The organism is Kitasatospora cinereorecta (genome assembly GCF_024172095.1).
GTDB lineage: Bacteria > Actinomycetota > Actinomycetes > Streptomycetales > Streptomycetaceae > Kitasatospora > Kitasatospora cinereorecta.
On record NZ_JAMZDX010000003.1, the window covers coordinates 279086 to 336756 of the forward strand.

At 74.3% G+C, this 57671-nt stretch carries 45 protein-coding genes (1 of these 45 cut by a window edge); 31 read left to right on the forward strand and 14 right to left on the reverse strand.

Annotation, left to right across the window (positions count from 1 at the left end):
• Window positions 1-63 precede the first annotated feature (63 nt).
• The 12 genes from FHR36_RS14945 (at window position 64) to FHR36_RS15000 (ending at window position 18493) form a co-directional block, all read left to right on the forward strand.
• Entirely contained in the window at window positions 64-675 is a 612-nt protein-coding gene (locus FHR36_RS14945; RefSeq protein ID WP_014136228.1) for a response regulator transcription factor, read from the forward strand.
• A gap of 195 nt (window positions 676-870) precedes the next feature.
• Window positions 871-1566: an RNA polymerase sigma factor ShbA gene (gene shbA / locus FHR36_RS14950; protein WP_301330247.1), complete on the forward strand. Its 696-nt coding sequence runs from the start codon at window positions 871-873 to the stop codon at window positions 1564-1566.
• A gap of 307 nt (window positions 1567-1873) precedes the next feature.
• Window positions 1874-3379: an IMP dehydrogenase gene (guaB, locus tag FHR36_RS14955; protein ID WP_253797340.1), complete on the forward strand. Its 1506-nt coding sequence runs from the start codon at window positions 1874-1876 to the stop codon at window positions 3377-3379.
• A gap of 222 nt (window positions 3380-3601) precedes the next feature.
• Window positions 3602-4729, forward strand: coding sequence for a GuaB3 family IMP dehydrogenase-related protein (locus tag FHR36_RS14960; protein ID WP_253797353.1), 1128 nt, complete (start codon window positions 3602-3604; stop codon window positions 4727-4729).
• Between the two features lie 145 nt (window positions 4730-4874).
• The gene (locus FHR36_RS14965; protein ID WP_253797360.1) at window positions 4875-6830 is read left to right on the forward strand and encodes a serine/threonine-protein kinase; all 1956 of its coding nucleotides are present in this window, start codon (window positions 4875-4877) and stop codon (window positions 6828-6830) included.
• Window positions 6831-6881: 51 nt separating this feature from the next.
• The gene (locus FHR36_RS14970; RefSeq protein WP_253797362.1) at window positions 6882-7979 is read left to right on the forward strand and encodes a protein kinase family protein; all 1098 of its coding nucleotides are present in this window, start codon (window positions 6882-6884) and stop codon (window positions 7977-7979) included.
• Between the two features lie 155 nt (window positions 7980-8134).
• Complete coding sequence (locus FHR36_RS14975) at window positions 8135-9775, forward strand: serine/threonine-protein kinase (RefSeq protein ID WP_253797427.1); 1641 nt, start codon at window positions 8135-8137, stop codon at window positions 9773-9775.
• A 78-nt stretch (window positions 9776-9853) separates the two neighbouring features.
• Window positions 9854-11485, forward strand: coding sequence for a succinic semialdehyde dehydrogenase (locus tag FHR36_RS14980; RefSeq protein WP_253797429.1), 1632 nt, complete (start codon window positions 9854-9856; stop codon window positions 11483-11485).
• Between the two features lie 51 nt (window positions 11486-11536).
• Entirely contained in the window at window positions 11537-13330 is a 1794-nt protein-coding gene (locus FHR36_RS14985) for a GMC oxidoreductase (RefSeq protein ID WP_253797431.1), read from the forward strand.
• A gap of 132 nt (window positions 13331-13462) precedes the next feature.
• The gene (locus FHR36_RS14990; RefSeq protein ID WP_253797433.1) at window positions 13463-14953 is read left to right on the forward strand and encodes a hypothetical protein; all 1491 of its coding nucleotides are present in this window, start codon (window positions 13463-13465) and stop codon (window positions 14951-14953) included.
• Between the two features lie 821 nt (window positions 14954-15774).
• Window positions 15775-17334, forward strand: a complete 1560-nt coding sequence (gene guaA, locus FHR36_RS14995) for a glutamine-hydrolyzing GMP synthase (protein ID WP_380230582.1) — start codon at window positions 15775-15777, stop codon at window positions 17332-17334.
• A gap of 220 nt (window positions 17335-17554) precedes the next feature.
• The gene (locus FHR36_RS15000; RefSeq protein WP_253797437.1) at window positions 17555-18493 is read left to right on the forward strand and encodes a Rieske 2Fe-2S domain-containing protein; all 939 of its coding nucleotides are present in this window, start codon (window positions 17555-17557) and stop codon (window positions 18491-18493) included.
• Window positions 18494-18571: 78 nt separating this feature from the next.
• Here the strand turns inward: FHR36_RS15000 and FHR36_RS15005 are convergent, their stop codons facing one another.
• Both FHR36_RS15005 and FHR36_RS15010 read right to left on the reverse strand, forming a co-directional pair.
• Window positions 18572-18784 (reverse strand): hypothetical protein, encoded by a 213-nt coding sequence (locus tag FHR36_RS15005; RefSeq protein ID WP_253797444.1) that lies wholly within the window; start codon window positions 18782-18784, stop codon window positions 18572-18574.
• The gene (locus FHR36_RS15010) at window positions 18781-20310 is read right to left on the reverse strand and encodes a PspC domain-containing protein (protein ID WP_253797446.1); all 1530 of its coding nucleotides are present in this window, start codon (window positions 20308-20310) and stop codon (window positions 18781-18783) included. The genes FHR36_RS15005 and FHR36_RS15010 overlap by 4 nt, the downstream gene beginning before the upstream one ends.
• Window positions 20311-20445: 135 nt before the next feature.
• Between FHR36_RS15010 and FHR36_RS15015 the strand changes: the two genes are divergently transcribed.
• The 3 genes from FHR36_RS15015 (at window position 20446) to FHR36_RS15025 (ending at window position 23873) form a co-directional block, all read left to right on the forward strand.
• Complete coding sequence (locus FHR36_RS15015) at window positions 20446-21900, forward strand: PspC domain-containing protein (protein WP_253797448.1); 1455 nt, start codon at window positions 20446-20448, stop codon at window positions 21898-21900.
• Window positions 21893-22621: a LuxR C-terminal-related transcriptional regulator gene (locus tag FHR36_RS15020; protein WP_301330248.1), complete on the forward strand. Its 729-nt coding sequence runs from the start codon at window positions 21893-21895 to the stop codon at window positions 22619-22621. Before FHR36_RS15015 ends, FHR36_RS15020 begins: the two co-directional genes overlap by 8 nt.
• Window positions 22622-22700: 79 nt before the next feature.
• On the forward strand, window positions 22701-23873 hold the full coding sequence (locus FHR36_RS15025; RefSeq protein WP_253797455.1) for a glycosyltransferase family 39 protein: 1173 nt from the start codon (window positions 22701-22703) through the stop codon (window positions 23871-23873).
• Between the two features lie 209 nt (window positions 23874-24082).
• On the opposite strand, the gene FHR36_RS39330 is transcribed toward FHR36_RS15025, so the two are convergent.
• Complete coding sequence (locus FHR36_RS39330) at window positions 24083-25108, reverse strand: C40 family peptidase (protein ID WP_301330249.1); 1026 nt, start codon at window positions 25106-25108, stop codon at window positions 24083-24085.
• A gap of 293 nt (window positions 25109-25401) precedes the next feature.
• On the opposite strand from FHR36_RS39330, the gene pcrA reads away from it, so the two are divergent.
• Complete coding sequence (gene pcrA, locus FHR36_RS15035) at window positions 25402-28137, forward strand: DNA helicase PcrA (RefSeq protein WP_253797457.1); 2736 nt, start codon at window positions 25402-25404, stop codon at window positions 28135-28137.
• Between the two features lie 45 nt (window positions 28138-28182).
• Here the strand turns inward: pcrA and FHR36_RS15040 are convergent, their stop codons facing one another.
• Together FHR36_RS15040 and FHR36_RS15045 are read right to left on the reverse strand one after the other, a co-directional pair.
• A complete protein-coding gene (locus FHR36_RS15040; RefSeq protein ID WP_253797459.1) occupies window positions 28183-28992 on the reverse strand; it encodes a M23 family metallopeptidase in 810 nt (269 codons plus the stop codon).
• Window positions 28993-29081: 89 nt separating this feature from the next.
• Window positions 29082-29957, reverse strand: coding sequence for an esterase/lipase family protein (locus FHR36_RS15045; protein WP_253797461.1), 876 nt, complete (start codon window positions 29955-29957; stop codon window positions 29082-29084).
• A 211-nt stretch (window positions 29958-30168) separates the two neighbouring features.
• On the opposite strand from FHR36_RS15045, the gene FHR36_RS15050 reads away from it, so the two are divergent.
• Window positions 30169-30576 (forward strand): coenzyme B12-dependent isobutyryl CoA mutase small subunit, encoded by a 408-nt coding sequence (locus tag FHR36_RS15050; protein WP_253797463.1) that lies wholly within the window; start codon window positions 30169-30171, stop codon window positions 30574-30576.
• Window positions 30577-30683: 107 nt separating this feature from the next.
• Here FHR36_RS15050 and FHR36_RS15055 read toward each other — a convergent pair whose 3' ends face one another.
• The 3 genes from FHR36_RS15055 to FHR36_RS15065 are packed head-to-tail and all read right to left on the reverse strand — an operon-like array spanning window position 30684 to window position 33900.
• Window positions 30684-32363, reverse strand: a complete 1680-nt coding sequence (locus FHR36_RS15055) for a DUF5691 domain-containing protein (protein ID WP_253797465.1) — start codon at window positions 32361-32363, stop codon at window positions 30684-30686.
• A complete protein-coding gene (locus FHR36_RS15060) occupies window positions 32360-32587 on the reverse strand; it encodes a hypothetical protein (protein ID WP_253797467.1) in 228 nt (75 codons plus the stop codon). The genes FHR36_RS15055 and FHR36_RS15060 overlap by 4 nt, the downstream gene beginning before the upstream one ends.
• Window positions 32584-33900 (reverse strand): SWIM zinc finger family protein, encoded by a 1317-nt coding sequence (locus FHR36_RS15065; RefSeq protein WP_253797470.1) that lies wholly within the window; start codon window positions 33898-33900, stop codon window positions 32584-32586. The genes FHR36_RS15060 and FHR36_RS15065 overlap by 4 nt, the downstream gene beginning before the upstream one ends.
• Before the next feature lie 273 nt (window positions 33901-34173).
• Between FHR36_RS15065 and FHR36_RS15070 the strand changes: the two genes are divergently transcribed.
• The 5 genes from FHR36_RS15070 (at window position 34174) to sucD (ending at window position 41785) form a co-directional block, all read left to right on the forward strand.
• Window positions 34174-35340: an ATP-binding protein gene (locus FHR36_RS15070; RefSeq protein ID WP_407660840.1), complete on the forward strand. Its 1167-nt coding sequence runs from the start codon at window positions 34174-34176 to the stop codon at window positions 35338-35340.
• On the forward strand, window positions 35337-37955 hold the full coding sequence (locus tag FHR36_RS15075; protein WP_253797475.1) for a DUF5682 family protein: 2619 nt from the start codon (window positions 35337-35339) through the stop codon (window positions 37953-37955). Before FHR36_RS15070 ends, FHR36_RS15075 begins: the two co-directional genes overlap by 4 nt.
• Window positions 37956-38057: 102 nt before the next feature.
• On the forward strand, window positions 38058-39254 hold the full coding sequence (locus FHR36_RS15080; RefSeq protein ID WP_253797478.1) for a VWA domain-containing protein: 1197 nt from the start codon (window positions 38058-38060) through the stop codon (window positions 39252-39254).
• A gap of 447 nt (window positions 39255-39701) precedes the next feature.
• Complete coding sequence (gene sucC / locus FHR36_RS15085; protein WP_253797494.1) at window positions 39702-40877, forward strand: ADP-forming succinate--CoA ligase subunit beta; 1176 nt, start codon at window positions 39702-39704, stop codon at window positions 40875-40877.
• A gap of 17 nt (window positions 40878-40894) precedes the next feature.
• Window positions 40895-41785 (forward strand): succinate--CoA ligase subunit alpha, encoded by an 891-nt coding sequence (gene sucD, locus FHR36_RS15090; protein WP_253797502.1) that lies wholly within the window; start codon window positions 40895-40897, stop codon window positions 41783-41785.
• A gap of 85 nt (window positions 41786-41870) precedes the next feature.
• Here the strand turns inward: sucD and FHR36_RS15095 are convergent, their stop codons facing one another.
• Window positions 41871-43544 (reverse strand): LuxR C-terminal-related transcriptional regulator, encoded by a 1674-nt coding sequence (locus tag FHR36_RS15095; RefSeq protein WP_253797504.1) that lies wholly within the window; start codon window positions 43542-43544, stop codon window positions 41871-41873.
• Between the two features lie 123 nt (window positions 43545-43667).
• On the opposite strand from FHR36_RS15095, the gene FHR36_RS15100 reads away from it, so the two are divergent.
• Window positions 43668-45221 (forward strand): cell division protein PerM, encoded by a 1554-nt coding sequence (locus FHR36_RS15100; protein WP_253797506.1) that lies wholly within the window; start codon window positions 43668-43670, stop codon window positions 45219-45221.
• A gap of 60 nt (window positions 45222-45281) precedes the next feature.
• Here the strand turns inward: FHR36_RS15100 and FHR36_RS15105 are convergent, their stop codons facing one another.
• Window positions 45282-45977 carry a hypothetical protein gene (locus tag FHR36_RS15105; RefSeq protein WP_253797508.1) on the reverse strand — a complete coding sequence of 232 codons (696 nt, stop codon included), beginning with the start codon at window positions 45975-45977 and terminating at the stop codon, window positions 45282-45284.
• A 423-nt stretch (window positions 45978-46400) separates the two neighbouring features.
• On the opposite strand from FHR36_RS15105, the gene purN reads away from it, so the two are divergent.
• Complete coding sequence (purN, locus tag FHR36_RS15110; protein ID WP_253797510.1) at window positions 46401-47060, forward strand: phosphoribosylglycinamide formyltransferase; 660 nt, start codon at window positions 46401-46403, stop codon at window positions 47058-47060.
• Window positions 47057-48640: a bifunctional phosphoribosylaminoimidazolecarboxamide formyltransferase/IMP cyclohydrolase gene (gene purH / locus FHR36_RS15115; RefSeq protein WP_253797512.1), complete on the forward strand. Its 1584-nt coding sequence runs from the start codon at window positions 47057-47059 to the stop codon at window positions 48638-48640. The genes purN and purH overlap by 4 nt, the downstream gene beginning before the upstream one ends.
• Window positions 48641-48722: 82 nt before the next feature.
• Here purH and FHR36_RS15120 read toward each other — a convergent pair whose 3' ends face one another.
• From FHR36_RS15120 to FHR36_RS15130, 3 genes are all read right to left on the reverse strand, one after another.
• The gene (locus tag FHR36_RS15120; protein ID WP_253797515.1) at window positions 48723-49421 is read right to left on the reverse strand and encodes an RDD family protein; all 699 of its coding nucleotides are present in this window, start codon (window positions 49419-49421) and stop codon (window positions 48723-48725) included.
• A 143-nt stretch (window positions 49422-49564) separates the two neighbouring features.
• A complete protein-coding gene (locus FHR36_RS15125; RefSeq protein ID WP_253797517.1) occupies window positions 49565-49996 on the reverse strand; it encodes a DUF2752 domain-containing protein in 432 nt (143 codons plus the stop codon).
• Window positions 49993-50475 carry a hypothetical protein gene (locus FHR36_RS15130; protein WP_253797524.1) on the reverse strand — a complete coding sequence of 161 codons (483 nt, stop codon included), beginning with the start codon at window positions 50473-50475 and terminating at the stop codon, window positions 49993-49995. Before FHR36_RS15130 ends, FHR36_RS15125 begins: the two co-directional genes overlap by 4 nt.
• Window positions 50476-50696: 221 nt before the next feature.
• Between FHR36_RS15130 and FHR36_RS15135 the strand changes: the two genes are divergently transcribed.
• The 3 genes from FHR36_RS15135 to FHR36_RS15145 all read left to right on the forward strand — a co-directional run bounded on the left by FHR36_RS15135 (window position 50697) and on the right by FHR36_RS15145 (window position 53096).
• Window positions 50697-51551: a bifunctional methylenetetrahydrofolate dehydrogenase/methenyltetrahydrofolate cyclohydrolase gene (locus FHR36_RS15135; RefSeq protein WP_253797526.1), complete on the forward strand. Its 855-nt coding sequence runs from the start codon at window positions 50697-50699 to the stop codon at window positions 51549-51551.
• 5 nt (window positions 51552-51556) lie between these two features.
• Window positions 51557-51955: a DUF3017 domain-containing protein gene (locus FHR36_RS15140; protein ID WP_253797528.1), complete on the forward strand. Its 399-nt coding sequence runs from the start codon at window positions 51557-51559 to the stop codon at window positions 51953-51955.
• A 148-nt stretch (window positions 51956-52103) separates the two neighbouring features.
• Window positions 52104-53096, forward strand: a complete 993-nt coding sequence (locus FHR36_RS15145) for a malate dehydrogenase (protein ID WP_253797530.1) — start codon at window positions 52104-52106, stop codon at window positions 53094-53096.
• 82 nt (window positions 53097-53178) lie between these two features.
• Here FHR36_RS15145 and FHR36_RS15150 read toward each other — a convergent pair whose 3' ends face one another.
• Window positions 53179-54741: a glycosyltransferase family 39 protein gene (locus tag FHR36_RS15150; RefSeq protein ID WP_253797531.1), complete on the reverse strand. Its 1563-nt coding sequence runs from the start codon at window positions 54739-54741 to the stop codon at window positions 53179-53181.
• Between the two features lie 104 nt (window positions 54742-54845).
• On the opposite strand from FHR36_RS15150, the gene FHR36_RS15155 reads away from it, so the two are divergent.
• The 3 genes in view from FHR36_RS15155 to FHR36_RS15165 are tightly spaced (at most 30 nt apart) and all read left to right on the forward strand, a layout consistent with a single transcriptional unit that may run on beyond the window.
• Window positions 54846-56159 carry a hemolysin family protein gene (locus FHR36_RS15155; RefSeq protein ID WP_253797533.1) on the forward strand — a complete coding sequence of 438 codons (1314 nt, stop codon included), beginning with the start codon at window positions 54846-54848 and terminating at the stop codon, window positions 56157-56159.
• 30 nt (window positions 56160-56189) lie between these two features.
• Window positions 56190-57227 (forward strand): tryptophan--tRNA ligase, encoded by a 1038-nt coding sequence (trpS, locus tag FHR36_RS15160; protein WP_253797535.1) that lies wholly within the window; start codon window positions 56190-56192, stop codon window positions 57225-57227.
• Window positions 57227-57671: the 5' portion of a 2'-5' RNA ligase family protein gene (locus tag FHR36_RS15165; RefSeq protein WP_253797537.1), read on the forward strand. 110 nt of this gene lie beyond the right edge of the window; 445 of the gene's 555 nt are visible here — the first part of the coding sequence; it begins with the start codon at window positions 57227-57229; its stop codon lies off the right edge, out of view. Before trpS ends, FHR36_RS15165 begins: the two co-directional genes overlap by 1 nt.

Consider the following 57671-nt stretch of genomic DNA (forward strand, 5'->3'; position numbering starts at 1 on the left):
GTCGGAGAGGTTCGTACCAGCCAGGAGGCTCAACGTGACGCGGATCAGCTGCGGAGGACGGTCATGACATCCGTACTCGTCTGCGACGATTCCCCGCTCGCCCGGGAGGCGCTTCGCCGAGCGGTCGCGACCGTGCCCGGCGTCGACCGGGTGACCACTGCGACGAACGGTGAGGAGGTCCTCCGCCGCTGGGTGGCCGACCGCTCCGATCTCGTTCTGATGGATGTCCGGATGCCCGGCCTCGGCGGGGTGGAGACTGTGCGCCGGCTGCTGTCGGCCGACCCCGGTGCCCGGATCATCATGCTCACCGTCGCCGAGGACCTGGACGGCGTCGCCCTCGCGGTGGCCGCCGGTGCCCGCGGTTACCTGCACAAGGACGCCTCGCGCGCCGAACTGCGGGCCACCGTGACCCAGGCGCTCGCCGACCCGACCTGGCGGCTCGCACCGCGCCGGCTGCGCAGCCCCGACATGGGTGCGGCGCCGACGTTGACGGCGCGTGAGATCCAGGTGCTGGAGGGCATGAGCCACGGCCGGAGCAACGCGGAGATCGGCCGCGAGCTGTTCCTGTCCGAGGACACCGTCAAGACCCACGCCCGGCGCCTGTTCAAGAAGCTCGGCGCCTCGGACCGCGCGCACGCCGTGGCGCTCGGTTTCCGCTGGGGCCTGGTCCGCTGAGCGAACGCCGAACGAACCGGGCCCGCCCGGACGTGTGACGTTGCGGTCCCGAGGCTGCACCATGGAGAAGTGGAGCACCTCGGGGACCGGCGGACAGGCATGGGAGGCGGCACAGTGCACTCGGCGCATAACGTTCCGATGCACAAGTCCGGACGCGGTGCCGCGTTTTCCGCGTCGACCAGGCACCATGGACCGATGCGTGACGACGAGGCCGCCGCCACGGGCGCGGCCGAGCCCGAGACGGCGCAGCCCGACCCCGGCGGTCCGGCTGCCGATCCGTCGTACACGCCGGGTGGACGGCCGCCGGTGCTCGGCGCCGCCACCTCGTCCGAGGTGGCCGACCTGGTCGCCGCCGCGGTCCGCGGCGACGGGCCCGCGATCGAGGCCCTGCTCGGATACGTGCTTCCGCTCGCCCTGCGCTACTGCCGCGGCCGGCTGGTCCGGCTGCCCGGCGGGGCGCGGCACCACGTGGACGACGTGGCCCAGGAGGTGTGCGTCGCGGTGCTCTGCGCACTGCCGCGCTACCGGGACACCGGCCGCCCCTTCGAGGCCTTCGTGTACGGGATCGCCGCGCACAAGATCGCCGATCTGCAGCGGGCCGCGATGCGCGGCCCCGGCTCGACCGTGATCCCCCCGGACGATCTGCCGGAGACCCCGGACGACTCGCTCGGCCCGGAGGAGCGGGCACTGCTGAGCAGTGACGCGGCCTGGATCAAGGAACTGCTGTCCAACCTGCCGGCCCGCCAGCGCGAGCTGGTGCTGCTGCGGGTGGCGGACGGGCTGTCGGCGGAGGAGACCGGCGAGGTGCTCGGGATGTCGCCGGGCGCCGTCCGGGTCGCCCAGCACCGCGCGCTCAGCCGGCTCCGCGCGCTGGCGGAGGAGTCCTCCTAAGTCGGGACAGGTCCGGCGGAAGAGTCCCCGTGGGGTTCGCGTTGTCAAGAGGGCGCGAGGAGATACCTCAGGACACCAGTACCATGGGGTATCGGCGCCTGGTCGGGTTGCCAAAGTTTCGTGGGTGTGCGCGGGGTTCCGTTGGAGGTTCCTCCAAGCGCCGAGCGTCTTGGCGGCCGAGTGCCACGCCGGTGCGCGCGGGTGGGACGCCGCGACCGCGGAGGTCCGCCCTGCTGAGTCAGACGCGCTCGGAAACCCCTCACCGGGCGCGACAGAGATCGACGGCCCGCCACGGAAGGTCCCTTAGATGTCTTACAACGCCGCAGGCGTACCCGAGAAGTTCGCGATGCTCGGGCTCACGTACGACGACGTCCTGCTGCTGCCCGGGGCCTCCGAGGTGTTGCCGAACCAGGTCGACACCTCCTCGCGGGTCTCCCGCAATGTGCGGGTCAACATCCCGCTGCTGTCCGCCGCGATGGACAAGGTCACCGAGTCCCGGATGGCCATCGCGATGGCCCGCCAGGGCGGCGTGGGTGTGCTGCACCGCAACCTGTCGATCGAGGACCAGGTCAACCAGGTCGACCTGGTCAAGCGCTCCGAGTCCGGCATGGTGACCGACCCGATCACCGTCGGCCCGGAGGCCACCCTGGCCGAGGCCGACGCGCTCTGCGCCCGCTTCCGGATCTCCGGCGTGCCGGTGGCGAATCCGGACGGCAAGCTGCTGGGCATCGTGACCAACCGCGACATGGCCTTCGAGAGCGACCGCAGCCGCAAGGTCGCCGAGATCATGACGCCGATGCCGCTGATCACCGGCAAGGTGGGCATCTCCGGCCCGGACGCGATGGCGCTGCTGCGCCGCCACAAGATCGAGAAGCTGCCGCTGGTCGACGACGACGGCCGGATCAAGGGCCTGATCACGGTCAAGGACTTCGTCAAGGCCGAGCAGTACCCGAACGCGGCCAAGGACGCCGAGGGCCGTCTGCTGGTCGGCGCCGCCGTGGGCGCCTCCGCCGAGTCCTTCGACCGCGCCCAGGCGCTGGTCGGCGCGGGCGTCGACTTCCTGGTCGTCGACACCTCGCACGGCCACAACAGCAACGCGCTGAGCTGGATGTCGAAGATCAAGTCGGCGGTCGGCGTCGACGTCATCGGCGGCAACGTCGCCACCCGCGACGGCGCGCAGGCGATGATCGACGCCGGTGTCGACGGCGTCAAGGTCGGTGTCGGCCCGGGCTCCATCTGCACCACCCGCGTCGTCGCCGGCATCGGCGTCCCGCAGGTCACCGCGATCTACGAGGCCGCGCTGGCCTGCCGGGAGGCCGGCGTCCCGGTCATCGGCGACGGTGGCCTGCAGTACTCCGGCGACATCGGCAAGGCGCTGGCCGCCGGCGCCGACACCGTGATGCTGGGCTCGCTGCTGGCCGGCTGCGAGGAGTCGCCCGGCGAGCTGCTGTTCATCAACGGCAAGCAGTTCAAGTCCTACCGCGGCATGGGCTCGCTCGGCGCGATGCAGTCACGCGGCCAGGCGAAGTCCTTCTCCAAGGACCGCTACTTCCAGGGCGAGGTGACCTCCGACGAGAAGCTGATCGCCGAGGGCATCGAGGGCCAGGTCCCCTTCCGCGGTCCGCTGTCCGCGGTGCTGTTCCAGCTGGTCGGCGGTCTGCGCCAGACCATGGGCTACGTGGGCGCCGCGACCATCGCCGAGATGGAGAGCAAGGGCCGCTTCGTCCGGATCACCTCCGCCGGTCTGAAGGAGAGCCACCCGCACGACATCCAGATGACCGTCGAGGCTCCGAACTACAACAGCCGGGGCTGACCGCAGTCGGGCCGGGGCCCGTCGTCCGCGTTTCGCGGCGGCGGGCCTTCGCCGTTCGCGCGGCCGGTCCCGGCCCGGGGTGATCCCGTGGACGGGCCGGTCCGGTGGGGGGTGCCGTCCGGCCCTCGGCCGGTCGCGGCAGGGGACGTGCGGGTGCGGGATACTGGGGGCGGCCGGGGTGACCCGGCCGGGAGATGCACAGCAGCAGCAGAAGGGCTCGAAGTGACTGAGATCGAGATCGGGCGAGGCAAGCGCGGCCGCCGGGCTTACGCCTTCGACGACATCGCCGTCGTCCCCAGCCGCCGTACCCGGGACCCGAAGGAGGTCTCGATCGCCTGGCAGATCGACGCCTACCGCTTCGAGCTGCCCTTCCTGGCGGCGCCGATGGACAGCGTCGTCTCGCCCGACCAGGCGATCACCATCGGTCGGCTCGGCGGCCTCGGCGTGCTGAACCTCGAGGGCCTGTGGACCCGGTACGAGGACCCGCAGCCGCTGCTGGACGAGATCGCGGCGATGACCGACGAGGTGGCCGCCACCCGCCGGCTGCAGGAGATCTACGCCGAGCCGATCAAGGCCGAGCTGATCAAGGAGCGGATCAAGCAGGTCCGCGAGTCCGGTGTGGTCACCGCCGCCGCGCTCTCGCCGCAGCGCACCGCCGAGTTCTCCAAGGCCGTGGTCGACGCCGGCGTGGACGTCTTCGTCATCCGCGGCACCACGGTCTCCGCCGAGCACGTCTCCGGTGCCGCCGAGCCGCTCAACCTCAAGCAGTTCATCTACGAGCTCGACGTCCCGGTGATCGTCGGCGGCTGCGCCACCTACACCGCCGCGCTGCACCTGATGCGGACCGGCGCGGCCGGCGTGCTGGTCGGCTTCGGCGGCGGCGCCGCCCACACCACCCGGGGCGTCCTGGGCATCCAGGTGCCGATGGCCACCGCGGTGGCCGACGTGGCCGCGGCCCGCCGCGACTACATGGACGAGTCCGGCGGCCGCTACGTGCACGTGATCGCCGACGGCGGCGTGGGCTTCAGCGGCGACATCCCCAAGGCGGTGGCCTGCGGCGCCGACGCGGTGATGATCGGTGCCGCGCTGGCCCGGGCCACCGACGCGCCCGGCCGCGGCCACCACTGGGGCATGGAGGCGGTCCACGAGGAGCTGCCGCGCGGCAAGCGCGTGCACCTGGGCACCGTGGGCACCACCGAGGAGATCCTGACCGGTCCGTCGCACACCCCGGACGGCACCATGAACCTCTTCGGCGCGCTCCGCCGGGCGATGGCGACCACCGGCTACACCGAGCTCAAGGAGTTCCAGCGGGTCGAGGTCACCGTCAACCCCGCGCTCAACCACCGCTGACGGCAAGTCAGTTCACCGAAGGGCCCCTGTCGTTGACAGGGGCCCTTCGGCGTCCGGCGGAAAACCGAGGGCCGGTTGGCGCCGGGCCGCCGTGACAGGGGATGATGGAGTCTTGGGCCGGCAACACATGGGGGAGAGCGCACCGATGACGCAGCCGCAGGAGTCCATCGGCCGTCTGCTGGCGGGGCGTTACCGGCTGAACGACGTGCTCGGCCGGGGCGGCATGGGCACCGTCTGGCGGGCCGAGGACGAGATGCTCGGCCGGATCGTGGCGGTCAAGGAACTACGCATGACCGGCGCGGTGGACGAGGACGAGAAGCACCGTCTGATCGTCCGTACGCTCCGCGAGGCCAAGGCGACCGCCCGGATCCGGCACACCGCCGCCGTCACCGTCTTCGACGTGGTCGAGGAGGACGAGCGGCCGTGGATCGTGATGGAGCTGGTCGAGTCCCGCTCGCTGGCCGAGGTGATCAAGGAGGACGGCACCCTCACCCCGGTGCGGGCCGCCGAGATCGCGCTCGACCTGCTCGGCGTGCTCGGCGCCGCGCACAGCCACGGCATCCTGCACCGTGACGTGAAGCCGTCCAATGTGCTGATCGGCGAGGACGGCCGGGTGGTGCTCACCGACTTCGGCATCGCCAGCGTCGAGGGCGACACCTCGATCACCTCCACCGGCATGCTGGTCGGCGCGCCCTCGTACATCTCGCCCGAGCGGGCCCGCGGGCAGAAGCCCGGCCCGCCGGCCGACATGTGGTCGCTCGGCGGCACCCTGTACGCGATGGTCGAGGGCAACCCGCCCTACGACCGCGGCTCGGCGCTGGCCACGCTCACCGCGGTGATGACCGAGGACCTCGCCCCGCCGCTGAACGCCGGCCCGCTGCGGCCGGTGATCGAGGGCCTGCTGATCAAGGACCCGGCCGAGCGGCTGGACGCGGCCGCCACCCGGGCGATGCTCAAGCGGATCGTCGCCGACGGCGCGGCCCGCGCCGAGGCCACCACCCAGCAGGCCGTCCCGACCCCGGCCTCGGCCCCGGTCGCGGCTGCGAAGCCGGAGACGAAGGCCGCGACGGCTGCCGGGAAGTCCGCGGTCGCAGCGGCGGCAGCGGGCGCGCCCTCCGTCAAGGAGCCGGCCGAGGCGGCGCAGGCCGCTGCGGAGAAGCCGCGGCGCGCCGGGGTGGGCACGGTGCGGGTCGGCAGCCGTTCGGCCGCGCCGTCGGCGCCCATGCCTACGCCCGCGGCCGCCGCCGTCCCGGCCCCGCGGACTCCGGAGGCGTCGGCCCCGGCCGAGCCGCAGACCTCGATGATGCCGGCGACCGGCACCGCCGACCGGCGGCGGCGCACCGCCGTCCTGGCCGGCGGCGCGGTGGTGCTGGTCCTGGTGCTGGTCGCCGCCCTGATCGCGCTGCTCCACCACGACAAGAAGACCGGCTCCTCCTCCGCGGACCAGGCCCCGGCCTCCACCGCGCCCGACGCCACGGGTGCCCCGGCCGCCTCCGGCGCGCCCGCGGGCTCGCCCGCTCCGGGCGGGACCGCGGCCTCGCCGGCGCCCGGCACGGGTACCGGTACTGGTACCGGCACCGGTACGGGCGCGAGCCCGGCGGCGTCCGCCGGGCAGACCCCGGCCGCCTCCGGTGCCCCGGCCGGTCAGCCGCCCGCCGGGTTCACCCTCTGGAAGGACCCGTCCGGCTTCTCCCTGGCGATACCCGACTGGCTCACGGACAAGGGCGTGGACTACGACTCCACCAGCCGCAAGTTCGAGGGCCGCGGGATGAAGTTGATGATCGACTGGCGCCAGCCGGCCGGTGACAACGCGCTGAAGGACTGGCAGGAGATGGACCAGAGCGGGCCGTCGACCTTCTCCAACTACAAGCGCATCCGCGTCGAGGGCATGACCTTCCGCAGCTGGACCAACGCCGCCGACTGGGAGTGGACCTACACCCGGTCCGGCAGCACCGCGCACGCGCTCAACCGCGGCTTCGTCACCGGCGGCGGCAAGTACGGGTACGCGATCTTCTGGACCATCCCCGAGTCGGACTGGAGCGGCCCGGTCGCCTCGCAGGCCCGCCAGGTCTCCTTCGACACCTTCCAGCCCGCACCGTAGTTCGGGCACCTTGCGCCGTACTCTGGCCCGAGGGCGGCAGGGAGGGACGGGATGAGAACGGCACCGGGCCAGGTGGTCGGAGGGTGGTACCGGGTGACGGACCATCCGGCGGGCGAGGACGTGCCCGCGCAGGACCTGCGGTCCGGGGCGCGGGTGCGGATACGCCCGCTGGAGCTTCCCGAACTGCTCACCCCCGGCGGGCCGGAGGGACCCGAGTACCCCCGGTACGGCCCGCGGCTGGCCGAACGGGTGGCCGCGGTCGCCGCCGCCGCACCCGACCATGCCCGGCTGCTGCGCGGCCTGGAGGCGGTGCCCGAGGACGAGCTGCTGTGGGTCGTCGAGGAGCGGACCGCCGGCGAGCCGCTGTCCCGGCTGGCCGGCAACGGGCCGGTCTCCGCGTACCGGGTGGCGGAGATCGCCGCCGACCTGGCCACCGCCCTGCGGGCCCTGCACCGGGCGGGGCTGACGCACGGCAACCTGACCGCCGACACGGTGCTGGTCTGCGAGGACGGCGCCGCCCTGCTCGGCGGGCTGCTCGGCGGCGCGGCCGAGGAGGAGCTCTGCGCGGCGGTCGGCGGGCCGGTGCCGCGCCGGGTGTACGAGACCCGGGCGCTGCTGGTCGGGCCGCGCGCCGAGCGCTGGCCGATCGACGCCGGCGCGCCGGGCGACTGCTGGGCGCTGGGGGTGCTGCTGTACCGGCTGCTGACCGGGTACGGGCCGTACCCGGAGGACGACCTGCCGACGCTGCTGGCGGCGGTCCGGGACGGGCGGGCGCGGTCGGCGGAGGGCTGCGGGGTGCTGCGTCCGCTGGTGGAGCGGCTGTTGCAGCCGGATCCGGGGCTGCGGCCGGACGCGGCGGCGATCCAGGGAGAGCTGCGCGCGGTGCTGGCCGGGGCGCCGGAGCCGTACGGGTCGGGGACCGTCCCGGTGCCGCTGCTGCCGGTGGTGCGGCCGCCGGCCGGGCCGCTGGTCCCCACCGGGCGCAGGCGCGTCCGGCGGACTGCCCGTCAGCACACGGAGCATCAGTCCGCGCTGCCCGCCCGGCGTGCGCCGGTGGTACCGCCGGCGCTGCTCGGTCCGCTGCTGGTGGGCGGGGTGGTGCTGGCGCTGGTGGCCGCGTTGGCCGCGGTGGTGCTGGTCGCGGGCTGAACCGGGGCGGTCACGCTGCGGTGCGGAGGCAGGGGCGAGATTCCGGGAGTGCCACCTGCGGCCTAATCTGAGCGTGAAAGAAGACACGCGGTGACTGCGGTGCACCGGGACCCCCGCCGGAACGGCGGTGGGGCAGTGAGGGGGAGCGGTCGCCCATGGGCGTGCATGACCAGTCGACGGGCCGGGTACTCGCGGGCCGGTACGCGCTCGGGGAGCGCCTGGGCAGGGGTGGCATGGGCACCGTCTGGCGGGCCCGCGACGAGATGCTCGACCGCGAGGTCGCGGTCAAGGAGCTGACCGTCAGCCACCTGTCCGAGGAGGACCTGGAGATCCTGCAGTCCCGGATGAAGCGCGAGGCCCGGGCCGCCGCCCGGATCAAGCACCCGGGCGTCATCACCATCCACGACGTGCTGGAGCAGGACGGCCGGCCGTGGATCGTCATGGAGCTGGTGGACGGCCGTTCGCTGTCCGCGGTGGTCTCCGAGGACGGCGCGCTGACCCCGCGCGAGGCGGCCGAGGTGGGCGTGCAGGTGCTCGCCGCGCTCCACCGCGGCCACCAGCTCGGCGTGCTGCACCGGGACGTCAAGCCGGCCAACGTGCTGCTGGAGCACGGCACCGGGCGTGCGGTGCTGCTGGACTTCGGCATCGCCAAGTTCGAGGGCGCGGGCATCGAGCTGACCCGCCCCGGCGACCTGGTGGGCTCGCCCGACTACCTGGCGCCCGAGCGGGCCCAGGGGCAGCGCCCCGGCCCGGCCTCCGACCTGTGGGCGCTCGGGGCGACCCTGTACACGGCGGTGGAGGGCGAGTCCCCGTTCCGCCGGGACACCCCGCTGACCACGCTGGCCGCGGTGGTCGACGAGCCGCTGCCGCCGCCGCGCCGGGCCGGCGCACTGGCCCCGGTGCTGGCCGCGCTGATGGTCAAGGACCCGGAGCAGCGGCCGACCGCCGACCAGGCGATCCGGATGCTGCGCGAGGTGGCGGCCGGGGCGACGCTGGGCATCCGGGTGCCGGACCAGGAGGCGCCCCGGGAGACCACGCAGTCCGTACCGGTGGCGGACCGCACCGAGCGGGCCGCCGCGGAGCTCGACGCCGTCGGCGAGGCCCCGTCCGAGCGACCGACCGAGGCCGGAGGGTCGGCGGAGGCCGCTTCGACCGTGGCGGAGGGCGCGGTCCCGGCGCGCCGCCGCCGGCGCCGCCGCTGGCCGCTGGTGACGGTGGCCGTCCTGGTGGCCGCGCTGGTGGCCGGCGGAGTCGGCTACCGGATGCTGCACCTGCACAGCGGCGGCCCGGTCTCCCCGAGCGGGCCGAGCCCCGCCCCGACCGAGCCGATCGCCAGCGACGCCCCCGCGCCGGCCGGCTACGCCTGGCGGGACGACCCGGAGGGCTTCCGCTTCCTGGCGCCCACCGACACGCCCTGGACGCGGACCGACGAGGGCGGCGGCCAGATCGTCTACAGCCCGGACGCCAAGATCCACTACCTGCAGTTCGCCAAGACGGTCGGCCAGCCGCTCAGCCCCCGGGCGCACTTCCTGCAGATGGAGACCGCGGTCAGCAAGAACCTCAAGGACTACCAGCTGACGGACATGTCCGACGTCCGGATCAAGGACCAGGAGGGCGCGGTCTGGGAGTTCAGCTACACCGCCAGGGACGGCAGCCGCCGGCACGCCAAGGAGGCGGAGTTCCGCAGCTCCAACGGCACCTCGTACGCGGTCTACATCTCCGGACCGGACAAGGACTGGACCGCCAGCCAGCGCCGGTTCACCGTGGTGCTGAACGGCTTCACGCCGACCGGCTGACCGGGAAGCGCCGGACACCGGCCGGTTCCTGTTACCGGTGGGTACACAACGGCCCGCCGAACGCCTATGGTGTCGGCCATGACGGACATCACGGCAGACGGACAGGCCCGGACCGCAGCGGCCGGGAGCAACCCCGCAGCCCCGGGCGGCGGCCGTACGGTCGCCTCGGCGGTCACCCCCGCCGTGATCGCCCGGCTCGCCCGCGGCGTCACCGCCGACGGCGAGGGCGGCACCGCCGACACCATCGCCCCGCTCACCGGCGAGACGCTGGCCACCCTGCCGCTCTCCACCCCGGCCGACGTGGAGCGGGCCTTCCAGGTCGCCCGCCGGGCCCAGCCCGCCTGGGCCGCGCTGCCGGTCCGCCGCCGGGCCGCCGTCCTGCTGCGCTTCCACGACCTGCTGCTGCGGCGGCAGGACGAGGTGCTCGACCTGATCCAGGCGGAGACCGGCAAGGCCCGGCTGCACGCCTTCGAGGAGGTCATGGCGGTCGCCTCGGCCGCCCGCCACTACGGCCACCGGGCCGCCTCCTACCTGCGCGACCGCCGCCGCGGCGGCGCGATCCCCGGCCTGACCAGCGCGGTGGAGGCCCGCCGTCCCAAGGGCGTGATCGGCCAGATCTCGCCGTGGAACTACCCCTTCGAGCTGTCGGTCGGCGACGCGCTGCCCGCCTTCGTGGCCGGCAACGCGGTGGTCAACAAGCCCGACACCCAGACCGCGCTGACCGCGCTGTGGGCCCGCGAGCTGTTCATCGAGGCCGGCCTGCCCGCCGAGGTGTGGCAGATCGTCCTCGGCGACGGCCCGGTGGTCGGCCCCGCCGTGGTCGACCGGGCCGACTACGTGGCCTTCACCGGCTCCACCCGCACCGGCCGCGAGGTCGCCCAGAAGGCCGCCGCCCGGCTGGTCGGCGCCTCCCTGGAGCTCGGCGGCAAGAACGCCATGCTGGTGCTGGCCGACGCCGACCTGGACCGGGCCGCCGAGGGCGCTGTCCGGGCCTGCTTCTCCTCCGCCGGACAGCTGTGCATCTCCATCGAGCGGCTCTTCGTGCACCGCTCGGTCGCCGAGGACTTCCTCGCCCGGTTCGCCGAGCGGACCGCGGCGCTGCGCCTCGGCGGCGGCCTCGCGTACGGCGCCGACATGGGCTCGCTGGTCTCCCCGCGGCAGCTGGAGACCGTCGGCCGGCACGTGGACGAGGCCGTCAAGGCCGGCGCCACCGTGGTCACCGGCGGCCGGGCCCGCCCCGACCTCGGCCCGCTCTTCTACGAGCCGACCATCCTCGACGGGGTCACCCCCGAGATGGCCGTCTGCGCCGAGGAGACCTTCGGCCCGGTGGTCTCGATCTACCGCTTCGACACCGACGACGAGGCCGTCGCGGCGGCCAACGCCACCCCGTACGGGCTCAACTCCAGCGTCTGGACCCGTAACCTGCGCCGCGGCCGGGCGGTCGCGGCCCGGCTGCACACCGGCACGGTCAACGTCAACGAGGCGTACGCCGCCGCCTACGGCTCGGTCGCCTCGCCGATGGGCGGCATGGGCGACTCCGGGCTCGGCCGGCGCCACGGCGCGGAGGGCATCCTGCGCTACACCGAGGCGCAGACCGTCGCGGTGCAGCGGCTGCTGCCGATCGGACCGTCGATGGGGATGGACGACGAGAAGTTCGCCCGGCTGTTCACGACCGGGCTCAAGGCGATGAAGGCGTTCCGGCTCAAGTGACCGGCCCCCGCAACCGGTGCCCCCGGGCTGCCCGAACGAGGAGAACTTGGCATGGCTGAAGGTGCGTTCGACTACGACGTGGTCGTGGTCGGCTCGGGGTTCGGCGGCTCGGTGTCCGCGCTGCGGCTCACCGAGAAGGGCTACAAGGTGGCCGTCCTGGAGGCGGGCCGGCGGTACGGCCGCGACGGGCTGCCGAAGAACTCCTGGGACACCAGGAACTACCTGTGGGCCCCGGCCCTCGGCCTCTACGGCATCCAGCGCATCCACCTGCTGCGCAACGTGCTGATCCTGGCCGGCGCGGGCGTCGGCGGCGGCTCGCTGAACTACGCCAACACCCTGTACGTACCGCCGAAGCCGTTCTTCGAGGACCGGCAGTGGGCGCACATCACCGACTGGCAGGAGGAGCTGGCGCCCTTCTACGACCAGGCGCAGCGGATGCTCGGGGTGCGGCTCAACCCGACCACCACCCCCTCGGACGTCCACCTCAAGGCGGCCGCCGAGAAGATGGGCTGCGGCGACACCTTCCACATGGCCCCGGTCGGCGTCTTCTTCGGCGACGGGCAGGACTCCGACGGCGCGGCGAAGACCACGCCGGGCACCGAGGTCGCCGACCCGTACTTCGGCGGCGAGGGCCCGAGCCGCAAGGCCTGCGTGGAGTGCGGCGAGTGCATGACCGGCTGCCGGCACGGCGCCAAGAACATGCTCACCGAGAACTACCTGTATCTCGCCGAGAAGAACGGCGCCGAGATCCACCCGATGACCACCGTGGAGCGGCTGCGGCCGCTCGGCGGTCCCGGCGGCGAGGGCGGCTTCGCGGTGGACGTGCGCCGCACCGACTCCCGCTCCAAGGACCCGCGCAAGGCCGGCGCCCGGACCATCACCGCGGCCCGGGTGGTGGTCGCGGCCGGCACCTACGGCACCCAGACCCTGCTGCACCGGATGCGCGACGGCGGCCACCTGCCCGCCGTCTCCGGCCGGCTCGGCGAGCTGACCCGCACCAACTCCGAGGCGCTGGTCGGCGCGCAGACCACCGACCGGCGCTACGGCGAGAAGGTGGACTTCACCAAGGGCGTGGCGATCACCTCCTCGATCCACCCGGACGCCAACACCCACATCGAGCCGGTCCGCTACGGCAAGGGCTCCAACGCGATGGGCGCGCTGAGCGTCCAGCAGGTCCCCGGCGGCGGGCGCGGCCCGCGCTGGCTGCGCTACCTGGCCACGGTCGGCCGCCACCCGTGGCTGTTCGTCCAGTCGATGAACCAGCACCGCTGGTCCGAGAAGATCATCATCGGCCTGGTGATGCAGTCGCTGGACAACTCCCTCACCGTCTCGCTGAAGAAGTCCGGCCCCGGCAAGGGCAAGCTGACCTCCCGGCAGGGCCACGGCGCGCCCAACCCCACCTGGATCCCGGCCGCCGAGGAGGGCGCGAAGGCGCTCGCCGAGTCGATCAACGGCTTCGCCGGCTCCACCGTCGGCGAGATCTTCGACATCCCGATGACCGCCCACTTCCTGGGCGGCTGCCCGATCGGCGACAGCCCGGAGACCGGCGTGGTCGACCCGTACCACCGGATCTGGAACTACCCCGGGATCAGCGTGGTGGACGGCGCCGCCGTCTCCGCCAACCTGGGCGTCAACCCCTCGCTGACCATCACCGCGCAGGCCGAGCGGGCCATGTCGATGTGGCCCAACCGCGGCGAGGCCGACCCGCGGCCCGCGCAGGACCAGGACTACCGGCGGGTCACCGCCGTGGCGCCCCGGCAGCCGGCCGTCCCCGAGGACGCGTTCGGCGCACTGCGACTGCCGCTGCTGGCCGTCCCCGAGGTGCCGAAGAAGACGGCGCCGTAGGACCTGCCCGACAGCGGCGGCCGCCGGACCGGCCACGGTCCGGTCCGCAGCCGTCCGGCCGCAGGTTTGACAGCCTCCGAAGCCCGGTGGGATAAACGGCGGGTTCAGGGGACTTCGGGGGCGGGGGACAGCGTGGCGATCTGCACGTACTGCGGGGCGGCCTCGGCGCTCGGGGCGGTGCGCTGTGCCTCCTGCGACCAGCCGTTCGCGTCCGTACCGGCGATCGGCGAGGTGGTCGAGGAGACCGGCCGGGGCGAGCCCGGCCGGTGGGGCCGCGGCGTGGTGCACGAGCCGCGCACCGGCCGGCTGCGGATCGACCCCGGGTGGCCCGCCGCCCTGCGCGCCCTCCTCGCCCCCACCGTGCTGCTGCTGGTCACCGCCCTGCTGCTGGCCGACACCGCGGACGGCGCCGGCATCCTCCCCGAGGGCCCCTTCGGCGAGCGGTACGGCCGCTGGCTGGCCGTCACCCTGACCTGCTTCGGCGCCACCTGGCGCTCCACCACCGAGCTGAGCCACGGCCTCGGCGCGGTCTCCACCGAACTCGAACTGCGTACCGTCCCGCTCGTCCTCACCGTGCTGTGGCTGCTGCTGCTCCGCCTCGGCCTGCGCCGGGGCCTGCGGGAGCGGCTGCGCCGGCGGCCCGAGCCGCCCACCCCGCGCGAGGCCGCCGGCGAGGCGCTGCGCACCGGCCTGGTGGCGGGCCTGACCACCCTGCTGCTCGGCCTGCTCACCGCCACCGAGCTGACCGGCGCCGCGGGTTCGGCCGACCTCAGCGGCCTCGGCACCGTCCGGGACAGCTCCGGGATCGTGCTCTGGCAGGCGGTGGCCGGCTCCGCGCTGGCCGCTGCGGCGCTCGCCTTCGCGGTCCACGCGGCCGACGTGCTGCCGCCGCGGGCCCTGGCCTGGCGGTCCGCCGCCCTGCTCTCGCTGCGGGTGACCGCGACGGCCGCGGCGGTCGCCTCGGTGGTGGCCCTGGTGCTGACCGCGGCGGCCGGCTGGCCGGTGTGGCTCGACCCGGTGGCGGTGCTCAACGTGGCGATGCTGCTGATCGGCATCGGCAGCGGCGCCCGGGCGGAGGTGCACGCCTCCGGGCTGGCGCTGCCGACCGGCGCGCAGACACAGTCGCTGTCGCTGTTCGACCTCCAGGGGCACAGCGCGCACTGGTGCTGGACGGTGCTGCTGGCACTCGGCACCGCGGTCCTGCTCGGCCGGACCGCGCGCCGGCACGGCCTGGGCCTGCCCGGCCGGCTGCGGCTGGCGGCCGTGCACGCGGGCCTGACGACCGTGCTGCTGCTGGGCGCGGGGGTGTCGCTCTCCTTCACCACGGCCCGCCACGGCAGCGCGGCCTCGGCGATCTCGACCGCGTCCGGCGGGCTGACCGCGCTGTCGTCCACCGGCTGGTCGGTGGGCAGCGTGCTGGTCGCGGTGGCGCTGTGGACGGCGCTCGGCGCGCTGGGCGTACCCGCGCTGCTGGACCTGGTGCGCCCGGTCGCGGCGCCTCCGGCGGCGGATGTGCCGACGGCCGACGGGCCCGAGGCCGGTGGAGTGGTGGAGAGCGCCCCGGTGCCGCACCCGGCCTCGCCCTACCGTTCCGAGCTGCTGGAATCGCGCGGCGGGGACTGAGCCCGGACGGTCGGGCGCGGTCGGTCCGGACAAGGGCAAAGGGCCCCGCGGGGGAACGGGGCCCTTTGTCGTTCAGCACACGGCGTCAGGGCGGCACCGGTGCTGGAGGTGACGGCGCCGGGGGAGGAGCGCCGTCTCGTCGGATGGCTTCGGGACACGCTCGCGGGCCGGTGGGCCTCACTGAGCGTGAGGTGATAACCGTTCTCGTCAACGGCCTTCGGGTGGGCCGGGGCGACGGTCCTGTGCGCCCCCGTATCCAGCATCGTGCTGGACGGAGGCCTTACTGTGCAACCGATTCGACGCAGTTGGGCACAGTCGATTTCGGGCGCGCCGTCCCGCCTCCACCTGCTCGCCGTGCCGCGATGTGGTTACCGTGCGTAGTAGTCGCCAGGTGGGGCGCACAGGGGCGTACGCCGGGAGCGGAGGAGGGAGGTGCGGCGGTCGGCACCGGTACCGGCCGCCGCACCTCCGGATCCGCCCGGTCGCCGTCGGGGGTCGCTGTCCCCTGCTGACCCGACCGCAACACCGGTGCGCGGTCCCACGGCGGGCCCGCGCCCGCCACGCACACCGGTGGACCGGAGTTGATCCACGCGTGGTTCGCCGTACCTCGGCCCGTCGGCCAGGCCGCCCGCACCTGGCGGATGCGCGGCGGTCGTACGGTCGTCCGGTGCAACGACGGGCCGCCCCCGGCGGTCACGGCACCGGAGGGCGGCAGACGAGTGAAACCGGGCCGTGCGGGGCGCCCGGTAGACTTTGCAGCAGACACTCCCCACACCGCTGCCGGAAGGCCGTCCGTGTCCTCTGCTATTCCCGTCCAGTCCGTGCCGGACAACGACACCGTCCTGGTGGTCGACTTCGGCGCCCAGTACGCCCAGCTCATCGCCCGTCGGGTGCGTGAGGCGAGGGTCTACAGCGAGATCGTGCCGAGCACCATGCCGGTCGCCGAGATGCTCGCCAAGAACCCGAAGGCGATCATCCTGTCCGGTGGCCCGTCCTCGGTGTACGAGGAGGGCGCGCCGCAGCTCGACGGCGCCCTGTTCGAGGCCGGGGTGCCGGTCTTCGGCATGTGCTACGGCTTCCAGCTGATGGCCAAGACCCTCGGCGGCACCGTCGACAACACCGGCGCCCGCGAGTACGGCCGCACGCCGCTGACGGTCACCCGCTCCGGCTCCACCCTGTTCGAGGGCGTCCCGGACAAGCACTCGGTGTGGATGTCGCACGGCGACGCCTGCTCCGCCGCGCCCGAGGGCTTCACCGTCACCGCCTCCACCGACGTGGTGCCGGTCGCGGCCTTCGAGAACGACGAGAAGAAGCTCTACGGCGTCCAGTACCACCCCGAGGTCCTGCACAGCGACCACGGCCAGCAGATCCTGGAGCACTTCCTCTACCGCGGCGCCGGCATCGCCCCGAACTGGACCACCCACAACGTGGTCGACGAGCAGGTCGCGCTGATCCGCGCGCAGGTCGGCGACAAGCGCGCCATCTGCGGCCTGTCCGGCGGCGTGGACTCCGCGGTGGCCGCCGCCCTGGTGCAGCGCGCCATCGGCGACCGCCTCACCTGTGTGTACGTGGACCACGGTCTGATGCGCAAGGGCGAGACCGAGCAGGTCGAGAAGGACTTCGTGGCCGCGACCGGCGTCAAGCTGGTCGTCGTGGACGCCGAGGAGCGCTTCCTGGCCGCCCTCAAGGGCGTCTCGGACCCCGAGGAGAAGCGCAAGATCATCGGCCGGGAGTTCATCCGGGTCTTCGAGCAGGCCCAGGCCGAGATCATCGCGGACGAGGGCCCGGCGGTCGAGTTCCTGGTCCAGGGCACCCTGTACCCGGACGTGGTGGAGTCCGGCGGCGGCACCGGTACCGCCAACATCAAGTCCCACCACAACGTCGGCGGCCTGCCCGAGGACCTCGAGTTCCAGCTGGTCGAGCCGCTGCGCAAGCTGTTCAAGGACGAGGTCCGGATGGTCGGCCAGGAGCTCGGCCTGCCGGAGGAGATCGTCCAGCGCCAGCCGTTCCCCGGCCCGGGCCTCGGCATCCGGATCGTCGGCGAGGTCACCAAGGAGCGCCTGGACCTGCTCCGCGACGCCGACGCCATCGCCCGCGAGGAGCTGACCGCGGCCGGTCTGGACCGCGAGATCTGGCAGTGCCCGGTCGTGCTGCTCGCCGACGTCCGCAGCGTCGGCGTCCAGGGCGACGGCCGCACCTACGGCCACCCGATCGTGCTGCGCCCGGTCTCCTCCGAGGACGCGATGACCGCCGACTGGTCGCGCCTGCCCTACGACGTGCTGGCCCGGATCTCCACCCGGATCACCAACGAGGTCCGCGACGTGAACCGCGTCGTCGTCGACATCACCAGCAAGCCGCCGGGCACCATCGAGTGGGAGTGATTTCCTCCCGCAGTTGAACGGCCGCGCCGCCGCTCCCGTGTTCCAGGGGAGTGGCGGCGCGGCCGTGTGCGCACCGCACCAGGCAGAATCGGACCGGATCCGACCATCGGTGGTCGGCGGTTGAGCGAGAGGCGATGGCATGACGGGCGGGCATGACCACAATGCGACGGCGGGCAGAGCGGTACGGAAGGAGACCGCGTCCCGGTATGCCCTGCTTCCGTTGCGGCTGTTCCTCGGGGTCACCTTCATCTACGCCGCCTTCGACAAGCTCTCCGACGCGCACTACCTGGCCGGAGCCGGCGACCCGGCCTCGTTCTACGCCCAGACCCAGGCGGTGAAGGGCGGCAGCCCGATCGGCTGGGCCCTCGGCCCGGCGCTCTCCGCACCGACCTTCTTCGGCCTGCTGATCGCCTTCGGCGAGCTGGCGGTGGGCCTCGGCACCCTGTTCGGCCTGTGGGGCCGGCTGGCCGCCGCGGGCGGCGCCGCGATCAGCGCGACCCTCTGGCTGACCGTCAGCTGGAACGTCAGCCCGTACTACCTGGGCAACGACCTGGCCTTCCTGTTCGCCTGGACGCCGCTGCTGCTGGCCGGCACCCCGTACCTGTCGATCGACGGCTACCTGGCCCGCCGGGCCCGCCGCGACCGGGCCCGGGGGCTGGAGGAGGACGGGGTGCGCCGGCGCGCGCTGCTGGACGGCGGCATCGCGGCCGTCGCGCTCGGTGGCGCCGGACTGCTGGCCGGTTCGCTGACCGCGACCTTCGGCCGCAAGAAGGTCACCACCCCGGCCGCCGCCACCCCGGGCACCACCGCCCCGGCTCCGGCCGTCTCCGGCGGGACCGGCTCGGGCGCCAAGGTCACCGTGGCCGCCTCCGCCGTCCCGGTCGGCGGCTCGGCCCAGGTCCAGGAGCCCGGCACCGGCGACGCGGTCTACATCGTGCAGCCGACCGCCGGCCAGTACTGCGGCTTCTCCTCGATCTGCACCCACTCCGGCTGCACCGTCAACCCGCCGAAGAACGGCGAGATGTACTGCCCGTGCCACGGCTCCAAGTTCAACGCCGCCACCGGCGCGGTGGTCACCGGCCCGGCGACCAAGCCGCTGCCCAAGTACACCGTCACCAAGAACGGCGACCAGCTGGAGCTGGGCGGCAAGCAGAGCTGAGCCTCTGTCGAGGCAAGGGCGGGGGCTGATCGCTCGTCGGGAGGGGGCCGGTCCGCGCGGAGCGGGTGCGCGGACCGGTCAGCCGTCGCCGCCCCGCCCGCGCCCCCGGCGGGCCATCGCCAGCACCGCGCCGCCGAGCGCCCCGCCGCACAGCGTCAGCACCGCCACCGGGACCACCAGATGGCCCGGGACGTGACGGCCGGTCAGCCCGGCCACCAGGTACCAACCCGCGATCGCGGTGAACAGCACCCCGGCGACCAGCGAGAACAGGTCGAACGCGTGCTTCCTCATGCCTGCACCACCTCGGTGTCGCCGAGCCCGACCATCAGGGTGAGGTCGAGCGTCCCCGTGGCGGCCCGACCGCCGGTCGGATGGACCTCCAGCATCCGGTCGGTGCCCGCGCCGGAGATCCGCTCGCCGTCCGGCAGCCGTACCTCGCCGAGCCCGCTGCGCACGGTCAGCCGCACCTCCACGTCCGAGGGCACGGTCACCCGCAGGTCGCCCGCGCCCAGCCGGACCTCGGTGCCCAGCTCGGCGCCCGCCGGGTCCAGCCCGCTCAGGTCCAGCTTGGCGTCGCCCGCGGCCAGCGAGTACGTCGACTGCAGGTCGGCCGGGGCGGAGACGGTCCAGGTCCGGTCGCCGAAGGCGTCGTCGAGCGTGGTCGCGGAGTTCGCCGTACCGGCCAGCGCCAGGGTCACCAGCAGCGCCGGCACCACCAGCCCGCGGACCCGCCCGTACCGGGAGCCGATCAGCAGCGCCAGGCCGAGCGGCAGCAGCGCCGCCGCCAGCACCAGTGAGAGCCGCAGGTCGCCGTGGCCGTGGCCGCCGATCACCACCGTGGCGGCGGCCGCGCCGAGCGAGGTCAGCACCGCCAGCGGGCCGAGGAAGGAGTGGTGCCGCCTGACCTTCATCGGGCGGGCCACCCCCGCCGTCTCCGCCGCCCCGGCCGTCCCCGCCGGCTGCGGCTGCTGCTTGCGCAGCGGGTCGCCGCTCGGCAGGTCGGTGCGCTGCCACCACGCCTGGGCGGCCGCGCCGGGCGGCGGGGTCGCCCCCGCGTACGGGTTGCGCTCGGGATGGCGCGGGTCCCACAGGTAGCCGCTTGGGCCGGGCGGCGGGGTGTCCGCGGGGACGGTGCCGGCCGCCCGCGCCTCGGCGTGCTCCTCGTGCACCGAGCGGATCCGCTCGTGCACCTCGGTCATCCGCGCCTGCCACTCGGCGCGCATCTCCTCGCCCATCCGCTGGCCCCAGGCCGTCCAGTCCAGCCGCTCGCCCTCCGGCTCCAGCCGGTCGCGGACCTTCCACGGCGCGGCCGGCCGATGGTGGTGGCGGTGGTGGCCGTGGGCCCGGCGCCGCCGCTCCGGGTCGTAGCGCACCGCCAGGAAGATCAGCCCGCCGAGCAACAGCAGCGGGAGCAGCTGGTCGCCGTCGCCCATCGAGGAGAAGAACACCCCGGTGCCGATCACGGTCAGCAGCACCGCGCCGATCGACTGGCCGTCCACCCGCCCGGTCAGCACCCGCTGCAGCTCGGTGCGGCCGCCCTCGTCGCTCCCGCCGTCCGCGACCTCGCGCGGCACGATCAGCCACGCCAGCCCGTACAGGAACAGGCCCAGGCCGCCGGTCAGGCAGAGCACCGCGACGACCACCCGGAAGACCACCGGGTCGATGTCCAGGTGGCGGCCGACGCCGCCGCAGACGCCCGCCACCACGCGGTGCCGGGAGGAGCGGGTCAGCGCCGGCCGGGCGGCCGCGTCGGCCGCGCCGGTCGCATCGCCGGCGGCGTCGTCCGCCGGAGGGTTGGGTGAGGGGGCGTCCGTCATGCCCTCCATCCTGGTGGGTCGCGGGCGCCCTCCCAACCGCCCCGGGCCCGGTCACGACCCTGAACTCTCCCTGATACCGGCCTCAGGGCCGTACCCTGATGCGTCCGGGGGGCCGCACCTGCGACCATCGGACCCGTGGCTTCCCCCGAGACCAGGCCGACCGCCTCCGACACCCCGCCCGCCGACCCGCAGAGCCCCGACGCGCTCCCGTACCGCCGGCTGTACCGCAGCCCGAACGGGCGGATCGTGGGCGGCGTGGCGCAGGGCCTCGCGGTGCACCTCGGACTGCCCGTCACCTGGGTCCGGATCGCCTTCATCCTGCTCTTCTTCACCCAGGGCATCGGCGTGCTGCTGTACGCCGCGTTCTGGGTGGTGGTGCCGCTCGGCATCGGCGAGCCCGCACCGGGCGCCGCCGAGCGCTGGGTCTGGACCGAGGCCGGCTTCGTCCGGGCCGGCGTCGCCCGGCCCGCCGAACTGCGCAAGGAACGGCCGGACGGGATGGGCCGGCTGCGCGAGCTGCTGCAGCGGACCTTCCACGGCGAGTCCGCCGCCCCGGTGGCCGCGGGCCAGGAGGGTGCGGCGGGTGGCTCCGACGCGGCGCAGGCCGGCCGGACCGGCGGCGGACTGGGGCAGCTGTTCGGTCTGCTCGGCCTGGTCATCGGCATCATGGCGCTGCTCAGCGTGCTCGGCATCCAGACCGCCAAGCCGTACGTCTGGCCGCTGCTGGCCGTCGGCGTCGGCGTCGCCCTGGTCTGGCGGCAGGCCGACGACTCCCGCTGGCAGCGCTGGTTCGGCCTGGAGGAGGACGGACCCCGCCGCAGCCGCGCCCTGGCCCGGGTCGGCGCCGGCGTCCTGCTGGTGCTCGCCGGCATCATCGGCTTCTTCATCCTCCAGGGCGTCGCCTCCCCGCTGGCCCTGGTGGTCGAGTCGACCGTCGCCGTGCTGGCCGGCTGCCTGGTCCTGGTCGGCCCGTACGCGCTGCGCCTGTGGCAGGACCTCGGGGCCGAGCGCACCGCCCGCATCCGCGCCCAGGAACGGGCCGAGATCGCCGCCCACGTCCACGACTCGGTGCTGCACACGCTGACCCTGATCCAGCGGCGGGCCGAGGACCCCAAGGAGGTGCTGCGGCTGGCCCGCGCCCAGGAGCGCGAGCTGCGGCTGTGGCTCTACCGCCCCGACGCGGCCGCCGAGTCCGCACCCGACACCATGGCGGAGCGGCTGCGCGAGGTCGTCGCCGAGGTCGAGGACCGGCACGGCGTCCCGGTCGAACTGGTCTGCGTCGGCGACTGCCCGATGGACGAGCGGATCGCGGCGCAGATGCAGGCCGCGAGGGAGGCGATGGTCAACGCGGCCAAGTACGGTGGCGGGGGACCGGTTCAGGTGTATGCGGAGGTCGAGGGGAGGACGGTGTCGGTGTTCGTGCGCGACCGCGGCCCCGGCTTCGACCCCGACGACCTGCCCGAGGACCGGATGGGCGTACGGGAGTCGATCATCGGCCGGATGAAGCGCAACGGCGGCACCGCCAAGGTGCGGCCCGCGCCCGACGGCGGTACCGAGGTCGAGCTGGAGATGGAGAGGGCAGATGACTGACGCTGGGGCCGGGGACATCGGTGGGACGGCGGGCGGAACCGGGGGCGGGGCGGCTGCGCCGGAGCGGGTGGCCCGGGTGGTGCTGGTGGACGACCACCGGATGTTCCGCACCGGCGTGCGCGCCGAGATCGGCCGCACCGAGGTGACCGGCATCGACGTGGTCGGCGAGGCCGACGACGTGGAATCGGCCGTGCAGGTCGTCGCCGAGACCCGCCCGGACGTGGTGCTGCTCGACGTCCACCTGCCCGGTGGCGGCGGCGTCGAGGTACTGCGCCGTTCCGCGCCGCTGATGGGCGAGTCCGGCGGGGTGCGCTTCCTCGCGCTGTCCGTCTCGGACGCCGCCGAGGACGTCATCGGCGTCATCCGCGGCGGCGCCCGCGGCTACGTCACCAAGACCATCACCGGCACCGACCTGGTCGCCGCGGTCTTCCGGATCGCCGACGGCGACGCGGTCTTCTCGCCCCGGCTGGCCGGCTTCGTGCTCGACGCCTTCGCCGCCACCGACACCCCGCCCGTCGACGAGGACCTCGACCGGCTGACCCAGCGCGAACGCGAGGTGCTGCGGCTGATCGCGCGCGGCTACGCGTACAAGGAGATCGCCAAGCAGCTCTTCATCTCGGTCAAGACCGTGGAGAGCCACGTCTCGGCGGTGCTGCGCAAGCTGCAGCTCAGCAACCGGCACGAGCTGACCCGCTGGGCGACGGCGCGCCGCCTGGTCTGAGCGCCACTGCGGCGGCGGACGGGATGCTCCGCTGACGACCGGTTGGTCGTGGCGGGGCCCGGTGTGGCACGGTGGCGGGGTGCGTCTGGAGACCACCACCGTCGCGTCCGTCCGCAGCGCCGGGAGTTCGGCCCTGCGGTGGGCCGCACCCGCCCTGCTCGGCTATGCGGCGGTGCGCGCGGTCGGCGTGCTGACCCTCGTCCTGTGGAGCCCCGGCCCCCGCCCCGGCCCGGGCGGGGGGACCGGCGGCGGACTGTCCAGGCTCGCCACCTTCTGGGACGCCTTCTGGTACCGCTCCCTCGCCGTCCACGGCTACGCGGGCACCCCGCCGGTACCCGGCCCGCACGGGCTCTACCAGCCGTACGCCTTCTTCCCCGCCTACCCGCTGCTGGTCCGGGCCGTGCCCGGACTGCCGGTCGGCGCGGCCGTCCTGCTGGTCACCTGGGCGGCCTCGCTCGCCGCCGCCTGGGGCATCTTCGCGATCGCCGCCCGGCTGTACGGGCGGCGGGCCGGGGTGATCGCCGCGGTCCTGTGGGGCGTACTGCCGTACGCCGTGGTGGAGAGCGCCGCGTACTCCGAGGCGCTGTTCACCGCCCTCGCCGCCTGGTCGGTGCACGCGGCGATCCGCCGGTGGTGGGTGTGGTCGGGCGCGCTCAGCCTGCTCGCCGGACTCACCCGGCCCACCGGCGTCGCGCTGGCCGGCGCGGTCTGCTGCGCCGCGCTCTGGGAGTTCGCGCGGCGCCGCGGCGGCCGGCGCGCGCTGCTCGGCTGCGCGCTGGCCCCGCTCGGATTCCTCGGCTACGTCGCCTGGGTCGGCCTGCGACTGCACCGCTGGGACGGCTACTTCCGGGTCCAGGACGCCTGGGAGTCGCACGTCGACTTCGGCCGCTCCACCTTCTACGCCTTCAAGCGGCTGCTGATGGCCGGCGGCCCGGTCTGGCTCACCGACGCCGTGGTGGCGCTGGTGCTGGTCGCCGCCGTGGTGCTGTTCGCCCTCTCGCTGCTGCAGCGCCAGCCGCCGGTCCTGCTGCTCTACAGCGCCGCGATGCTCGCCCTCGCCCTCGGCGACGCCGCCTACTTCAACTCCCGCGCCCGCTTCCTGCTGCCCGCCTTCGGCCTGCTCCTCCCGCTCGCCGCCGGCCTCGCCCGGATCCGCAGCCGGGCCGCCCTGTACCTGCTGCTCGGCTCCGCGGCGGTGGTGTCGGCGGCGTACGGCGGCTATGTGGTGTTCGTCTACCCGGACGCGCCGTAGGAGGCTCGGTCAGATTTCCTCCGGGCGGGCCGAGGTGCGGAGTGGCCGCAGCGCACTGATCTGACCGTCCACCCGGTCCGCCGGGAAGCCGGCTCCGCGGCCCGCGACTGAACCGCCGTGCCGGCGGGACGCGCCGGGCAGGGTGATCTCGGGGCCGGGCGTTCGCGGGTCGGGCGTTCGCGGGTCGGGCGTGGTCGGGTCGGGGGTGCTCAGGCCGGGCGGACGGCGCCGGCGAAGGGCATGGCGTCGATCGACTCGTAGCGGACCGGGGCGCCCGGGTGGGGGGCGTGGATCATCCGGCCGTTGCCCGTGTAGAGGCCGACGTGGGTGACGCCGGAGAAGAAGAAGACCAGGTCGCCGGGCTGGAGCTGGTCGCGGGTGATCCGCGGCGCGGCGTCGATCTGCTCGTAGGTGGTGCGGGGGAGGGCGACGCCGGCGCTGCGCCAGGCGGCCTGGACCAGGCCGGAGCAGTCGTAGGAGTCGGGTCCGGTGGCGCCCCAGACGTACGGCTTGCCGAGCTGGGCCCGGGCGAAGGTGATCGCCGCGAGGGCCCGGCCGGTGGCAGGCACCGGGAGCAGGTCGAGCGGGCTGCGGCCGTCGGAGCGGGAGGCGCGGGCGAGCGCGGCCCGGTCGGCGGGGCCGAGCCGGTCGAGGAGGGTCTGGGCCTGGGCCAGCTTCTGCTGGACGGCGGCCTTCTCGTCGGCGAGCTGCCGCTGGCGCACGGCGAGTTCGGCGATCCCGGACCGGGCCTCGGCGGCCTGGGTGTCCAGGGCGGCGCGCTGCTGCGCGTACTGGCGCAGCGCGCTCTGCTCGACCTGGCCGGCCTGGTCGAGCCGGGCGGAGTGCTCCAGGAACTGCTGCGGGTCGTCGGAGAGCGCCAGCTGGAGGGAGGGGGAGATGCCGCCGGTGCGGTACTGCTCGGCGGCGACCGCGGCGAGCCGGGCGCGGACGGCCTCGGCGGCGTCGGTCCGGCGGGCGAGCTCGTCCTGGAGCCGGCCCACCTGGCGCTGGAGCTCGTCGACCTGCTCCCTGGCGCCGTCGTAGCGCTGGGTGGCCTGCTCGGCCTCGCGGTACAGCGCGTCGATCTGGGCGCGGACCTGGTCGGGGGTGGCGGCCGGCTCCGCCCGGGCGGCCGGAGCGAGGCCCGAGACCGTGACGGCGGCCGCGCCGGCCGCCGTGGTGAGGACCAGGCGGCGGACCCGGCGGACGGGTCTGGGTTTCCTGTGCGACGCCATGGCGGCGCCCTCCTTTCGGGCCGGACCGCGATGGTGGTTCCTGTGTTCACCGGGCGCGCACGGGAGTGCGGTGCGCGAGCCCGGGCGGACCGGCTGGTGGGAGGGCGACGCTAGCGGGCGGTGCGCCGCGACAGGCCGCGCGTCACGCCGGTGTCCGCAATCCTGCGGAACTGGTCGTTCCGTGCCCGGACCGGGGCGGTTCGCGGCGCCGACCAGGGCGGGAAATGAGCGCTCCGGCCGATCGCGGCGGTCAGGGTCGGGCTGTCGGCGGCGGGTCATAGACTCGGAGTGCTATGAGTAGCCTCTTTGACGACCTCCCGCTCCCCGGCTTCGAGGACCCGGCCGTCGGCTCCCGCCGGCCCGCCGCCGCCGACGCACCCCCGCCGTTCGACGCGGAGCCCCCGTACGAGGAGGCCCCTCCGTACGGCGGGGCGGTGCCCCACGGGGGCGACCCGGACGAGTTCCCGCCGTACGAGCCCGGCCCGTACGAGCCCTCCCCGTACGAGGAGGAGATCCCAGGGGACCTCTTCGAGCGGGACTACGCCGCCGAGAGCGAGCGCGACGCCTGGTACCGCAACGGCGCCGCCCGGACGGTCGTCGACCCGGAGCAGCTGCTGGAGGGCATGAACGACCCCCAGCGCGAGGCGGTCCTGCACCACGGCTCGCCGGTGCTGATCGTGGCCGGCGCGGGCTCCGGCAAGACCCGGGTGCTGACCCACCGGATCGCGTACCTGCTGGCCGCGCGCGGGGTGCAGCCCGGCGAGATCCTGGCGATCACCTTCACCAACAAGGCCGCCGGCGAGATGCGCGAGCGGGTCGAGGCGCTGGTCGGGCCGCGTGCCCGGGCGATGTGGGTGTCGACCTTCCACAGCGCCTGCGTACGGATCCTGCGCCGCGAGTCCAAGCTGCTCGGCTTCACGTCCAGCTTCTCGATCTACGACGCGGCCGACTCGCAGCGGCTGATGGCCCTGGTCTGCCGCGACCTGGACCTGGACCCCAAGCAGTTCCCGCCGAAGTCCTTCACCGCGAAGATCAGCAACCTGAAGAACGAGCTGATCGACGAGGAGACCTACGCCGACCAGGCCGCCAACCCGATGGAGAAGAAGCTCGCCGAGGCGTACTTCCTCTACCAGCGGCGCCTGCGCGAGGCCAACGCGCTGGACTTCGACGACATCATCATGACCACCGTCAACCTGCTGCAGGCGTTCCCGGACGTCGCGGAGCACTACCGGCGCAGGTTCCGGCACATCCTGGTCGACGAGTACCAGGACACCAACCACGCCCAGTACACGCTGGTCCGCGAGCTCAGCGGCGGCACCGCCGCGCACGCGCCGAAGATGACCGTCGACGGCGACTTCGTGAACCCGGCCGAGGCCCGGCTGGCCCAGATCGCCCCCGCCGAGCTGTGCGTGGTCGGTGACGCGGACCAGTCGATCTACGCCTTCCGCGGCGCGACCATTCGCAACATCCTCCAGTTCGAGGAGGACTACCCGAACGCCACGACGATCCTGCTGGAGCAGAACTACCGCTCCACCCAGACCATCCTCAGCGCCGCCAACGCCGTCATCGAGCGCAACACCAACCGGCGCAAGAAGAACCTGTGGACCGCCGGCGACCAGGGCGAGCAGGTGGTCGGGTACGTCGCGGACGACGAGCACGGCGAGGCCCAGTTCATCGCCGAGGAGATCGACCGGCTGACCGACGCCGGGAACGCCCGGCCCGGCGACGTGGCGATCTTCTACCGGACCAACGCCCAGTCGCGCGTCTTCGAGGAGGTGTTCATCCGGGTCGGCCTGCCGTACAAGGTCGTCGGCGGCGTGCGCTTCTACGAGCGCAAGGAGGTCCGCGACATCCTCGCCTACCTGCGGGTGCTCTCCAACCCCGAGGACGCCGTGCCGCTGCGCCGGATCCTCAACGTGCCCAAGCGCGGCATCGGCGACCGCGCCGAGGCGATGATCGACGCGCTGGCGGCCCGCGAGCGGATCAGCTTCCCGCAGGCGCTGCAGCGGGTCGACGAGGCGTACGGGATGGCCGCGCGCTCCGCCAACGCGGTGAAGAAGTTCAACGCGCTGATGGCCGGGCTGCGCCAGGTGGTGGAGTCCGGTGCCGGACCGGCCGCGGTGCTGGAGGCCGTCCTGGAGGAGACCGGCTACCTCGCCGAACTCCAGGCCTCCACCGACCCGCAGGACGAGACCCGGGTGGAGAACCTCCAGGAACTCGCCTCGGTGGCCCTGGAGTACGAGAAGGACCCGGGCGAGCGCCCCGAGGGCGACGAGGGCCCGCCGGTCGGCACCCTGGCCGACTTCCTGGAGCGGGTCGCGCTGGTCGCCGACTCCGACCAGATCCCGGACGACGAGGACGGCAGCGGCGTCATCACCATGATGACCCTGCACACCGCCAAGGGACTGGAGTTCCCGGTGGTCTTCCTCACCGGCATGGAGGACGGGATCTTCCCGCACATGCGCGCCCTCAACCAGGTCAAGGAACTGGAGGAGGAGCGCCGGCTCGCCTACGTCGGCCTCACCCGGGCCCGCCAGCGGCTCTACCTCACCCGCTCGGTGCTGCGCAGCGCCTGGGGGCAGCCCTCGTACAACCCGGCCTCCCGCTTCCTCGAGGAGATCCCCGACACGCTGGTGCAGTGGAAGCGCACCGGCGCGGCCGCCGTGCCGGGCTCGCGCTTCGCGGGCTCGTCGTCGGGCGGCTCGTCACGCGGCTCCTCCCGGGGCTACGGCAGCGGCTCCTCCGGCGGGTACGGGGGCGGCGGCGGTCAGGGCGGCGGCGGGTCGGCCGGGCGCTCGTCGTCGGTCGGCGCCACGCCGCGCGCCGGCTGGGGCAAGTCCGCCCGCACCGTGGGCGAACGGGAGATCGTCGCACTCGCGGTCGGCGACCGGGTCACCCACGACACCTTCGGCCTCGGCACGGTCGTCGCCACCCAGGGCGTCGGCGACAAGGCCCAGGCCACGGTCGACTTCGGATCCTCCGGGCGCAAGCAACTGCTGCTCCGGTACGCGCCGGTGGAGAAGCTGTAGCGGGTCCAGCGGGTCCAGCGGCGCTCTGAGGGCGGAATTTTTGGGTCAGCGAGGGTCGAGGCCGTGGGCGAGCAGCCACGGGACCGGGTCGACCGGCTCCCCGCCGTCGGGCCGCACCTCGAAATGGAGGTGCGGCCCGGTGCTGTTCCCGGTGCTCCCCGAGTACGCGATCACATCGCCGGCCCGGACCGACCCCTTGCGGACCCGGTACGAGCGCAGGTGCCCGTACCAGGTCTGGGTGCCGTCCGGGGCGGTCACCGTCGCCAGATAGCCGTACGCGCTGCTCCACCGGGTGCCGACGGTGCCGTCGGTGGCTGCGCGGACCGGGGTGCCGCTGTCCACCGGGAAGTCGATGCCGGTGTGCCGGGCCGTCCAGTGCGCCCCGGCCTGGCCGAAGCCGGCGCTCAGCCCGCGGCGCTCCACCGGCAGCACGTAGCGCGGGTGCGCGGCGTCCTGCTGCGCCGCCAGTTCGGGCCGTTCGCCGCGTTCCCGGCCGGCGCGCTCCTGTTCCGCCCGTTCGGCGCGCTCGACCGCCTGGCGTTCGGCGGCGGTTCGCTCCACGGAGGCGGTTCGCTCCACGGAGGGGAGCCCAGAGGCGTGGCCGGTACCGGTGGTCGCCCGGCCGCTCGCCGGGCCGCTCGCCGGGCCGCCGGCACCGGGGGCGGCCGGGGCCGCCCGGTGCGGTTCGTCCAGGTGCACCGCGACGGCCGCTGCCGCGAACACCCCGAGCGTGGCCGCCGAGGGCAGTGCCACGGTCAGGACCGCCGTCCGGGTGGCGCTGCGGGACAGCGCGCGCCGTTGGGCACGGGTGGCACCGCGGCCGGCGGCGCGCGGGGTGGGGATCGGGGCTGCCATGGTGCCGCCTCCGGGGAATTCTCGGTCATGGGGGGAGAAAACAGCCGAGACTGTATCCCTCAGGTCGCAGACCGGACAAAGTGTGCATCTCAGCAGGCGTGGCGGTCCGTCAGCTCGCCGGTGGACTCGAGCGCGTGGCGGACGGCGGCGATGGCCGCCGGGTGTACCGGCAGGGCGACATGGCCGACGCCGGTGATCAGCAGATTGTCGGTCCGCAGGTCGGGGTGGTGCAGTGCGGCGGAGCGGCGCGGGATCACCAGCTCGTCCAACTCCGCGCGCAGCGCGGTGAACCGCGTTTGGCAGCGCGGCGCGGGGAGCCGCAACTCCGCCATCAGGTCGCTGCCCGGCCGCAGTTGGCGGGTGATCGGGAACGGTGTCGGCAGCCGGGCCACGTCGGTGCCCTGGTGCGGGGTGGCCAGGGTGACCACGTGCGGCACCAAGCCGTCCCCGCCGAGGCGCTGCACGTAGTAGCGGGCGATCAACCCGCCCAGGCTGTGGCCCACCAGCACCACCGGACGCCCCGGGTGCGCCCGCGCCGCCCACTCGACGTGCCGGGCCAGCAGCGCGGCGGCGGACCGCACGTCGCCGGGCAGCGGGGAGTACGTCAGCGCGTGCAGGTGCGTCCAGCCGCTCCGGTGCAGCGCGCGCAGGAGAGGGGTGAAGACGGCTCGGTTGTCGGCCAGGCCGTGCAGCAGCAGGACCGGGTCGTGGTGGGGCGGCGCGGTCACCGGCCGGGGCGGGCAGGTGGGCCGCTCGGCGGCGGTCCCGGTCCCGGCAGCGGTGGTGGCCCCGGGGGCATCGGCCGGGCCACCGATGCCGGTGGGGTAGCGGATCAGGTGGTGGGCGAGGGCGGCGGCCTCGGTGCCGGCACCGCGCAGGGCGGCCGCGGCCCGGCGGGCGGCGGCGGAGCGGAGGGGAGTGGTGGAGTGGAGAGGGGTGGTGGGCCCTTCGAAGGGGACGGTCATCGGCTCTCCCCGGCGAGGTGGCGGGGTGGGGGGGTGACGGGGTGGGGCTGTGATTTTCCCCTCCTCTCGACCCGCGAAACGGTGAACGCGGCCGGTGGGCGCTACCCTCCCCTCAGATCTGTTAGAAGTCGTTAACCTGAAGAGGTCAACGCCACACCCGCGCCCGACCCGGGTGAACCGGGTGGTGGACAACGTGGTCCAGGAGGCAGTCATGGGTGTGTCGGGTCCGATCCGTGTGGTGGTCGCCAAGCCGGGTCTGGACGGTCATGACCGCGGTGCCAAGGTGATCGCGCGTGCCCTGCGCGACGCCGGCATGGAGGTCATCTACACCGGCCTGCACCAGACCCCCGAGCAGATCGTCGACACCGCGATCCAGGAGGACGCCGACGGCATCGGCCTGTCGATCCTCTCCGGCGCGCACATGACCCTCTGCGCCCGGGTCATCGAGCTGCTGAAGGAGCGCGACGCCGAGGACATCAAGGTGTTCTGCGGCGGCATCATCCCCGACGAGGACATCACCGAGCTGAAGGCGATGGGCGTCGCCGACATCTTCACCCCCGGCACCCCGACCCAGGACGTGGTGAGCTGGGTGGCGGCCAACCTGCGCACCGCCAGCTGATCCGGGCGGAGCGCACAGGGCACCTGCGACGCGGGGTCGGGCCGAGTGCCCGGCCCCGCGTTCGCGTCCAGGCCTGCCTGGCGGCGTGTGACACCGGCATCGGTGATTCAGCCGGTGAGCTCCGCGAGCATCGCGGCGCGGAACCGCAGGGTCTCCGCGAGCCTCCCGAACGTGTCGGCCCACGCGGTGTCGGGTGCGGCGTCGGCGGCCAGGGCCTCCACCGCGGGGGCGGTCTCCGGGGCGAGGGCGCGCTCGGTCATGCCGAGCACCCCGCTGTGGCTCCACGGGTACGCGCCGGACGCGGCCGCGCGCTCCAGGGCGGCGACGACGGCGGTACTGAGCGGCGGCGTCCACGGTGTGGCGCAGGCGCCGAGCAGTTGGAAGGCGTCGCCGAGACCGTGTGCCCGGACGAACGCCGCCGTCCACGCGGCCCGCTCGGCCGGCGGCAGTACGGCCAGCAGCCGGGCCGGCGCACCCGACGTCCGCCCGGGCCGTCCGGGGCGGGGAGCGGGCCCGAGCAGGGCTCTGGCCCAGCCGGCGTCCTGCTGGCGTACGGCTGCCCGGGCCCAGGCCTCGTGCAGGTCGTCGGTCCAGTCGGCCTCGCCGTCGGCGGCGCGGAGGGTGAGCAGCTGATCCGGGGTGAGGCCGGTGTCCTGCGCCCACAGCGCGAGGGGTGCGCCCGCCACGATCTCGCCGAACCACCAGGCCCGTTCGCCGCGGCCGGTCGGTGACTTCACGGGTATGCCGTCGCGCTGCATCGCCGCGTCGCAGGCGGCGGGCGGAGTGACGGCGAGGTGGGCGCCGGGCGCGGATCCGTAGGTGAGGCGGACGGCGGCTCGGGCGCGCTCGGCCATCCGGGCGGCGAAGGCGGAACCGGGGAGGGTGGACAGCAGCTCGGCGGCGGTCGTCCGGACGTTCTTGGAGCGGTCGGAGAGCGCCGCCTCGAGGAAGGACTCGTCGGAGGCGGAGAGCCCGTCCTGCAGGGCGTCCAGGAAGAGCACCCGGTCCTCCGCGCGCTCGGTGGACCAGGTCGAGGCGAGCAGCGCCAGCCCGGCGGCCGGGTTGCTGCGGCGCAGTCGGGTGAGATGGGTGACCCGTTCGGCGAACAGGCCCTCGTGCCAGAGCTGTTCGCCGTCGGGCGTGGGCCGGTCGAGCGGTGCGGTGGCGGGCGGCCCGGCAGGTTCGGTGCTGGCGGCGGGGATGGCGGGGATGGCGGGGGTGCCCGCGGGGGCGGTGCGGGTGACGAACCGCCAGTCCGGGTTCTGCCCGGCGAGCCAGCGGCCGAGCGGACCGGCCAGGGCGACCGTGTCGGCCCGGAGTTCGCTGCGGGTGCGGGCGGTGTCGAGCAGGGACGGGAGGAGGTGGGCGGGCGGGCGGTAGCCGCGCTCGCGGGCGGCGGACAGCCACTGGGGGAGCAGCTCGGCCAGGTTGGCGGTGGTGGCGGCGGCCGAGCGGCCGCCGAGCAGGACGGCGAGGCGCCGGGCGGCCGCTTCGGACACCTCGGGGCGCGGATCCGGCGCGGCCGGGGCCGGTATCGCGGGTGGAGCGCCCGCGGTGGCGCCGGCCCGGCGGCGGACGGCGGCCAGGGCCGCCAGCTCCAGCAGGGCGGTGGCCTGGTCGGTGCGGTCGACGGCGTCGGCCAGTTCGCCGGCCGGGCCGGTGCCACCGGGCGGGGGCAGCGGCCGGCGGTCGGTGCCGAGCAGGGCAGCGGTCTCCAGCTCGGCCCAGTCGTCGTCGACGGCGGTGCGGGCGGGCTCGGCGGCGGTGCCGACGGCGGAGGCGGTCACGGTCGTCCTCCGGTCGGCTGCGGGCGGGCGGTGGGGAAGCGCTCGCGGCGGCCGGCGGTGGGCGCCGCGGCGGCAGGCTGCTGCCCGGCGGGCCGCGACGGCGCGCCGGGCACGGTACGGGCGCTGTGCGCGCGCCGGCCGGTGGTGACGGCGGGAGCGGGACGGGCCGGGGTGGCGCGGTGGCGGCGGCCCCAGCCGCTGGCGATGGCGGGCAGGTGCGTCATTGGGTCACTCCGATCGGTCGGGCGGACTCGGTCCAGGCGGTGACGGGGGCGAATCCGGCGTGGCCGCACTCGCCGAAGAGGGTGACCGGGTGGCCGGCGGAGGCGGCGGCCAGCCGCCACAGCGCGGCCTCCGGGACGGACCCGCGGCGGACCCGCAGGGCGCTGCGACCGTCCGTCAGCTGCCACCCCTCGGGCCCGAGAACGGGCACCACGCCGGTGAGCACGGTCGGCCAGGCGTCCAGCCAGGGGTCGTCGGCCACCGCCTCGCCGTACTCGGCCATCGCCTCCTCGGGCGACAGCCCGGCCGGGGCCTCGGCGGGTGCGGGTTCGGGCGTGCCGTACCGGGTGCCGAGGACGGCCCGCAGCGGGCGGGCACCGGGGTGGAAGGCCAGCTCGGCCTCCAGCGCCCGGCCGGTGGGCAGGGCGAGGTCGGGCGCCTGGCCGGGGCGGCCGAAGGCGAGCAGCACGGCGCTGCGGCCGGTCTTGGCGCCGCGCAGCCACAGCCGGCGGGTGGTCAGTCGGTCGTCGGCGGTGTCGCGGCTGCCGAGCACGTGCCAGCGGTCGCGGACGGTCGGGCCGGCCAGCAGCTCGGCGCTGTCGGCAGTGAAGCCGACCCTGGTCCGCACGGTCGCCGCGAGCGGGGCGGGCAGGGTGTCGATCCGGCCGTAGGCGCCGGCCAGCAGGTGCAGCATCGCGTACTCCTCCAGCAGGGCCTCCTGCGGCGTCTCGGCCAGGGCGCGGACCCGGGTGGCCAGGCCGGGCGCCTGGGCGTCGACCATGCGGGCCGCCACCTCCTCCCAGCCGTCGGCGGAGGGACGGTCTGCGAGGCCGCGTCGGACGCCGTCGGCCAGGCGCAGGCGCAGCTCCCCGGCCCCGGCGGCGACCCGGGCGGACCGGCGCTCGGCGCGCCGCCGGGCGGCCGCCGGGTCGGCCTCGGCGGCTCCGGCCTCGCGGCGGGCGGTCTTCTGCTCGGCGGCCTCGCGGCGGGCGTCGATCCACTCGGCCACCCAGCCGGGCGGCTCGGCGTCGTCGGCGACCGCCTCGGGGCCCGCGCTCCACAGCAGGAGCAGGCCGAGCGCGTGCTTGCACGGGAACTTCCGGCTGGGGCAGCTGCACCGGTATGCGGGCGTGCCGAGCTCGACGGCCGTCCGGTACGGCGTGCTGCCGCTGCCCTTGCACAGGCCCCACAGGACGCCCTGCCCCGAGCCCTGCTCCGACCAGGGCGAGGGGCCGGACAGCTTGCCGGCGGCCTTCCCTGACGCCGGATCAGGGGCGAGGGACAGGATGTCTTCGGTGCTCCAGCGTTCCTCCATGGCGACGACGTTAGGAGGGGCCACTGACAAATCCGGGGGTCGGCAGCCGGGTGTCACTCGAACTGATGAACGATCAGAAAGTGGGGCGGGATTTGTCAGTGGCGGGGTGCATGGTTGTTGTCGCAGGGCGCGAACGGGTGTGCGAAACGCCTGGTCCCGTGGCCCTGTGTGACATCTGCGCCGATGGTCCCACCAATCCCTGAGCCGCCCCCGCCCCTGCCACAGGTGTGCCGTGGGCCGGCCCGTATGAAGGAGCAGTCGATGACCGCGTCGATGGCCACCGAGCCGACCGCCGAGCCGACCGCGGAGCCGACCGCGGGCTCCGCCGCGGGGTCCACTGCCGGGTCCGGCGCGCACCCGGCCCCGGTCCTGCGGCAGCACGCGGAGGACGCCTTCGCCGCCGAGCTGGCCGCTCTCGCGGCGCAGGACGACCGCCCCCGCCCCGAGCGCTGGCGGCTCTCCCCGTGGGCTGTCGCCACCTACCTGACGGGTGGTGAACTGCCGGACGGCACCGTCGTCACGCCCAAGTACATCGGCCCCCGCCGGATCGTCGAGGTCGCCGTCACCACCCTGGCCACCGATCGCGCACTGCTCCTCCTCGGCGTGCCGGGCACCGCCAAGACCTGGGTCTCCGAGCACCTCGCGGCGGCCATCAGCGGCGACTCCACGCTGCTCGTCCAGGGCACCGCCGGCACCCCCGAGGAGGCCGTCCGGTACGGCTGGAACTACGCCCAGCTGCTCGCACACGGCCCGAGCCGCGACGCGCTGGTGCCCTCCCCGGTGATGCGGGCGATGGCCGACGGCCGGATCGCCCGGGTCGAGGAGCTCACCCGCATCCCGGCCGACGTGCAGGACAGCCTGATCACCATCCTCTCCGAGAAGACCCTGCCGGTCCCCGAGCTCGGCAGCGAGATCCAGGCCGTCCGCGGCTTCAACCTGATCGCCACCGCCAACGACCGCGACCGCGGGGTCAACGAGCTCTCCTCCGCATTGCGCCGCCGCTTCAACACGGTGGTGCTGCCGCTGCCGGCGACGCTGGAGGAGGAGGTCGAGATCGTCACCCGCCGGGTCGGCCAGCTCGGCCGCTCGCTCGACCTGCCCGAGCTCCCCGGCGGCGCCGAGCAGATCCGACGCGTCGTCACCGTCTTCCGTGAGCTGCGCGCGGGCCTCACCGCCGACGGCCGAACCAAGGTCAAGACCCCCGGCGGCACCCTCTCCACCGCCGAGGCCATCTCGGTGGTCACCAACGGCCTCGCGCTCGCCACCCACTTCGGCGACGGCGTGCTGCGCGCCGGCGACATCACCGACGGCATCCTCGGCGCGGTCGTCCGCGACCCGGTGGCGGACCGGCAGGTCTGGCGCGAGTACCTGGAGGGCGTCGTCCGCGAGCGCGAGGGCTGGAAGGACTTCTACCGCGCCGCTCGGGAGGTGGGCGCATGACCGACCAGGTGACCCTGCTGGGCATCCGCCACCACGGCCCCGGTTCCGCCCGTGCCGTCGCCGCCGCCCTGGAGCAGCTGCGGCCCGACGCCGTGCTGATCGAGGGCCCGCCGGAGGCCGACCAGCTCCTCGCCCTGGCCGGCGACAAGGAGATGACGCCGCCGGTCGCCCTGCTCGCCCACGTCGTGGACGACCCGGCCAAGGCCGCGTTCTGGCCGTTCGCCGCCTTCTCCCCGGAGTGGGTGGCCCTGCGGTACGCGGTCGAGTCGGACGTCCCGGTGCGCTTCATCGACCTGCCCGCCGCGGCCGGGTTCGCGCTCGCCGCCCGGTCCTCGTCGGGAGTGCCGGGGGGCACTTCCGGCGAACCGGGCGGCGGCTCCCCGGCGGCAGCCGGGCACCAGAGCGGGTCGGACGCCGACTCTCCGACCGGCCCGACCGGCCCGGCCGACGCCCACGGTGCCGCGCGAGGGGACGGCACCGCGGGCGCGGTCGGGGCCACGAAGGACGGGGATCCGGCGGAGACCGGCCAGACCGACCAGAGCGGACTGAGTGGTCCGAGTGGTTCGAGCGGTCCGTCCGTCGAGGTCGACGACAGCCCAGCGGTGGACGCGATCGACCCGATCGCCGAGCTCGCCCGGGCCGCCGGCCACGACGACCCCGAGCGGTGGTGGGAGGACGTGGTTGAGCACCGGACGCCCGACGCCGACGCCCTCGCCCCCTTCGCCGCCGTCGCCGAGGCCATGACCGCCCTGCGCGAGGACGTCCCGGTCGGCCGCCGCGACGAGCTGCGCGAGGCGCACATGCGCCAGCAGATCCGCGCGGCCCGCCGCGCCGGACACGCCCGGATCGCCGTCGTCTGCGGCGCCTGGCACGTGCCCGCACTGCAGTCCATGCCGACCGTCGCCCACGACCGGGCGCTGCTGGCCGGGCTGCCCAGGAAGCCGAAGACCGAGATCACCTGGGTGCCGTGGACGCACCGCAGGCTCTCCCAGCACACCGGCTACGGCGCCGGCATCGACTCGCCCGGCTGGTACCACCACCTCTTCACCACCGAGCAGGACACCGTCGCCCACTGGATGACCCGGGTCGCCGAGCTGCTCCGCGCCGAGGACCACCCGGTCTCCTCCGCCCACGTGATCGAGGCCGTCCGGCTCGCCGAGACGCTCGCCGCGATGCGCGGCCGCCCGCTCGCCGGGCTGACCGAGACCCTCGACGCCGTACGGGCCGTCATGTGCGACGGGTCGGACATCGCCCTCGCCCTGGTGCACGACCGGCTGGTGATCGGCGACGCTCTCGGCGAGGTCCCGGACGGCGCTCCCGCCGTCCCGCTCCAGCGCGACCTCGCCCGACTGCACCGAAGCCTGCGGCTCAAGCCGGACGCGGGCGAGCGCGAGCTGGCCCTGGACCTGCGCAAGGAGCTCGACGCCGACCGCTCCCGGCTGCTGCACCGGCTTCGCCTGCTCGGCATCGACTGGGGCGTCCCGAGCCGATCCGCCGTCAACTCCACCGGCACCTTCCGGGAGACCTGGAGCCTGCGCTGGGAGCCCGAGTTCGCGGTCCGGATCGTCGAGGCGGCGCAGTGGGGCACCACCGTCGAGTCCGCCGCCACCGGCAAGGCCGTCGAGGAGGCGGCCGGCGCGCAGGAGCTGGCCGAGCTCACCGCCCTCGCCGAGCGCTGCCTGCTCGCCGGGCTGCCCGGCGCCCTGCCGGCCGTGATGCGGCTGCTCGCCGACCGCGCCGCCCTCGACACCGATGTCGCGCACCTCGCCGCCGCGCTGCCCGCCCTGGTTCGCTCGCTCCGCTACGGCGACGTGCGGGCCACCGACGGCAGCGCCCTCGCCGAGGTCGCCCACGGCCTCGCCGAACGCATCTGCGTCGGGCTCCCACCTGCCTGCACCGGCCTGGACGCCGACGGCGCCACCGCGATGCGGGCCCACCTCGACGCCGTCCACACCGCCATGGCCCTCCTCCCGGACGCTCCCGAGCCGACGGCGCCCGAGTCCGAAACAGGCGGGGCGGAGCCGGCCAACCCCGCCCCCGCCCCCGTCGACGGGGTCGCCGAGCGTTGGGCCGCCGCTCTGCACTCGCTGGCCGCCCGCGAACCGGCCGGCGGTCCCGCCACCGGCGTGCCCGGCGTGCTGCGCGGGCGGGCGGTCCGGCTGCTGCTGGACGAGGGCCGGCTCGCCCCGGACGAAGCCGGTCGGCGGATGCGGCTGGTCCTGTCACCCGCCGGGGCGCCCGCAGACGCGGCCGGCTGGATCGAGGGCTTCCTGTCCGGCGGGGGCGCTCTGCTGCTCCACGACCCGGCGTTGCTCGGGCTGCTCGACGACTGGCTGTCCGGCGTGCCTGCCGACACCTTCACCGACCTGCTGCCGGTGCTGCGCCGCACCTTCTCGGCGCTGGAGGCGGGCGTCCGCCGCACCATCGGCGAGCGGGTCGCTGCCGGGCCGCTCACCGCCGCACCGGTACCGGCAGCCGCCCGCCCGAGCGACCTCGACCCCGCCCGCGCCGACGCCGCCCTGGCAACCCTCGCCCTCCTCCTCGGGCTCCCCGCTCCCGACGACCGCCCCGGCCTGGCCCGGATCCCGCGCCAGGCCGACCGCCGCGCCTCCTGACCGTCCCCGCCGACTGCCCCCGCCCGTCCCGCCTCACCCCCAGCGACCCGTCGCACTCACCCGCTTCCGACTCGCCCGACTCACCCGACCAAGGAGCGCCAGATGACCACTGTCCAGGCCGCCGCCGCCGACCCCGCCGTCGAGCGCATGCGGCGTTGGCGGCTCGTCCTCGGCGGCGAGTCCGACGGCACCGGATGCCGCCTCACCGGGCGGGACGCCGCGATGGACTCGGCCCTGGCCGCGCTGTACCGGGGGAGCGCCGACGGGAGCGACGGGGCGCGCGGCCGGCAGACCCGGTCGGCGGGCCTGGGAGGTTCGGCCCCGCAGGTGGCCCGCTGGCTGGGCGACATTCGGGAGTACTTCCCGACCTCCGTGGTCCAGCTGATGCAGCAGGACGCGATCAGCCGGCTGGGGCTGGACCGGCTGCTGCTGGAGCCCGAGATGCTGGAGGCGGTGGAGCCGGACGTCCACCTGGTCGGCACCCTGCTCTCGTTGAAGCACGCCCTGCCGGAGACCACCCGGGAGACGGCCCGCGCGGTGGTCGGTGCGGTGGTGGCCGAGCTGGAGCGCCGCCTGGCCGACCGCACCCGGTCCACGCTGGGCGGCGCCCTCGACCGCAGCGCCCGGGTCAACCGCCCCCGCCACCGGGACATCGACTGGGGCCGCACGATCCGGGCGAACCTGAAGAACTACCTGCCCGATGCCGGTCCGGACGGCCGCGGCACCGTGGTGCCGGAGCGCCTGGTCGGGTACGCCCGCGCCCAGCGCGCGGTGAAGAAGGACGTCATCCTCTGCATCGACCAGTCCGGCTCGATGGCCGCCTCCGTGGTGCACTCGGCGGTGTTCGGGGCGGTCCTCGCCTCGATGCACAGCCTGGACACCCGCCTGGTCGTCTTCGACACCTCGGTGGTCGACCTGACCGAGCAGCTCACCGACCCGGTGGACGTCCTGTTCGCCACCCGGCTCGGCGGCGGCACCGACATCAACCGGGCGCTCGCCTACTGCCAGTCGAGGATCACCCGGCCGTCCGAGACGATCGTGGTGCTGATCAGCGACCTCTACGAGGGTGGCATCCGCAGCGAGATGCTCAAGCGGGTCGCGACGATGAAGGCCTCGGGGGTGCAGTTCATCGCCCTGCTCGCACTCTCGGACGAGGGTGCGCCCGCGTACGACCACAACCACGCGGCCGCGCTGGCCGCCCTCGGCGCTCCGGCCTTCGCCTGTACGCCGGACGTCTTCCCCGACATCATGGCCGCCGCGATCGAGAAGCGGCCGCTGCCCGTGCCGGCCGCGACGTGACGCCTCCCGGCGATCCGGACGGTCCGACGCGGCCCCGACGACCCGGACGGTCCGACGCAGCCCCGACGACCCGACACTTCCCCGACGACCTGACACATCCGATCCGACCCGGTCCGATCCGACCCGATTCACCCCGGCGGGTGACGGCCCGTGCGGCCTCACGTTCGCTTCGTACCGACGGTGAGCATGCGGTACGACCCGTTCAGGCACTGCGGCTGTGACGGTTCTCACCAAAGCCGAGCCGGTCCCGGGCGAAACACGCCCGTCGTACGGGGATAACCTGCCAGACGGACGTGACGCGCGTGTTGATTGACGATGCGCCCGGACGCTGTGTGGGCCGCAAGGCCGTAATCTGCGTACCCGCTCAGCCCCGACGACCCGCAGCGAAGATCCTGCCGTGGCACGCTCGTAGAGACACATTCCGCGACCACGAACAAGGACAAACACGTGGACCTGTTCGAGTACCAGGCGAGGGACCTCTTCGCCAAGCACGGTGTACCCGTGCTTGACGGCGATGTCATCGAGACCGCCGCAGACGCTGCCGCCATCGCGGAGCGCTTCGGCGGCCGCGCCGTCGTCAAGGCTCAGGTGAAGGTGGGTGGCCGAGGCAAGGCCGGTGGCGTGAAGCTCGCCGCCGACCCGGCGGACGCCGTCGCCAAGGCCGAGGCGATCCTCGGCATGGACATCAAGGGCCACACCGTTCACAAGGTGATGCTGGCCCAGACCGCGGACATCAAGGACGAGTACTACGTCTCGTTCCTGCTGGACCGCACCAACCGCACCTTCCTGGCGATGGCCAGTGTCGAGGGCGGTGTGGAGATCGAGGTCGTCGCCGAGGAGAACCCGGACGCGCTGGCCAAGATCCCGGTCGACGCCAACGAGGGCTGCACCCCGGAGAAGGCCGCCGAGATCGTCGCCGCGGCCAAGTTCCCGGCCGAGGTCGCCGACCAGGTCGCCGAGGTCCTGCAGAAGCTGTGGAAGGTCTTCATCGCCGAGGACGCGCTCCTCGTCGAGGTCAACCCGCTGATCAAGTCCGGCGAGGGCAAGATCATCGCGCTTGACGGCAAGGTCTCCCTGGACGAGAACGCCGAGTTCCGTCAGCCGGAGCACGAGGCGCTCGAGGACAAGGCCGCCGCCAACCCGCTCGAGGCGGCGGCGAAGGCCAAGGGCCTCAACTACGTCAAGCTCGACGGCGAGGTCGGCATCATCGGCAACGGCGCGGGTCTCGTCATGAGCACCCTGGACGTCGTCGCCTACGCCGGTGAGAACCACGGTGGCGTCAAGCCCGCCAACTTCCTCGACATCGGCGGCGGCGCCTCCGCCGAGGTGATGGCGAACGGCCTGGAGATCATCCTGGGCGACACCGACGTCAAGTCGGTCTTCGTCAACGTCTTCGGCGGCATCACCGCGTGCGACGCGGTCGCCAACGGCATCGTGCAGGCCCTGGCCCTCCTCGAGGAGAAGGGTGAGGCCGTCACCAAGCCGCTCGTCGTCCGTCTGGACGGCAACAACGCCGAGCTGGGTCGTCAGATCCTGACCGACGCCAACCACCCGCTGGTGCAGCAGGTGGACACCATGGACGGTGCGGCCGACCGCGCCGCCGAGCTGGCGAACGCCAAGTAAGGAAGGGGACTAACACCATGGCTATCTTCCTTACCAAGGACAGCAAGGTCATCGTCCAGGGCATGACCGGCTCCGAGGGCATGAAGCACACCCGCCGCATGCTCGCCTCGGGCACCCAGATCGTCGGCGGTGTGAACCCGCGCAAGGCCGGCACCACCGTTGACGTCGACGGCACCAACGTGCCCGTCTTCGGCTCCGTGGCCGAGGCCATGAAGGAGACCGGTGCCGACGTCACCGTCATCTTCGTGCCGCCGAAGTTCACCAAGGACGCCGTCGTCGAGGCGATCGACGCCGAGATCGGCCTCGCCGTCGTCATCACCGAGGGTGTGCCGGTCCACGACTCGGCCGCCTTCTGGGCGTACGCCGGCTCCAAGGGCAACAAGACCCGGATCATCGGCCCGAACTGCCCCGGCCTGATCTCCCCCGGACAGTCCAACGCGGGCATCATCCCGGCGGACATCACCACCACCGGCCCGATCGGCCTGGTCTCGAAGTCCGGCACGCTGACCTACCAGCTCATGTACGAGCTGCGTGACCTCGGCTTCTCCTCCGCCGTCGGCATCGGTGGCGACCCGGTCATCGGCACCACCCACATCGACGCCCTCGCGGCGTTCGAGGCGGACCCGGAGACCAAGATCATCGTCATGATCGGCGAGATCGGCGGCGACGCCGAGGAGCGTGCCGCGGCCTACATCGCCGAGCACGTCACCAAGCCGGTCGTCGGCTACGTCGCGGGCTTCACCGCCCCCGAGGGCAAGACCATGGGCCACGCCGGCGCCATCGTCTCCGGTTCCTCGGGCACCGCCCAGGCGAAGAAGGAGGCCCTCGAGGCCGCCGGTGTCAAGGTCGGCAAGACGCCGTCCGAGACCGCCCGCCTGGCCCGCGAGCTGTTCAACGCCGCCAAGTAAGTCCACGCGGCAGTAGCCCGAGGGCGCCGCGGACGGGTACTCCGTCCGCAGCGCCCTCGGGCTTTTCCACGCCCGGTCCGTTCCGTCAGCGCAGCCGGTCGGCCAACCGCGGGGCGGAGGCCACGACGGGACACGGCCGGACCGAGGCGCACGGCACCGCAATCGGCAGCACGACGACCGCACCCTGTGGCGCGCCGGCGGCGGCCGGTGTTCCGGGCCCCCGCAGCGGCCACCACGGCCCCTGCGCAGCCGCCGCCTGCCCGGGGGTCGGCGGGGCGGGCTGGTCCGAGGGTTGGTCCGAGGACTGGCCGGAGGGCTGGTCCGACGGCGGGATCGATGGCTGGGGGGACGGCTGCGTCGACGGCTGGTCGGTCGGCTGAGGGGCCGTCCCGTCGGTCGCCGGGGGCGCCGAGGCGTCGGGGACGACCGCGAACTGCGCCGGGGCGCCGGGCACCGGGCTGCACCACGGGGTCTGGATGCCCGGACTCACCGCCGCCCGCGCGGCGGTCGGACCCGCGCTGCCGGTGTCCGCCGTCGTACAGGCCGCGGCGGGCGGCTCGTCCGCCGGACGGAACAGCGACGACGGGCCGACGCCCAACAGGGTCGTCACCACCGCCGCACCCATCGCCACCGGCAACAGGGCGGCCGCGCCCAGGCCGAGCCCGGCCCGCAGACGGCTGTGGGCGGTCAGCGCCGACGGCGACGGCAGCCGGGGCGCCGGACAGCCGTGCACCGCAGCCCGGTACAGCGCCTCGCCCAGCCGATCGGCGAACTCCGGCCCGTCCGGATCCTCGCCCACCAGCGCCGGCACCGCCCGCGCCAGCGCCGCACGGGCCGCGCGGACCCGGCCCTCCGCCGCCGCCGTGCTCGACTCGACCTCCACCGCGACCGCGGCGGCCGACAGTCCGAGGGTGTCGTGCAGCACCAGCGCCCGGCGCTGCGGACGGGACAGGCGGCGCAGCGCCTTCAGCAGCGCGCGGTCGTGGGCGGTCGGCCGGTCGGACGCCTCCGGCTCGGCGGCGGCGGCGGCAGCGGCGGCCGGACGGACCCGGATCCGGCGGCGCGGCAGGCGCCATCGGTGCGCCCGGCGCGGACCGCCCCGGCGCCACGGGGAGAGGGCGATCTCGAATGCCCTCGCCCTGACCCAGCCCTCGGGATCCGCCAGGTCCGAGACCTCCCACCACCGGCGGGACGCCTCGCCGAGCGCGAGCCGGACGCAGTGGGCGGCTCGGCGGCGGCTGCCGGTGAGCAGGAAGGTCTGCTGCACCAGACGGGCGTGGGCGTTCGCGCACAGCTCCGGGAAGGTGAGCGGCGCCCTCGCCGGAGCCGGAGCCGGAGCCGGAGCCGCAGGCGCCGCCGGGGCCGGGGTAGGGCCCGGGTCGGCCGCCTGCGACGGTTCGGCGGCTGCGGGCGCCGACGGATCCGGGCCGGCCGAGCCGCGCGTCGCGGGGTCCGGGCCGTCCGTCGCGGGGGCCGGGCCGGCCGGGTCGGGGTTGAGCAGCGCGCTCGCCAGGGCGACGGCCTCGGCGGGAGTGCCCGCGCCCAGCTTGCGCATCGCCCGCTGGAGGTAGGTGCGGACGGTGGCCGGCGCGAGGCCGAGCTGTTCGGCGACGGCGTTCGGGTCGTTGCCGGCGGCGAGTCGGGCCAGGACCTGTGCCTCACGGGGTGTCAGCAGCCGCAGCAGGCGGGCGGCGTCCGCGCGCGCCTGCTGCGACGGGCTGCCGGTCCGCTGGGGGTCGGCGGTCGAGGGCGAGGTCACCGCGCCCCCTCGCCGTCGCTCCAGCCGCGTCGGTGGTATCGGCACATGTACTGATAATCCGGGACACGGCGAAGCTTCGCCCGTTGACCCCCCACAACGGGTGATCTTGGGAGCATGAGCCCCATGACGCAGCTGATGGGCCGTCCGATCCTGGGTGTGCCGAGCGAACTGGGCACCCGCTCGGCCCTCGCCGACCTGCTGACCGGCGTGCGGACCGCGCTGCTCACCCTCGCCGCGGTGGCGGTGCCCGTGCTGGGCCTGTGGGTGATCGCCCCGTTCGGCGACGACAGCGCCGCGGACGCCGCCCGGGTCGCCTCCGCGCTCTGGCTGCTCGGGCACGGCGCGCCGCTCACCCGCGGGGAGGCGGAGGCGCCGCTCACCATGGCGCCGCTGCTGCTCACGGCGTGCAGCGCGGTACTGCTCTGCCGCGCCGGGCGGCGCATCGGACGGCGCGGACGCCTGCACTGGCGCGCGCCGCTGGCACTGTGCGCCGGATATCTGCTGGTCGCGGCCGGTGCGGTGGCGCAGTGCGCGGTGCCGGAGGCCGGGCTGCGGGCGCGTCCGCTGCCCGACCTGGCGGCGGTGGCCGTGCTCGCGGGCCTCTCCGTCGGCTACGGCGTACGGTCGGCCGGCGGGCGGCCCGGGGTCGTCGGCGGGCCCGGTGCCGTCGGCGGGCCGGGTGCGGCCGGGAGCGGCCGGGCCGGGGGAGCGCCCCGGGCGCTGGACCGGCTGCCCGCATGGGCCCGTCCGCCCGGCGCGTTCCCGGTGGCGGCCCGGGCGGGCCTCGCCTGGCTGCTCGGGGCGGCGGCGGTCGGCGGCACGGTGCTGACGGTGGCAGTGGTGCTGGGGCAGGCGGGACGGTCGGCGCACGGGCTGGGCAGCGACCCGGCGGCGTACCTCGGGATGCTGCTGGCCAGCGCGATCCTGCTGCCGAACGCGGTGGTCTGGGCGGCGGCGTACGCGCTGGGTCCGGGCTTCACGGTCGGGACGGGCACGGTGGCCGCGCCGCTCGGAACCCACCTGGCGGCAGTGCCGGACTTCCCCCTGCTCGCGCTGGTGGCACCGGACGGCGGGCCCGACTGGCGCCTGCTGGCCTGCGCACTGCCGTTCGCGGCCGGGGTGGTGCCGGCCCTGCTGCTGGGCCGGGCCGGGGTCGCTCCGGCGGTCGCGGCCACGGCCGACGACTGGCCGGTGGACCGCAACGGTGCGCCGCACGTGGTCTGGACGGCGGACGGCGAGCGCGCCGACGGCGGCGGACGCGAGCCCGAGGCGGCCGGCTGGGGCGCGGCCGGGACGGCGGTGGCGGTCCTGCTGGCTGCCGTGGTCGCCGGGGTCGGGGCGGGCGTGGTGGCCTGGGCAGCGGGCGGGACGCTCGGCGCGGGCCGGATGGCGGAGCTCGGGCCGGTGGCGTGGCAGGTCGCGGCGGCGACGGCGGCGTGGTTCGCCGTGGTGGCCGCGCCGGTCGCGCTGGCCGCCCGCTGGTGGGCGATGCGGAGCAGGACGGCGTCCTGGCGGGACCGGCTGGGCCGCTGGACGGTGCGCCGGACGGCACCGGTGCGGGTGGCGCTGCACCGGCTGCTGGCCCGCGCGTCGGAGGTGCGGTCGCCGCTCGCCCGGTGGCGCGAGCGGCGAGCGGCGGTGGACATCGACGGGGAACCGGACCCGCTGGACGGCTGACCTGCCCGGACGGTCGGACGGCCGGTCGGATGGCCGGAGTCCTGCCCGATCGAGCCGGCGTCAGCGCGTGTCGGTGGTGAGGTTGACCATCCACGCCGGGGCGAGGTTGCCGCAGCTCGCCTGGGCCTCCTGGGTGGCCGCGTCGCTGACGCAGGTCAGGTAGTCCTGGTAGTACAGGGTCGCCCCGAAGGCCGCGACGGTGATCAGCAGGGCGACACCGCCGGTGAGCAGACCGCCGAGCGCGGCGGGGGCCTGCGGGGTGGTGGGCCGCGCCGGGGCGGACTGCGGTGCGTACCGGTGGGCGACCGGTGACTCGGCGTCGGCGGAGGTGCCGGCGGAGGTGTCGCCGGACGTGCCGGCGGCCGCGGCGCCGCGGCCCGCCCGCAGGGCGCTGACCGCCCAGTAGACGGCCAGCATGCCGAGCAGCAGGGAGAGGTAGAACAGGCCGCTGATCGTGCAGAACAGGGCGGCGAAGCCCGCGGACAGCGCGTACCGGGACCGGCGCTGGACCGGGTCGTTGGGGTCGAACTTGGGCTGCGGCTGCTGCTGCGGCGGCGCGAGCCAGCCGTTGCGGTAGCCGTGGCTCCACCCGTGCGGCGGCGGGACCTGGGAGCGCTCGCCGTCCTCGTCCTCGGTGTCGCTCGGCGGACGCTCCGCGCCGCCCACGGGGATGCGGGGCCGCCACGGCTGGTCGGGGGCGTCCGCCGGCGGCGGCGCGAAGGGGTTGCGCTCGCCGGAGTCCTCGCCGCTGCTCATGGTGTCGGCCGTTCCTTCTCGTGGGGGCGTGCGGGCCGCGTCGGGGGCGGTCCGCCCGGTGGGGTGCGGTCGCCGGTGAACGCCCGCGGGTCAATGATCCCCCAGCCCGGTCGCTGCCGTGCGGCACCCCGCCAACTCTGCCCCACCGGCACCCGCGCGCCCCGCTCGCCGACCCCCGCCGTCCCAGAAGGAGCACCCACCGCCCCCACCCACCGACCCCCGCCGGACCGGCTGACCGTCCGTGGCGAGATCCCTGTCTCAACTACGCGCGTAGCGTTGCCTCGCGGTTACGGATGGCCTTCGACCAGCCGTTATCGTGGTGACGGTCAGCAGCCTGTACCCCGGCTCGACCTGGCGCCGCCCGTAGTGGCCCCACCGACGGTGGACGTACCAGCGGGCGCAAAACGTACGGAGAATCGCGCAGTGGCCGCCGCTTCCGCCCAAGTGTTCCCGCCCCGCACCCCCGGACCGGCTCGGCTGGTCGTCCTGGTCTCCGGCTCCGGCACCAACCTGCAGTCGCTGATCGATGCCGCCGCCGACCCGGCGTACGGCGCCGAGATCGTCGCGGTGGGCGCCGACCGCGCGGGCATCGCCGGTCTGAAGCGCGCCGAGCAGGCCGGGATCACCACCTTCGTCGAGCGGATCCCGGACCACGCCGACCGCGCCGCCTGGGACCGGGCGCTGACCGCCGCCGTGACCGCCCACCGGCCCGATGTGGTGGTCACCGCCGGCTTCATGAAGATCCTCGGCCCCGAGTTCATCGCCGCCTTCGGCGGCCGGATCGTCAACACCCACCCGGCCCTGCTGCCGTCCTTCCCCGGCGCCCACGGCGTCCCGGACGCCCTCGCCTACGGCGTGAAGGTCACCGGCTGCACCGTCCACCTGGTCGACGCCGGGGTGGACACCGGGCCGATCATCGCCCAGGGCGTCGTCGAGGTCCTCGACTCCGACCACGCCGACGGCGGCGAAGCGCTGCACGAGCGCATCAAGACTGTCGAGCGCACGCTGCTCGTCGAGGTCGTGGGCCGGCTGGCCCGCGAAGGCCACCGCATCGAAGACCGAAAGGTATGGATCCCGGCATGAGCGCCGCTTCCTCCGCCACGCCCCCCGTGTCCGAGAACGTCCGCCCGATCCGCCGCGCGCTGATCAGCGTGTACGACAAGACCGGTCTGGAGGAGCTGGCCCAGGGCCTGCACGCCGCCGGGGTCGCCATCGTCTCCACCGGCTCCACCGCCGGCCGGATCGCCGCCGCGGGCGTCCCGGTCACCGAGGTCTCCGAGCTGACCGGCTTCCCGGAGTGCCTGGACGGCCGGGTGAAGACCCTGCACCCGCGCGTGCACGCCGGTGTCCTCGCCGACCTGCGCCTGGAGTCGCACCGCGCGCAGCTGGTCGAGCTCGGCGTCGAGCCGTTCGACCTGGTCGTGGTGAACCTCTACCCGTTCACCGCGACGGTCGCCTCCGGCGCCACCCCGGACGAGTGCGTCGAGCAGATCGACATCGGCGGCCCGTCGATGGTCCGCGCCGCGGCCAAGAACCACCCCTCGGTCGCCGTGGTGGTCGACCCGGCCCGCTACGGCGACGTGCTGAGCGCCGTTCAGGGCGGCGGTTTCGACCTGCTGACCCGCAAGCGCCTGGCGGCCGCCGCGTTCGCCCACACCGCGGCGTACGACGTGGCCGTGGCCTCCTGGTTCGAGCAGTCCGGCTACACCGAGTCGGACGAGGCCTTCCCGGCCTTCCTGGGCTCCACCTGGGAGCGCCAGAACGTCCTGCGCTACGGCGAGAACCCGCACCAGTCGGCGGCCATCTACTCCGACGGCACCGGCGGCCTGGCAGGCGCGCAGCAGCTGCACGGCAAGGAGATGTCCTACAACAACTACGTGGACACCGACGCCGCGCGCCGCGCCGCGTACGATCACGAGGCGCCGGCCGTGGCGATCATCAAGCACGCCAACCCGTGCGGCATCGCCACCGGCGCGGACGTCGCCGAGGCGCACCGTAAGGCGCACGCCTGCGACCCGCTGTCGGCGTTCGGCGGCGTGATCGCGGTCAACCGCCCGGTCACCGTGGAGCTGGCCGAGCAGATCGCCGAGATCTTCACCGAGGTCGTGGTGGCCCCGGGTTACGAGGACGGCGCGGTCGAGGTGCTGGCCCGCAAGAAGAACATCCGCGTGCTGGTCGCCCCGGACGCCCCGGCCAACCTGCGCGAGGTCCGTCCGATCTCCGGCGGCGTGCTGCTGCAGGAGACCGACCGGATCCACGCGGACGGCGACGACCCGGCGACCTGGACCCTGGCCACCGGCGAGGCGCTGGCGGAGTCCGAGCTGGCCGAGCTGTCCTTCGCCTGGCGGGCCTGCCGGGCCGTCAAGTCCAACGCCATCCTGCTGGCCAAGGACAACGCCTCGGTCGGCGTGGGCATGGGCCAGGTCAACCGGGTCGACTCGGCCAAGCTGGCGGTCGAGCGGGCCGGCGAGCGGGCCAAGGGCTCGTACGCGGCGTCCGACGCCTTCTTCCCGTTCCCGGACGGCCTCCAGGTGCTGATCGACGGCGGCGTCAAGGCCGTGGTCCAGCCTGGCGGTTCGGTCCGTGACGAGGAGGTCGTGGCGGCCGCCGCCGCGGCCGGGGTGACCATGTACTTCACCGGCACCCGCCACTTCTTCCACTGATCCCTGCCTGATCCAGGCCGGGACACGCCAGAGGCCCTGCACTCCGAGGAGGAGCGCAGGGCCTCTGCGGTGCGGCGGGGCGTCAGGAGGACTTGACGACCACGGTGCCGATGATCTTGTCGGCGAAGGTCTGCTTCTTCGCGTCCCACAGCGGCCACAGGAAGCCGATGCAGCACAGCGCCTCGTCGAGGATGTGGCAGAGCTTGCGGACGAACGCCATGCCGAAGCCGATCGGCTGGCCGTCGGCCTCGCGGACCACCCGGATGTTGACCATCTTCTTGCCGGGGGTCTGGCCGGTGGTGCCCTCCTGGTAGAGCAGCCACAGGCCGAGGCCCAGGCCGATCAGCCAGGCGATCGCGGCGACGGCGAGGCCGGCGCCCGACAGGCCGCCACCGGTGCAGCTGGTGCGGTAGGTGTACGAGTCGGTGTGGCAGCTCACCGAGGAGGAGCCGATCGCGCCGGCGATGCCGTACAGGATGCCGGTCGGCACGCCGATGATCAGGTAGTCGACGATGAACGCGACGACCCGGGCGCCCCAGCCCGCGTAGAAGTTCTGCACCATACCCGGGTTGGGGTAGCCGCCCTGCTGCGGGTAGCCGTAGCCCGGCTGCTGCGGGATGGCGCCGTAGCCGGGGGCCGGCGGCTGCTGCGGGTAGCCGTAACCGGGCTGCTGCGGCGGGGCCTGCTGCGGGTAACCGTAACCGGGCTGCTGCGGCTGGCCGTAGCCCGGCTGGGGCGGCTGCTGGCCGTAGGGGTTGTTCGGGTCGGGCGGGTAGCTCATCAATGCCTCCGGGCAGGATGGGACATGGGACAAGTTGGCAGGAAGATCCTGGGACGGACGGGCAGTTGATCGGCCGACCGGGTGGGACGATAGCGGAACGGGATGACACAGTGGAGGTCAATACCCGCCGCGATCCGCTCAGTTCAGGGCCGCGAAATGCCGAGACGGTGCAGCTGCCACGTCCAGGAGACCAGCAGGGCCGCGCCGATCAGCGCGTTCCGCCGCCCGTTGGACAGGCCCCACCACCAGCGGCCGGGGCCGAGCGGGGCGATCAGCAGGCCCACGGCGGCCACCACGGTGACCGGGTTGGCGGCCAGCGCGGCCGTCCAGTTGCCGTGGCCGGCCTCGATGAAGACGGTGGTCGAACCGCACCCCGGGCAGGGGATGCCAGTGAAGCGGCGCAGCACGCAGAGCACGCCGGGGTCGTGGGCGTCGTGCAGTTCGGCGACGGCCACCGCGGCCACCGCGCCGCCCGCGCCGCGCAGCAGGACCCGCAGCAGGGCACCCTGCAGCGAGTCGGCGGATCGCCGCCAACGGTCCGTCAACCGCGCCGCTACGGCGCCTCCGGTACTCACGCCTTCGCGGCTACGAGGATGTACACCACCAGGGCGGCCGAGATCAGCACGGCGAGCGTGTTGAGCACGATGCCGCCGATCGCCGCGTTGCGGCCCTGACCGGTGGTGTTCGACTTGTTCAGGCCGGCGATGCCGACGCCGATGCCGACCAGGCCGAGGAACCCGCCGTAGAAGCAGGTGGTCAGGATGGCGACGAAGCCCAGCGCCACGGCCGCGGTGGCCGCCGAGTTCGGCGGCGGCGTCGCACCGTAGGGCTGCGGCGGGACGGGGACCGGCGGCGGGGCCTGCTGCGGATAGCCGTACCCCGGCTGCTGGTACGCCGGCGGCTGCTGCCCGTAGCCCGCCTGCTGCCCGTATCCGGGCTGCTGGGGCGCGCCGTACCCGGGCTGCTGCTGCGGCTGCTGCCCGTAACCCGGCTGCTGCGGCTGGCCGTAGCCGCCGCCCGCGTACGGGTCGGGCGTCTGGTACGGATTGCTCACTGTCGTTCCCCCGGAATCGTCCCCCGTCGTGCCCGACCTGTCGTCACCAGGGCGGATCGGCACACATAGCAGCCCACATCGTGGTCCGGAAGGGCCCGCGCTGTCCAGCCGCGCCCATCGCACGGACACAACTGTGGCGCAACCGCAACCCGGTCCGTACGGTGGGTGAACCATGCCGGGGGCCGGACAGGTCCGCGCGGCGGATCCGGGAGAATGGCCTCATGACTGCCCAGATTCTCGATGGCAAGGCCACCGCGGCCGCGATCAAGTCCGAACTCGCCGTCCGCGTGGCGGCCCTCAAGGAGCGGGGCATCGTCCCCGGTCTCGGCACCGTCCTGGTCGGCGACGACCCGGGCAGCCGGTGGTACGTCAACGGCAAGCACAAGGACTGCGCCGAGGTCGGCATCGCCTCGATCCAGCGCGAGCTGCCGGAGACCGCGACCCAGGAGGACGTGGAGAACGTCGTCCGCGAGCTCAACGCCGACCCGACCTGCACCGGCTACATCGTCCAGCTGCCGCTGCCCAAGGGCCTCGACCCCAACCCGGTCCTGGAGCTGATGGACCCGGACAAGGACGCCGACGGCCTGCACCCCACCTCGCTCGGCCGCCTCGCGCTCGGCATCGAGGGCCCGCTGCCCTGCACCCCGCTCGGCATCGTCGAGCTGCTGCGCCGCCACGACGTCGCGATCAACGGCGCCGAGGTGGTCGTGATCGGCCGCGGCGTGACCGTCGGCCGCTCGATCGGCCTGCTGCTCACCCGCCGCAGCGAGAACGCCACCGTCACCCTGTGCCACACCGGCACCCGCGACCTGGCCTACCACCTGCGCAAGGCCGACATCGTGGTGGCCGCCGCCGGTGTGCCGCACCTGGTCAAGCCGGAGGACGTCAAGCCGGGCGCGGCCGTCCTGGACGTGGGCGTCAGCCGCAGCGAGGGCAAGATCGTCGGCGACGTCCACCCGGGCGTGGCCGAGGTGGCCGGCTGGATCTCCCCGAACCCGGGCGGGGTCGGCCCGATGACCCGCGCCATGCTGCTCAACAACATCGTCGAGGCGGCCGAGCGCCGCGCCGGCCACTGAGAGCCGTGGCCGGCCTGCGCCGCCTGCCCGGGCGGACCACCAGCACCAACCCGCCGGAGGGCGCCGCGCCCGCACTGGACCGCAGCCACTCGCTGCCGGTCCGGCAGTGGCCGATCACGCTGGTCATGGCCGTGGCCGGGCTCGGCCTGCTGATCACCTGGACGGGTCCGTTCCGGGTCGGACTGCTGACGGTCGGCGCCTCGCTGCTGGTCGCCGCGGTGCTCCGACTGGTACTGCCTGAGGTCGGCATGCTCGCCGTGCGCAGCCGCTTCACCGACGTGAGCGTGCTGGTCGTGCTCGGCGGGCTGATCATCGTCCTCACCCTGGTCGCGCAGCCGGATCCCTGGCTGCGCCTCCCGCTGCTCGACAACATCGGACGGCTGATCGGCCGGCCGGCGCACTGACGTTACGCACGTCTCATGGGGAGCCTGTTCGCAGTGAACGGGCTCCCCTTGCGATAACCTGACGCCAGGTCTCTCGATGTCGAGAGATCATCCTCGGCTCCAGTGCCGGCGCGCCTGGGGCACCTGGCGATTTGCTGGAGAGAGAGAAATGACCCGCACCCCCGTCAACGTCACCGTCACCGGAGCGGCCGGCCAGATCGGCTACGCCCTGCTCTTCCGCATCGCCTCCGGCCACCTGCTGGGTGCCGACGTGCCGGTGAACCTCCGCCTCCTGGAGATCCCGCAGGGCCTCAAGGCCGCCGAGGGCGTCGCCATGGAGCTCGACGACTGCGCCTTCCCGCTGCTGCGCGACATCACCATCACCGACCAGGCGAACGTGGCCTTCGACGGTGCCAACGTGGCCCTGCTGGTCGGCGCCCGTCCGCGCACCGCGGGCATGGAGCGCGGCGACCTGCTGTCCGCCAACGGCGGCATCTTCGGCCCGCAGGGCAAGGCCATCAACGACAACGCCGCGGACGACATCAAGGTCCTGGTGGTCGGCAACCCGGCCAACACCAACGCCCTGATCGCCCAGCGCAACGCCCCGGACGTGCCGGCCGAGCGCTTCACCGCGATGACCCGCCTGGACCACAACCGCGCGGTCGCCCAGCTCGCCAAGAAGGCCGGCGTCACCGTCGAGGACGTCAAGAAGGTCACCATCTGGGGCAACCACTCCGCCACCCAGTACCCGGACCTGTTCCACGCCGAGATCGCCGGCAAGTCGGCCTTCGACGCGGTCGGCGCGGACCAGAAGTGGGTCGAGGAGTTCTTCATCCCCAAGGTCGCCAAGCGCGGCGCCGAGATCATCGAGGTCCGCGGCGCCTCCTCGGCCGCCTCGGCCGCCAACGCCGCCATCGACCACGTCTTCACCTGGGTCAACGGCACCCCGGCCGGCGACTGGACCTCGATGGGCATCGTCTCCGACGGCTCGTACGGCGTGCCGGAGGGTCTGATCTCCTCCTTCCCGGTCACCACCAAGGACGGCAAGTTCGAGATCGTCCAGGGCCTGGACCTCTCCGACTTCGACCGCGCCCGGATCGACGCCTCGGTCGGCGAGCTCGCCGAGGAGCGCGACGCGGTCCAGGAGCTCGGCCTCATCTGAGCCGGCCCCGCAGCGAACGGCCGACGGCCGGGCACCCCGTACGGGATGCCCGGCCGTCGGCCGTTTCCGTCGTGCGTGTGGGTCAGCGGCGCACCAGCAGTGCGACCGAGATGCCCGACACCTGCTCCGCCTTCTCCAGCTTGTAGCGGTCCTGCAGCACCTTGGCGTAGCCGGGCGGCAGCGTGGTGAACGGGTCGCCGCCGTCGTCCTTGGAGATCAGCCAGATCCGCGGCGGCGGCGTCGGCCCCAGCGAGGCGACCGGGTCGCCGGTCAGCGAGGGCCACAGGTCGGCCCGCTGCTCACCGGTCAGGCCGAGGAACACGTCCCGCAGCCGGACGTTCTTCGGCAGGTAGTACCGCACGCCCGCGTCCACGCCCCACCACAGAGCCCACTGCTGCTGGCCGTAGGCCGCGGCGTCGCCCGGCCGGTAGCCGGCCGCCACCAGGTCGGCCGCCGCCCGGTAGTCGAGCGGGGTGAACCAGGTGACCGGCTCGGGGTAGGTGTAGTCGGCGTGCGACAGCGGCCGGTGCATGGCCCGCAGGTCGGGGGCGGCCAGCACGGCCAGCGCCAGCAGGCCGACCACCATCCCGCGCAGCCGGACCACCGCCAGGCCGGCACCGGCCATCACCGCCCAGCCGGGCACCACGAAGAACAGGTACTTCGGCATGAAGTACGAGACCGAGGCCTTCTGCGAGATCACCCAGATCGCCGCCACCGGCAGCACCGCGAGGACCGAGCCGAACAGCGCCGACTGCCGGCGGTCCGACCCCCAGGCCAGCGCGGCCGCGAGCAGGATCGCCCCGGTGACCAGCGTCCCGCCGAAGATCTGCAGCCAGATGGTGGACAGCTCGGCCAGGTGCGGCCGGGTGATCCAGCCGATCTGCCGGCCCGCCTGCTGCTCGCCCAGCTTGACCAGCGGGTACGCGGCGGCCACCCCGACCAGCGCGGCGAGCGCGAACCCGGCCGGGATCCGCCAGTCCCGCCGGCTGCGCCACCAGGCGAGCAGCACCCCGACGGCGTGCGCCCCCAGGAAGACCAGCGACACCAGGTGGAGATAGGCCGCCGCTGCCACCGCCCCCGCGTAGCACAGCCAGCGCACCACCCCCGGTCGCTCCAGGGCCCGCAGCAGCAGGAGCAGCGCCCCCGCGGCCACCAGCATCACGAACGCGTACGAGCGGGCCTCCTGGGCGTACCGGGTCACCGTCGGGACCAGCGCGAACACCAGACCCGCGGCGAGACCGGCGCGCTCGCCGAACATCCGGCGCCCGGCCAGCGCCGTGCAGCCGGCGGCGCCCGCCATCGCCAGCACGGTCGGCAGGCGCAGCATGGCCGGCGAGTCGCCGAACACCGAGATCCAGTAGTGCAGCAGCAGGTAGTAGGTGCCGTGGACGGCGTCGACGTTCTGCAGCATGTCCCAGATCGCGCCGGCGGGCCGGCGGACCACCGAGAGCGTGGCCAGCTCGTCGTGCCACAGCACCGGCGTAGCGATCCGGTAGAGGCCGCAGGCGAGGGTGGCCAGCACCGGCCACAGCCAGACGCTGCGCAGCAGCCGGCGTGCGGCGCGGGCACTGTCGGGCCGGCGCCGGCTCCGTGGCGGCGCGGACGGGTCCGCGGGGGCGTCGGAGAGGGGGGTGGTCCGGGCCATGTGCGTCCTGGGGAGCGTGGGGGGAGTCGGTCGGTCTGCCAGGAATTATGGCGGTCCGGTCGTTCTGCCCGCAGCGGGGGTCCTCCCGCCTAGGATGACCCGCTGTGAGTGAAACCCTGCAGGACGCCGCGCTCGTCCTGGTCTTCATCCTGCTGGGCGGACTGTTCAACGTCGCCGAGATCTCGCTGATCTCGCTGCGCGAGGGACAGATCCGCACCCTGGAGGCGGCCGGCACCAAGCGGGCCGCCCGGGCCGCCCATCTGGCGGCCGACCCCAACCGCTTCCTCGCCGCCGTCCAGGTGGGCGTCACCTGCATGGGCTTCCTGTCCGCGGCCTTCGGCGCCGACACGCTGTCCGGGAAGCTGGCCCCGGTCTTCGTCGACCTGGGGCTCTCCGAGGGGGTGGCCGACGCGGTCGCCCTGGTCGGCCTGACCCTGGTGATCTCCTACGTCTCGCTGGTGCTCGGCGAGCTCACCCCCAAGCGGATCGGCCTGCAGCGGGCCGACTCCATCGCGGTGCTGGCCGCACCGGTGGTGGACGTGATGTCGGTGGCGCTGCGTCCGGTGATCTGGCTGCTCGGCCACTCGACCAACCTGATGGTGCGCCTGCTCGGCGGCGACCCGAAGGCGGGCCGGGGCTCGATGAGCCAGGAGGAGCTGCGCGGCCTGGTCGCGGCCAACACCGAGCTGGGCAGCGACGAGCGGACCCTGATCAACGACGTGTTCGCGGCCGGCGAGCGCCAGCTGCGCGAGGTGATGGTGCCGCGCACCGAGGTCACCTTCCTGGACGCCGACCGGCTGGTCTCCGAGGTCCGCCCGGAGACCGACGACTCCCCGCACTCCCGCTACCCGGTGGTGGAGGGCTCGTACGACGCGGTGACCGGCTTCGTGCACGTGCGCGACCTGTACGGGGTGCGCGGGGAGCGGGCGGCCCGGGTCCGCGACCTGGCCCGGCCGGTCAAGCTGCTGCCGGCCACCAAGCGGGTGCTGGCCGCGATGGGGGAGATGCGCCGGGAGGGCCACCACCTGGCGATCGTGGTGGACGAGTACGGCGGCACGGCCGGCATCGTCACCCTGGAGGACCTGGTCGAGGAGGTGATCGGCGAGATCCGCGACGAGTACGACGCGCAGGACACCACCGCGACCCGGCTGCTGGCCGGCGGCGCGATGGAGCTGGACGGCCTGCTCAACCTGGCCGACTTCACCGAGGAGACCGGCTTCACCCTGCCGGAGGGCCCGTACGAGACGGTGGCCGGCTTCGTGGTGCGGGAGCTGGGCCGGCTGCCCGAGCAGGGCGACCAGGTGCTGACCGAGGACGGCGCCCGGCTGACCGTGGCCAAGTTGGACGGTCGGCGCATCGAACGCATCCGGGTGAGTGCGGTCACACTGTCGAATCCTCCAGGAGCGGAAGTTTCCTGAGGGGTCGGTGAAGCTGGAACAATGGCGCCCATGGTCAACGCAGCGGTCACCGGTCCCGTGAAGGACCGCCTCCGGGTGCTCTCCGGCATCCAGCCCACGTCCGGCTCCTTCCACCTGGGCAACTACCTCGGCGCGGTGCGCCAGTGGGTGGATCTCCAGGAGGCCAACGACGCCTTCTACATGGTGGTCGACCTGCACGCGATCACCGTGCCGCAGGACCCGGCGGTCCTGCGCGAGAACACCCGGATCTCCGCCGCCCAGCTGCTGGGCGCGGGCCTGGATCCGGAGCGGTGCACCCTCTTCGTCCAGTCGCACGTGCCCGAGCACGCGCAGCTCGGCTGGGTGATGAACTGCCTGACCGGCTTCGGCGAGGCCAGCCGGATGACCCAGTTCAAGGACAAGTCGTCCAAGCAGGGTGCCGAGGGCACCACGGTCGGCCTGTTCACCTACCCGATCCTGCAGATTGCCGACATCCTGCTCTACCAGGCCGACGCGGTGCCGGTGGGCGAGGACCAGCGCCAGCACGTGGAGCTCACCCGCGACCTCGCGGAGCGCTTCAACAGCCGCTACGCGCCGACCTTCACCGTCCCCAAGCCGTACATCCTCAAGGAGACGGCGAAGATCCAGGACCTGCAGGACCCGGCCATCAAGATGAGCAAGTCGGCGTCCTCGCCCAAGGGCCTGGTCAGCCTGCTGGACGAGCCGAAGGTCTCCGCGAAGAAGTTCAAGAGCGCGGTCACCGACACCGGCACGGTGGTCTCCTACGACGAGGAGGAGAAGCCGGGCGTCTCCAACCTGCTGCGGATCCACTCGGCGCTCAGCGGCCAGTCGGTCGAGCAGCTGGTCGCGCACTTCGAGGGCAAGATGTACGGCGCCCTGAAGACCGAGCTGGCCGAGCTGTTCACCGCCTGGGTGGAGCCCTTCCAGGCCCGCACCAGGGAGTTCCTGGACGACCCGGCCGAGCTGGACCGGGTGCTGGGCCTGGGCGCCGAGAAGGCCCGCGCGGTGGCCTCCGAGACCCTGAGCACGGTCTACGACCGCATCGGCTTCCTCCCGCCGAAGCGCTGATGCCAGCCGGGGCCGGTTTCGAGGGCGGCGACCTCCCCGAGGTCGTCACCATCGGCGTGTCCATACACGTCCCGGAGCCGTACGGCTCGGCCGTCCAGGACGCCCGGGCCGGCTTCGGCGATCCGCTGGCGCGCTCGATACCCACCCACGTCACCCTGCTGCCGCCGACCGAGGTGGCCTCCACCCGGCTGGCCGGGATCGAGGCGCACCTGCGGGCGGTGGCGGCCGGGCACCGGCCGTTCCGGATGCTGCTGCAGGGCAGCGGCACCTTCCGGCCGGTGTCGCCGGTGGTGTTCGTCCGGGTCGAGGAGGGCGCCCAGGAGTGCCGGGTGCTGGAGGCGGACGTCCGCTCCGGCCCGCTCTCGCGGGAGCTGGCCTTCCCGTACCACCCGCACGTCACGGTCGCCCACGGGCTGCCCGATGAGGTGCTGGACCAGGCGTACG

Coding starts and splice junctions, on each gene's coding strand:
- FHR36_RS39330 (WP_301330249.1), bottom strand. CDS start 25,108: ATGGCGTCGCACAGGAAACCCAGACCCGTCCGCCGGGTCCGCCGCCTG.
- FHR36_RS15080 (WP_253797478.1), top strand. CDS start 38,058: ATGACCACTGTCCAGGCCGCCGCCGCCGACCCCGCCGTCGAGCGCATG.
- FHR36_RS15045 (WP_253797461.1), bottom strand. CDS start 29,957: ATGACCGTCCCCTTCGAAGGGCCCACCACCCCTCTCCACTCCACCACT.
- FHR36_RS15145 (WP_253797530.1), top strand. CDS start 52,104: ATGACCCGCACCCCCGTCAACGTCACCGTCACCGGAGCGGCCGGCCAG.
- shbA (WP_301330247.1), top strand. CDS start 871: ATGCGTGACGACGAGGCCGCCGCCACGGGCGCGGCCGAGCCCGAGACG.
- pcrA (WP_253797457.1), top strand. CDS start 25,402: ATGAGTAGCCTCTTTGACGACCTCCCGCTCCCCGGCTTCGAGGACCCG.
- FHR36_RS15150 (WP_253797531.1), bottom strand. CDS start 54,741: ATGGCCCGGACCACCCCCCTCTCCGACGCCCCCGCGGACCCGTCCGCG.
- FHR36_RS15010 (WP_253797446.1), bottom strand. CDS start 20,310: ATGACGGACGCCCCCTCACCCAACCCTCCGGCGGACGACGCCGCCGGC.
- FHR36_RS15020 (WP_301330248.1), top strand. CDS start 21,893: ATGACTGACGCTGGGGCCGGGGACATCGGTGGGACGGCGGGCGGAACC.
- FHR36_RS15050 (WP_253797463.1), top strand. CDS start 30,169: ATGGGTGTGTCGGGTCCGATCCGTGTGGTGGTCGCCAAGCCGGGTCTG.
- FHR36_RS15065 (WP_253797470.1), bottom strand. CDS start 33,900: ATGGAGGAACGCTGGAGCACCGAAGACATCCTGTCCCTCGCCCCTGAT.
- trpS (WP_253797535.1), top strand. CDS start 56,190: ATGGTCAACGCAGCGGTCACCGGTCCCGTGAAGGACCGCCTCCGGGTG.
- FHR36_RS15005 (WP_253797444.1), bottom strand. CDS start 18,784: ATGAGGAAGCACGCGTTCGACCTGTTCTCGCTGGTCGCCGGGGTGCTG.
- FHR36_RS14980 (WP_253797429.1), top strand. CDS start 9,854: ATGACGGACATCACGGCAGACGGACAGGCCCGGACCGCAGCGGCCGGG.
- FHR36_RS15070 (WP_407660840.1), top strand. CDS start 34,174: ATGGCCACCGAGCCGACCGCCGAGCCGACCGCGGAGCCGACCGCGGGC.
- FHR36_RS15100 (WP_253797506.1), top strand. CDS start 43,668: ATGACGCAGCTGATGGGCCGTCCGATCCTGGGTGTGCCGAGCGAACTG.
- FHR36_RS14965 (WP_253797360.1), top strand. CDS start 4,875: ATGACGCAGCCGCAGGAGTCCATCGGCCGTCTGCTGGCGGGGCGTTAC.
- FHR36_RS15105 (WP_253797508.1), bottom strand. CDS start 45,977: ATGAGCAGCGGCGAGGACTCCGGCGAGCGCAACCCCTTCGCGCCGCCG.
- purH (WP_253797512.1), top strand. CDS start 47,057: ATGAGCGCCGCTTCCTCCGCCACGCCCCCCGTGTCCGAGAACGTCCGC.
- sucD (WP_253797502.1), top strand. CDS start 40,895: ATGGCTATCTTCCTTACCAAGGACAGCAAGGTCATCGTCCAGGGCATG.
- FHR36_RS14970 (WP_253797362.1), top strand. CDS start 6,882: ATGAGAACGGCACCGGGCCAGGTGGTCGGAGGGTGGTACCGGGTGACG.
- FHR36_RS14985 (WP_253797431.1), top strand. CDS start 11,537: ATGGCTGAAGGTGCGTTCGACTACGACGTGGTCGTGGTCGGCTCGGGG.
- FHR36_RS14975 (WP_253797427.1), top strand. CDS start 8,135: ATGGGCGTGCATGACCAGTCGACGGGCCGGGTACTCGCGGGCCGGTAC.
- FHR36_RS15075 (WP_253797475.1), top strand. CDS start 35,337: ATGACCGACCAGGTGACCCTGCTGGGCATCCGCCACCACGGCCCCGGT.
- guaB (WP_253797340.1), top strand. CDS start 1,874: ATGTCTTACAACGCCGCAGGCGTACCCGAGAAGTTCGCGATGCTCGGG.
- FHR36_RS15060 (WP_253797467.1), bottom strand. CDS start 32,587: ATGACGCACCTGCCCGCCATCGCCAGCGGCTGGGGCCGCCGCCACCGC.
- FHR36_RS15120 (WP_253797515.1), bottom strand. CDS start 49,421: ATGAGCTACCCGCCCGACCCGAACAACCCCTACGGCCAGCAGCCGCCC.
- FHR36_RS15040 (WP_253797459.1), bottom strand. CDS start 28,992: ATGGCAGCCCCGATCCCCACCCCGCGCGCCGCCGGCCGCGGTGCCACC.
- FHR36_RS15135 (WP_253797526.1), top strand. CDS start 50,697: ATGACTGCCCAGATTCTCGATGGCAAGGCCACCGCGGCCGCGATCAAG.
- FHR36_RS14945 (WP_014136228.1), top strand. CDS start 64: ATGACATCCGTACTCGTCTGCGACGATTCCCCGCTCGCCCGGGAGGCG.